Source organism: Dactylosporangium sp. NPDC000521 (assembly GCF_042898305.1).
GTDB lineage: Bacteria > Actinomycetota > Actinomycetes > Mycobacteriales > Micromonosporaceae > Dactylosporangium.
This window is the reverse complement of sequence record NZ_JBIAYW010000002.1, coordinates 503,151-559,919: the sequence shown is the minus strand read 5'-3', so window position 1 is coordinate 559,919 and position 56,769 is coordinate 503,151. Positions and strand designations below refer to the sequence as shown.

Sequence of the window (56,769 nt, the reverse complement as noted above, 5' to 3'; positions counted from 1 at the left end):
CACCATGATCACCCCGCCTTCGGCAGGGATGTGCTCCATGCCCGTCCAGGTCCGGCGGGTCAGCAGCTGGATCGTGGGTTTCACGGTCATGACGGCGAAACGCCGCCAGAAGCCGAGCCTCCGGCGCTTCATCTCACCCTCCCCTCACGGTTCTGCTGCGAATCATGCCACTGCCGGGAGCCGTGGCACCGTGTCAGGATGGGTCATGCTCAGCACCTGGGTGGCCACCTGGACGGCGGTCGTGCCCGTCAAGCCGCTCGGTGCGGCGAAGACACGGCTCCGCGGCGCCGTCCCGCGGCCCGCACATCCCGGCCTGGTGCTGGCCATGGCCCGTGACACGGTCGCGGCGGCGCTCGCCTGCCCGTCGGTGGCGCGGGTCGTCGCGGTCTGCGACGACCCGCTGGTGCGGGCGGAGCTCGTCGCCGACGGCGCCACCTGCCTGCCCGACACCCCAGCCGACGGCCTCAACGCCGCGCTGGCCTTCGGTGCGCGGGCCGCGGGGGGCGCGCCCGTGGTCGCGCTGACCGCCGACCTGCCGGCGATGCGCCCCGCCGACCTGGCGGTCGCCCTGGCCGCGGCGGAAGCGCTGGGCCGCCGCGCGTTCGTGCCCGACCTGGAGGGCAGCGGCACCGTGCTGCTCGCCGCGCCCGCCGGGGTGGCCCTGGACCCGCACTTCGGGCCCGGCTCGGCGGCCGCGCACCTGCGCTCGGGCGCGGTCCGGCTCGACGGCGACTGGCCCAGCCTGCGCCGCGACGTCGACACCGCCGCCGACCTCGACGCCGCCGCCGACCTCGGCATCGGCCCCCACACCGGCGAGATCCTCTGCACCCGCGCATGACCCGGACCACCCGCGCGTGACAGCCGACCACCCCGCGCACGACGGCCGGACACCGCGCGTGACGGCCGGACACCGCGCATGACGGTCGAGCGCCGGCGCGTGACGAAAAGCACGCTGCCGCCGTCGAGCAGGCCGGCCGTGGCGACAGTGGCCGCACGGCGGTGACGCGGGACACGCGCCGGAGATCGATGCGCGGTAGCGTGGAGTGATGCAGGGAACCGTGGCGACGTTCGACGACGACACCCGCACCGGCACGGTGCTGCTCGACGACGGTGCTGAGCTGCGATTCCCCGCCGCCGCCTTCGACGCGTCGGGCCTGCGCCACCTCCGTCTGGGGCAGCGGGTCCGCATCGACCAGGACGCCGGCGGCGTCGTCGTCAAGGTCACCCTGCCCACCTTCCCGTAGTCGCCAAGCAGCGGGAAGTTCATGTTCAGATCGGCACAAACGGGCCATGATGATCCGGTGGACGACACGCCGACCGGTCGCAGCCGGCCCCGTAACGCAGCAGCTCGCCCCGACCCGCAGAGCGCGCCCCCCAAGGCCGCACCGCGCAAGGCGGCACCGCGACGGGCGGCTCCTCCGGCCGGCGGCGCGCCACGGGTCCGGCGGGCGACGAAGGCCGCGGCACCAGCACCCGGTGAAGACGTGCAGGCGAGTCAGGCCGAGCCCGAGGAGATCACCATGAGTGAAACGGTGACGGAGCAGTCCCCGCAGGTTCCTACCCAGAAGTCCCCCGCTGAACCACACGCCGGGCACGACGCGCTGGTCGTACCATCCGAGAAACCGCTGCCCGAGGACCGGTATCTCAACCGGGAGCTCTCCTGGCTGGACTTCAACGCCCGGGTGCTGACCCTGGCCGAGGACCCCGCGACCCCGCTGCTGGAGCGCGCGAAGTTCCTCGCCATCTTCGCCAGCAACCTCGACGAGTTCTACATGGTCCGCGTCGCGGGCCTGAAGCGGCGGCTGCAGACCGGCATCCCGGTGCGCCGCCCCGGGTTCCTGCCGCCGACGGAGCAGCTGGAGCAGATCGCGGAGCGCACCACCGCGCTGGTCGCGCGCCAGTCGCGGGTCTTCGCCGAGGAGATCGCCCCGGCGATGGCCGAGGAGCGCATCCACATCGTGCCGTGGAGCGACCTCGACCCGGCCGAGCGGGAGCGGATGCGCACGTCGTTCCGCGAGCAGATCTTCCCGGTGCTGACGCCGCTGGCGGTCGACCCCGCGCACCCGTTCCCCTACATCTCCGGTCTGTCGCTCAACCTGGCGGTCGTGGTGCGGGAGCACGACGGCGGCCCCGAGCTGTTCGCCCGGATCAAGGTGCCCAACAACGTGCCGCGCTTCTACGCGCTGGACCGGACCACCCGCGACGGCGTGCGCACGGTGCGGTTCCTGCCGGTGGAGGAGCTGATCGCCGCGCACCTCGGGCAGCTGTTCTCGGGGATGCAGGTGGTCGAGCACCACCTGTTCCGGGTGACCCGCAACGCCGAGGTCGAGCTGGACGAGGACCGCGACGAGGACCTGCTGCAGGCCCTGGAGCGGGAGCTGGCGCGGCGCCGCTTCGGCCCGCCGGTGCGCCTGGAGGTCGCCGCCTCGATCTCCGACCACGTGCTGGAGCTGCTGGTCCGCGAGCTCGACATGGACTCCCACGACGTGCTGCGGGTGCCGGGCCTGCTCGACCTGACCGCGCTGTGGGAGATCTACAACGGCGTGGACCGGCCGTCGCTGAAGGACCCGCCGTTCGTGCCGGCGACCCACCCGCACTTCGCCGAGGGCGAGACCCCGCGCAGCGTCTTCGCCCGGCTGCGCGACCACGACATCCTGGTGCACCACCCGTACCACTCGTTCTCGACCAGCGTGCAGCGCTTCGTCGAGCAGGCCGCCGCCGACCCCAACGTGCTGGCGATCAAGCTGACGCTGTACCGGACCAGCGGCGACTCCCCGATCGTGGACGCGCTCGTGGACGCGGCCGAGGCCGGCAAGCAGGTCGTGGTGCTGGTCGAGGTGAAGGCCAGGTTCGACGAGAAGGCCAACATCGGCTGGGCGAGGACGCTGGAGCGGGCCGGCTGCCACGTCGTCTACGGCCTCGTCGGGCTCAAGACCCACACGAAGACCGCCCTCGTGGTGCGCCAGGAGGGCAACCACATCCGGCGGTACTGCCACGTCGGCACCGGCAACTACCACCCGAAGACCGCCCGGCTCTACGAGGACTACGGGCTGCTCACCGCGGACCCGGAGGTCGGCGCCGACCTCACCGACCTGTTCAACGTGCTCACCGGGTACAGCCGCCAGACCTCCTACCGCCGGCTGCTGGTCGCGCCGCACGGCGTCCGGCGCGGCATCATCGACCGGATCGACCGGGAGATCTCCCTCGGTGAGCAGGGCCTGATCCAGCTGAAGGTCAACTCGCTGGTCGACGAGGAGATCATCGACTCGCTCTACCGCGCCGGCCAGGCCGGGGTGACTGTCGACCTGATCGTGCGCGGCATCTGCGCGCTGCGGCCGGGCGTGCCGGGACTGTCGGACAACATCCGGGTCCGGTCGGTACTCGGCCGGTTCCTGGAGCACTCGCGGGTGTTCCGGTTCGGCCGGGACGCCGCCGCCGAGTACTGGATCGGCTCCGCGGACCTCATGCACCGCAACCTCGACCGCCGGGTCGAGGCGCTGGTCAAGGTCACCGACCCGGTCGCGGCCGGCGAGCTCGACCGGGTGCTGAAGCTGATGATGAGCGACGACACCGGCGCGTTCGAGCTGGCCGGGGACGGCACCTGGCACCGCCGGCAGGGCAAGAACCCGCAGGAGGCCCTGCTGCGCCGCATCGTCGACCGCGTGGAGCCGACGTGAGCGTGCCGGAGCGCAGCGGAGGGCCGCGAACCAGGATCACAGCGCTGGACTCAGGCCGGCGCCGCAGCGCAGCGGAGGCGGCGGCGTGAGGTTTACGGTCGGGGACGGGTTCACGCTGCCCGACCTGGCCGGCCGCGACGTCGACGCCACCTTCCACGACACCCCGGACGGCGCCCTCGCCCGCGCCGGGGTGTCGCTGCGCCAGAACCGCGACGCCACGTGGACGCTGCTCCTGCCGCGGCGGGGCCGGGAGCTGCACCGCCCGGCCGCGGGTGCCGGCGTCGTCCCGCCGGACCTGCTCGACGCGGTGACCGCGTTCCGCCGCGACGCGGGCCTCGGCGCGGTGAGGACGGTCCGTTCAGCCATTCACGTGTCTTCGGCGGCGGGTGGTGTACTGGCTGAGATCCGCGTCCTGTCCGAGCGCGGGACGGGCCGCCGCCCCCGGCGGGTCGAGGTGCTGCGCGTCGACGGAACGTCCGAGGACCTGGCCCGCATCGCGACCGCGCTGACCGCGGCCGGCGCGGTGCCCGACGCGGACGGCGCCGCGGATCCGCGGCAGGAGCCCGGCGGCACCGCCGGCGAGGTCCTCACCGAGGCGCTGCGCGACGGCGCCGGGCGGATCCTGCGGCACGACCCGTTCGCCCGGCTGCGCGAGACGATGCCCAACGGCGACACCCCCGTGCACCAGATGCGGGTCGGCACCCGGCGGCTGCGCAGCGACCTGCAGACGTTCCAGGCGCTGCTCGACCCGGCCTGGAGCCGGCCGCTGCGGGCGGAGCTGGGCCGGCTGGCCGGCGCGCTCGGCGGCGCCCGCGACATCGAGGTGATGCGGGCCCGGCTGCACGTGACCGCCGGCTCCGACCCGCTCGCGCCGGTGGACGTGGAGTCGGTCGCCCGGATCGACGCCGCGCTCGCCGGGCGCCAGGAGACGGCGCTGTCGGCGCTGGACGAGGCGCTGCGCTCGCCGCGCTACGTGCAGCTCCTCGACGCGCTCACCCGCCCGCCCAGGCTCGTCGGCCGGCACGGGGCACCCGCCGGGCGCGTGCTGCCGGGTCTGGCCCGCAAGCCGTGGCGGCAGCTGGTGACCGGCGCGGACGCGCTGACCCCGGAGCTGCCCGACGACGACTGGCACGAGGTGCGCAAGCTGGCCAAGCGGGCCCGGTACGCGTTCTCCTGGGTGCCCGGCCCCGAGGCCGCGGCGCTGGCCAAGCGGATCGCGAAGGCGCAGAAGGTGCTCGGCGAGCACCAGGACGCGGCGACCGCCGCCGACACGTGGCTGTTCGTGGCACGGTTCCTCGACCGTCGCGACCACCGCCTCGCCGTCACCGCGGGCAGACTGTTCGAGCGGGAGCGGGCCGCGGTCACCCGGGCACGCGCCGCGTTCCCGGCGGTGTGGGCGGCGGTCTGCGAGGAGAACACCACAGCATGGCTGAAGTGAACACGGTCGTCCGCGCGGCGGGTGGCGTGGTGTGGCGCCCGGCGCGGGACGGTGTCGAGATCGTGCTGGTGCACCGCCCGCGGTACGACGACTGGTCCCTGCCCAAGGGCAAGGTCGACCCCGGCGAGCACGAGCTGGCCGCCGCGGTGCGGGAGGTCCACGAGGAGACGCTGGTGCGGGGCGTGCCGCAGGCGCGACTGCCCTCCATCCGCTACCTGACCAGCGAGCCGGGCGTCGAGAAGGTCGTCGACTACTGGTCGATGCGGGCGCTGGTGTGGCAGGACCGGCCGGCGGACGACGAGATCGAGGAGGCGCGCTGGGTGCCGGTCGCACAGGCGCCCGCGCTGCTGAGCTACGCGCACGACCGGGGTGTGGTGAAGGCGTTCCTGGACCTGCCGCCCGTGACGGCGGTGGTCGCCCTGGTGCGCCACGCGCACGCCGGGAAGCGCAAGGAGTGGGCCGGCCCGGACTCGGAACGCCCGCTGGACCCGGCCGGCGTGGGCCACGCGGCGGCACTGAGCGCCCTCCTGCGGCTCCTGCGGCCCGAGTGGGTGGTGTCGGCCACCCCCTTGCGGTGCCGGCAGACGGTGGAGCCGCTGGGGATGCCGTTCGACGTGGACGGCGCGTTCGACGAGGGTGGGTCCCCCGAAGCGGCCGCCGCCGCCCTGCGGGGCATCGCGGCGCGGGGCGGGGCGAGCGTCGTGTGCAGCCAGGGCAAGCTGATGCCGTCGCTGCTGACCGTATTGACCGGACGCACCAATGTGGACTTCCACACCCGCAAGGGCACCGGCTGGATCCTCACCTTCAGCGGTGAGCGGCTCCTCGGCTGGGATCCGGTGCGCCCGCTGCGGGTCTGACGCGCATTCCGACGCACATACGAAAGGGGCGGCGCCGCGAGTTCGCGGCGCCGCCCCTTTTCCGTTGCCCTAAATCACTTGGCGGCGGCCTTCTTGGCGGGCGCCTTCTTGGCGGCCGTCGTGGCGGAGGCGGTGGCCGTCTTGCGCGCGGTCGTCGACGCGGCGGCACGCGTGGTCTTCGCGGCGGCCTTCTTGGCGGGGGCGGCCTTGGTCGCGGCGGCCTTGGCCGGCGCGGCCTTCGCCGCCGCCTTGGTCGCGGTCGCCTTGGTGGCGGCCTTGGCCGGGGCGGCCTTCGCCGTGGTGGCCTTGGCGGTGGTCGCCTTGGCGGTCGTCGCCTTGGCGGCGGCCTTGGCCGGGGCGGCCTTGGCGGTCGTCGCCTTGGCGGCGGCGGTCTTGGTGGCGGCGGCGGCCTTCTTGGCCGGCGCGGCCTTCGGCACCTTGCCGGCGGCGACCATCTCGCGGAAGCTGGCGCCGGCGCGGAACGCGGGCACCGAGGTCTTCTTCACCTTCACGGCCTCACCGGTCCGCGGGTTGCGGGCGGTTCTCGCACCGCGCACGCGCTTCTCGAAGACACCGAAACCGGTGATGGCGACCTTGTCGCCCTTGGTCACGGCGGCCTGAATCTCGGCGAGCACCGCGTCCAGCGCCGCGTTTGCCGACTTCTTGTCGCCCAGGCGAGCGCTGAGCGCCTCGATGAGCTCGGCCTTGTTCACGTTGTTTCCTCCCGTACCAGAAATGAAGTCCCTGTGGGCAAGGTATCCCAACGCTCACAGAATACAAACATATGACGGAAAAGAAATCGTTGTGGAGCAACGGATTCGGCCGGCGGCTCATCGAGACGCCCAGTCAGGGCCTAGTGAACGACGGGTGTCCACTCCGGACGGCCTTGTTCGAAGGCGGTGATGGCCTCCTCGTGGCGCAGTGTCAGACCGATGTCGTCCAGGCCTTCCAGCAGCCGCCACCGGCTGAAATCGTCGATCGGGAAGGCCCATTCACGGTCTCCCGCACGCAACTGCCGATCCTGCAGATCGACCGTTACCGCCAACCGCGGATCCGCTTCGATCGCGGCCCACAGCTCCTCGACGAGTTTCAGGTCCAGCTCGACGGGCAGGAGCCCGGCCTTGAGCGCGTTGCCCCGGAAGATGTCGCCGAAACGCGGCGCGACGACCGCCTTGAAGCCGTAGTTCTGCAGCGCCCAGACGGCGTGCTCGCGCGACGATCCGGTGCCGAAGTCGGGTCCGGCGACAAGGATCGAGGCACCCGCGTACACGGGATTGTTGAGCACGAATGCGGGATCCGAGCGCCACGCGTTGAACAACCCGTCTTCGAACCCGGTTCGGGTGACGCGCTTGAGGTAGACGGCGGGGATGATCTGGTCGGTGTCCACGTTGGACCGGCGCAGCGGGACGGCCGTGCCGGTGTGGACGGTGAACTTCTCCATGTCAGATTCTGCCTGTCTTCGCTTCGGCTAGTTCAGGTCCGCGGGGGCCGCGAGGCGGCCGACGACGGCGGTTGCGGCGGCGACCTGGGGCGACACCAGGTGGGTGCGCCCACCACGGCCCTGCCGGCCCTCGAAGTTGCGGTTGGAGGTCGAGGCGGAGCGCTCGCCCGGCTTCAGCGTGTCCGGGTTCATGCCCAGGCACATCGAGCAGCCCGCGAAGCGCCACTCGGCCCCGGCCGCGGTGAAGACCTCGTCGAGCCCCTCCTCCTCGGCCGCGGCGCGGACCGACGCGGACCCCGGCACGACGAGCATGCGCACGCTGTCGGCGACCTTGCGGCCGCGCAGCACGTCGGCGGCGGCACGCAGGTCCTCGAGCCGGCCGTTCGTGCACGAGCCGAGGAAGACCACGTCCACCGCGACGTCGCGCAGCGGCGTGCCCGGCGTCAGGTCCATGTACTCCAGCGCCTTCTGCGCCGCGACGCGGTCGGCGTCCTCGGCGAAGTCGGCCGGGTCCGGCACGCTCGCGCCCAGCGGCGCCCCCTGGCCCGGGTTGGTGCCCCAGGTGACGAACGGGGTGAGGTGGGTGACGTCGAGCGTGACCTCGGTGTCGAACTTCGCGCCCTCGTCGGTGCGCAGCGTCTGCCAGTACGCCTTCGCGCGGTCCCAGGCCTCGCCCTTCGGCGCGTACTCGCGGCCCTCGACGTAGGCGAACGTGGTCTCGTCCGGCGCGATCATGCCGGCCTTGGCGCCCCACTCGATGGACATGTTGGAGACCGTCATCCGGCCCTCCATCGACATCTTCTCGATCGCGGGCCCGCGGTACTCCACCACGTGGCCGCGGCCGCCGCCGGTGCCGACCTGGGTGATGAGCGCCAGCACCAGGTCCTTCGCCGTGACGCCGGGGGCGAGCTCGCCGACGACGTTGACCGCCATCGTCTTGAGGTGCGGCTGCGGCAGCGTCTGGGTCGCCAGGACGTGCTCGACCTCACTGGTGCCGATGCCGAACGCGATCGAGCCGAACGCGCCATGCGTGGAGGTGTGCGAGTCGCCGCACACGATCGTCATGCCCGGCTGGGTCAGGCCCAGCTGCGGCCCCATGACGTGGACCACGCCCTGCTGCGCGTCGCCGAGCGAGTGCCGGCGCACGCCGAACTCGTCGCAGTTGCGCCGCAGCGTCTCGATCTGGGTGCGCGACACCGGGTCGCTGATCGTCAGCAGGTTGTCGGTCGGCGTGTTGTGGTCCTCGGTCGCGATCGTAAGGTCGGGACGGCGCACCTGGCGGCCGCTCAGCCGCAGGCCGTCGAACGCCTGCGGGCTGGTGACCTCGTGGACCAGGTGCAGGTCGATGTACAGCAGATCCGGCTCGCCTGCGGCGGAACGGACGACGTGCGCGTCCCACACCTTCTCTGCGAGCGTCCGCGGTCGTGCTTCTCCCACCATCTGGACATCCTAAAATTTGGGAGGTATGTTTCGGTCTGTGGGACACAGTATGAGCGGTGTCGGCGTGCTCGACAAGGCGGTGGTCATTCTGGCCGCCTGTGTCGACGGCGCCAGCCTTGCCGAACTGGTGGACCGGACCAAGCTTCCCCGGGCAACGGCGCACCGGCTCGCACAGGCCCTGGAAATCCACCGATTGCTTGTTCGTGACGCGCAAGGACGCTGGCGGCCGGGCCCGCGTCTGGGCGAGCTCGCCAACGCGGCACCGGACGTTCTCCTGACCGCGGCCGAGCCGATGCTCACCGCGCTGCGCGACGCGACCGGCGAAAGCGCGCAGCTCTACCTCCGCCGCGCCGACGAGCGGCTCTGCGTCGCCGCCGCCGAGCGCGCCAGCGGTCTGCGCGACACGGTGCCGATCGGCTCGGTGCTGCCGATGACCGCCGGCTCCGCCGCCCAGGTGCTCCTCGCGTGGGAGCCGCCGGAGGCGGTGATGCCGCTGCTGCCGCGCTGCAAGTTCACCGGCCGCACCCTCGCCGAGGTCCGCCGCCGCGGCTGGGCGCAGAGCGTCGCCGAGCGCGAGGCCGGTGTGGCCAGCGTCTCGGCGCCGATCCGCGACCGGACCGGCCGGGTCATCGCCGCGATCAGCGTGTCGGGCCCGATCGAACGGCTCGGCCGGCGCCCCGGCGACCGCCACGCGATGGCCGTGGTGCGGGCCGGACAGCGCCTGTCCGGCCTGTAACGTGCGGCACACCGGGGGGCTGTAGCGTGCGGCGCATCGAGCCCGCCTGACTGAGGAGACCCCCGTGCCTGAGTCCACCCCTGCCAGCCCGGAACCCATCGACGACGGCCTCTCCGAGGCGCCCGACACCCCGGAGGGTGAGGGGTCCGGCGTCGGCCAGGCCCCCTCGGGCGCCCCGGACCGGCCGTCGAACGCACCGGGCTCACCGACCCCGGACGGCCCGCAGCGCCCCGGCACACCCACCGCACCGACCGCGCCGACGCCACCGGCTCCGAGCGGCGGCAGCGGCGGGCGGGGCGGCTGCATGACCGCCATGCTCGGCCTGATCGTCCTGATCGCCGCTCTGCTGGGCATCGCCGCTCAGCTCTAGGAACTGAATTTCGGGTGCTCTCGGGCGCCACCGCCCCGCTACGATGCCGCAGTCATCCACGGGGAGGAGAGCCACATGTCCGAGAGCACCCAACCACCCGAAGCGCCTTTACCCGCAGCGGACGCCGGGATCGACGCACCCTCAGCCGGTGCCGCGATGAACACACCCGCGGCCGACGCCGGGGTCCGTCCGCCCGCGGCCGACGCCGGGGTGGACACCGTCGTGCAGACCGTCGACGGCGACGCTCCGGCGTTCGCGGCCGCTGGCGACGCTCCGGCGTTCGCGGCCGACGGCAGCCCCACCGAGGTGCCGGGACGGCCACGGCGGCGGCTCGCCGTCGTCCTGAGCGCCGTGGCGGTCGTGGTCGCGGTGCTGCTCGGCGGCGGCGCGATCGCGCTCGCCAGAATGTGGAACGGCCCGACCGGCACCCTGCCGGAGGACCTCGTGCCCGCCTCGGTCGCCGCGTTCGCCCGCATCGACCTCTCCCCCGGCATCGGCCAGCGGGTCAAGGTCGAGGCCCTGCTGCGCAAGGCCGGCGGCAGCGGCCCGACGACCCTCGACGCCACGAAGCGCGACATCTTCGCCGATCTCGAGGCGCCCATCGGCTACGACGACGTGGCTTCCTGGTTCGACGACCGGATCGGCGTCGCCAGCTGGGCCGCCCCGGAGCAGGGCAGCAAGGCCGTCACCCTCGTCGTCGCCTCGTCCCGCGACGACGCCAAGGCCCGCAAGGCGCTCACCGCCGCCCAGCAGAAGGCCGGCACCGACGACCTCGGCTTCGTCGTCGACGACGGGCACGTGCTGCTCGCGTTCGACGGCAAGGACCTCCAGCGGACCGCGACCGCGGCGGCCGCCGCCGCGGCGAAGGCCCCGCTGTCGAAGGACCCGGCGTTCACCGCCGCGGTGGCGAAGCTCCCCGCCGGCCAGCCCGGCCTCGCGTGGGCCGACCTGGCCCGCGCCAGCGACCTGGCGCAGGCGTTCTTCGCCTTCGACGCGGGCGACATGGGCGACCCGGGCGACGTCGACGAGAAGGACGCCGAGGTCACCGGTCCCCCGGTCGCGCTGCCGGAGCTGCACGGCACGCTCGTCGTCGGCGTCCAGGCCGGCGACGACGGCCTGGAGCTCCGGGCCCGCGTGTCGGGCGGCTCGGGTCTGCCGCTCACCGCCACCTCCACCGGCACCGACGCACTCGCCCTCCTGGGCGCGCTGCCCGCGGACACGACCATGGCCGGCGCCGCCGGCGGCCCGCTCGGCGACCTGTCATTCCTTGGCGGCGCCGGCATGATCCTGTCCTCGATCCTGTTCCCGCTCGCCAGGTTCGGCGGCTTCGACGACGACCTGGACGACCTCCCCCCGCCCGGCGTGGACCCGGGGAAGGTCGTCAAGCTCCCGCCGGGCATCGACCCCACCGACCGGGCTGCGGTCGAGAAGTACTTCCGGGAGTACTTCCAGGAGCACCCGGAGCTGCTCGACGGCGCCGTGAGGCAGCCGCTGCCGGCGAACGTGCCCGACACCGCGGCGGTCCAGAAGGGCATCCAGGCGCTGGACAAGGCGATGACCGCCGCGACGTCGGTGACGTTCGCCGTGGCCGGGCCGGAGGCCGAGGAGCACGACCTGGGCGGTCCGCTGCAGGTCGACCTGCGGCTCGCCGACGCCGCCGCGGCCAGGCAGCTGCAGGCCGACCTCGCCGAGCTGCTGAAGGCCGGCGGGACGGTGTGCGAGGTCCACGAGGAGCACGTGGTCCTGCGGACGAAGACGTTCGCCGCCGGTACCGGCGGAAAACTCGCCGACAGCGAACGCTTCCGCGCCGCGACCGCGGGCGGGGTCCCCGGCGCCACCGCGGCGTTCTACGTCGACGGCGAGCGCGGCGACACCGCCCCGGCCAAGGGGATCGGCGTGACCGTCGGCCACGACGGCACCGACACCGTCGTGATGGCCCGGGTCCTGATCGGCTAGAGCTCCACCACCTCACGCCCCAGCGGCCAGAAGGCGACCGGCACCAGCTTGAAGTTGGCGATCCCGAACGGGATCCCGATGATCGACAAGCACAGCGCCACCCCGGCCACCACGTGGCTGAGCGCCAGCCACCAGCCGGCGAGCACGACCCACAGGATGTTGGCCAGGCCCGACGCCACCCCGGCGTCGGGCTTGGCCTGCACCGTCCGGCCGAACGGCCACAGCGAGTACAGGGCAAGCCGCCACGCCGCCACCCCGAACGGGATCGTCACGACCAGCAGGAAACAGATCGCCGCGGCGAAGGCATAGCCCAAGAACAACACGAACCCGCCGCCGAAGATCAGCCACAGCACGTTCAGCACGAAGCGAATCATGCTTCGATCATGCGCCTGCCACGCCACCGGCGAGAACGACGACCTCGTCGGCGCAGCCCCAGGAGAGGGTGACGCCGGCGCCGCCGTGGCCGTAGGCGTGCACGAGGCCGACGCCGCCGGGCAGCCCGAGGCCGGCCTCGACCCTGGCGCCGCCGTGCCGCGCGGGCCGCAGCCCCGCCGCCTGCCACACCACGGGCGCCCCGGCCAGCTCGGGGACCAGCTCGGCGCAGCGGGCCAGGATCGCCGCCGTGGTCGCCGGGTCGACGGTGGTGTCCCACTCGCCGGGCTGGAACGTGCCGCCGAGGACCACGTCCCGGCTGCGGGGATGGATGTACGTCATGCCCGCCGGGTGTTCCTCGTCACGCACCGAGGTGACGAGGCCCGGATTGGCGACGCCGACGATCTGGCCGCGGGCGGGGTGCACGGCGGGGTCGTCCGCCAGGTCGCGGGCGGCGAGCCCGGTCGCGTTGACCACGACCGACGTGCCGGCCACGAGTCGCGGCACGTCGGAGAGGCGCTCGACCCGGTGCCGCGCGAGCCGGCCGCCGGCCGCGCCGAACCGGTCGAGCAGGCACTGCAGGTACACCGGCATCTCCACGGAAGGGACGGTGAAGCGCCACTCGCCGGGCCCCTCGGCGAAGTCCGGCACGGCCGGGGCCCACCAGGGCGTCGTGTGCGGGCGGCGCAGGATCATGCGAGTGGGCCGGGGCACCACGCCGGGCACGCCCCGCGCCGCCTGCGAGGTCAGCTCGTCGAAGGTGCGGCGGGCCCAGCTCAGGACGCGGGGGTCGGCGTCGGTACGGGTGGGGTACCAGACCGCGGCGGCCAGGCTCGACACGGTGCGCCTCGGCTCCTCGGCGGTCACGACCGTCACGGTGTGCCCGTGCTCCTGCAGGCGGATGGCGCAGGTGAGTCCGATGATCCCGGCGCCCAGGACGGTGACGTGGCTGCTCATGTCCCCACTGTGCGGCCCTCGCCGCGGCGGCGTCCAAAACCGGCTCGCTGCGATCTGATAAGCCTGGCTTATGGAACTGCGACGGCTGCGGTACTTCACGGTCCTCGCCGAGGAGCTGCACTTCACCCGGGCGGCGGCCCGGCTGCGCATCGCCCAGCCGGCGCTCAGCCAGCAGATCCGCGTCCTGGAGCGGGAGATCGGCGCGCGGCTGGTCGAGCGGGGCCGTGGCGGCTGCGCGCTCACCCCCGTCGGCACGGTCGTCGCGGCGGAGGCGGTCACGCTGCTGGCGGAGGTCGCCGCCGCGGAGGAGCGGATCGCCGCGGCGGTGCGCGGGCAGGGTGGTCGGCTGCGGTTGGCGTACACGCGATCGGCCCGCGGCGGCAGCGTCGACGAGCTCGTCGAGCGGTTCCGCGCCGCACACCCCCTCGTCGAGGTGGTGCCGGAGACGGGCTGGACCGCGCCCAACGTCGCCGGTCTGCTCGCCGGGCGCTACGACGCGGCGTTCGTGCGGCCGCCGGTCGACGACCCCGGCATCCGGTGGGTGCCGATCGACACCGAGGAGCTGCTGCTCGCGCTGCCCGCCGGGCACCCCCTGGCCGCGCGCCGCCGGGTGCCGCGGGAACTGCTGCGCGGCGAGCCGGCGGTGATGTGGCCGCGCGACAACGGACCCGGCATGTACGACCGGATCGTCGCGCAGGTCTGGCCCGGCGGCGGCTTCGTGCTCGCCCGGCACGAGCCGGACGACGAGCAGCTGCTGCGCTCCGTGGCGGCGGGCGGCGTGATCGCGGCGGTGCCCGCGGGCCGGGCCCGGGCGCTCCGGGTGCCCGGCGTGGTCCTGCGCCGGTTCACCGGGGCGCCGCCGACCGTCGACATCGGCCTGGCCTGGGCGGCATCCGGCCGGAATCCGACGGTCCGCGCCCTGGTCGCGCTCGTGTCACCTTAAGGGGCGTTGGACCCTACCTTAAGTGAGAGCGCTCTATCGACCCTTTTCCATAAAGGTTATTTACTGTTAACAATCCTTCCTTTACATTGACCGCATCACCCCCACTGCACGAAGGGAGCGATCGATGCGAAGAACGATCGCGCTGGTTCCGCTGGCGCTCGCCGCCATCGCCACGTCACTGCTCGTGTCCGCCCAACCGGCGGCCGCCCACGGTTACATTTCCTCACCCGCCAGCCGTCAGGCGATGTGCGCCCAGGGCCGGGTCGCCAACTGCGGCGAGATCGTCTACGAGCCGCAGAGCGTCGAGGGCCCGAAGGGCCTGATGAGCTGCAGCGGCGGCAACAGCCGGTTCGCCCAGCTCGACGACCCCAACAAGGGCTGGCCGGCGACCGCCGTCGGCAACTCGGTCACGTTCAGCTGGGTGCTCACCGCCCGGCACTCCACCAGCACCTGGGAGTACTTCGTCGGCGGCACGCGCATCGCGGTCATCGACGACGGCGGCCGCCAGCCCGGCGCGACCGTCTCCCACACGGTGAGCCTCGGCGGACGCACCGGCCGGATCATGGTCCTGGCCCGGTGGAACATCGCCGACACCCCCATGGCCTTCTACTCCTGCGTGGACCTGCAGGTCGGTGGCGGCGGGAACCCCACGCCGACGCCCACCCAGCCCTCCCCCTCGCCGACGGTGAACCCCACCCCGACCCCGACCACCACCACGCCGCCGGCGGGTGGCACGTGGGCGGCCGGGACGGCGTACAAGGCCGGTGACCGCGTCACGTACGGCGGCGCCACCTACCAGTGCCGTCAGGCGCACACCGCCATCGCCGGTTGGGAGCCGCCCAACGTCCCGGCGCTCTGGCAGCGGGTCTAGCTCGTCGTCTTCGGGGGTGCCCGTCCGCCGGGCGCCCCCGGCTTCTCGGAGGAGGAACGGATGCGATTCCTTGTACTGGTCTCGGCGTTGCTCCTCGCCGGCTGTGCCGCCGCCCCGGCGCAGCCGGCACCTCCCGGCGCTGCCGGACCCGCGGCTTCCTCCCGAGTCTTCAACGACACCGACGTCATGTTCACCCAGATGATGGTCGCCCATCAGGCGCAGGCGCTCGCGATGGTGCGCCTAGCGCGCACCAAGGCCGTCCGCGAGGACGTGCGGACCCTGGCCGCCGCGATCGACGTCACCGAGGCCGACGAGACCAAGACGATGCAGGTCTGGCTCCAGTCGTGGAACCAGCCCCCGACCGCCGCCCCCGACTCGCACGCGGGCCACGGCGGCGCCCACGGCACGAACCCCGACGACATCGCCGCCCTCGCCACGTTCGACGGCGCCGAGTTCGAGAAGCGCTTCCTCAACATGCTGGTCGCCCACCAGCACAACGCGGTCGAGATCGCCCGCATGGAGACCGGCTCCGGCGTCAACCCCGGCGCCCTCGACCTGGCCAAGCGCATCACCGACTCCCGTACCGCCGAGATCCAGCAGATGCTGCGCCATCTGGAATCCGCGTAGCTCCTCCGGGACCCCGCCGCGTATCGACAACCATTACCTTGAGTGTCGACGACGGCTTCGGCGGACGGGGGTCTGCGCATGCTGACACGAAGCAAGGTGTGGTTGACCGTGACGGCGATCGCGGTGATCGGGCTGGCCGCGGGGCTCGGGGTCCGGTGGCTGACCCGCGGCCCCGACACGACCACGACACCGATCACGTCCGTCGCCACCGCCGCCGGCGACGGCCCGGAGCTGGAGGTGTCGCTCACGTACTCCAGCTGCCACGAGCTCGACCGCATCGACGTCGCCGAGAACTCCAGGACCGTCACCCTCACCGCCCGCCTGCGCTCCAGGGCCCCGGGCTCCTGCGGCACCGTCCCGACGACGACAAAGACCACCCCGGTCCCGCTGAAGGCCCCACTGGACCACCGGACCGTCGTGGACGGCACCACCGGCTCGCCGCTCCGGACCGGCTGACCGCTCCCGGTCGCTACTCGCAGGCGATGCCGTCGCCGTCGCGGTCGAGGTCGTAGACGTCGTCGCCGATGACACGGACCGGGCCCTGGACGTACGACGGGCCGTTGCCGCTGCCGCCCTTGCAGTCGACGTCGACCGGATCGTTCGGCACGCACGGGGAGTAGTTCGGGTTGCAGTTCCCCGCGGGCTTCGTGGTCGCCTTCGTGGTGGGCGCCTTGGTGGGTGCTTTGGTGGGCGCTTTGGTGGCGGCCGGGTTTGCCGGCGGGTTCATGGTGGTCGGCGGCGCGGTCGTCGCGGGCGGTGTCGTCGCCGGGGCGCTCGTCGTGGCGGCCGTGGCTTCGGCGGGCGACGCGGCTTCGGCAGGCGACGCGGCTTCAGCGGGCGTCGCGGCGGACGTCTGCGGCACCGCGAGCGCGCCCGTGCGGGCCAGGTCGCGGGTGCCTTCCGGGCGCCCGGCACCGGCTCCGATCGCGGCGATGCCGCAGATCCCGGCGACGACGACCACGAAGGCGGCCACCGCGATGGCCGTGACCCGGCCGGGGCGCGGACCCCTCTGGTTGATCGGCGGTTGTGTCACCTCGCGAAGTCTGCTGCCGGCACCTTCTGGCGGACAGTAGCCGAACGGACGCGTCTGGTGAGATCGACGGCTGGACTCGGCCGCGAACGGCGGGGCGTGCATAGACTCGGGCACATGAGCGTGACCAACTGGGCGGGGAATCTGACGTTCGGCGCCGCCCGGGTGCATCGACCGTCCACGGTGGACGCGGTGCGGGAGGTCGTGGCGGGGGCGGAGCGGGTGCGGGTGCTCGGGTCGGGGCACTCGTTCAACGACATCGCCGACACGACGGCGGATCTCGTGAGCGTGGCGGGCCTGCCGTTCGAGCCGCGGATCGACGCGGCGGCGGGGACGGTCACCGTCGCCGGCGGGGTGCGATATGGCGAGCTGGCCACGTTCCTGGACGCCGCAGGGTATGCGCTGCACAACCTCGGGTCGCTGCCGCACATCTCGGTGGCGGGGGCGGTCGCCACCGGTACACACGGATCCGGCGCGAAGCTGGGCAGCCTGGCGACGGCCGTGGCGGGGGTCGAGATCGTCACCGCCGGCGGGGAGCTGGTGCGGCTGGAGCGGGGCGACCCAGGCTTCGCGGGCAGCGTCGTGGCGCTGGGCGCCCTCGGCGTAGTGGTGGGTGTGACGTTGGAGGTGCGGGAGTCGTACACCATCCGCCAGCACGTCTTCGAGCACCTGCCCCGGAAGGTTCTCGACGCCCGCTGGGACGAGATCGTGGCCGCGGGCTACTCGGTGAGCCTGTTCACCACCTGGTCGGGCGACACGGTCGATCAGCTGTGGCTCAAGCTCGCCGACGGGGAGGAGCCCGACGGGTTCGGGGCGGTGCCCGCGACGCGGCCGATACACCCGATCGCCGCGATGCCCGCGGTCAGCTGCACCGAGCAGGGCGGCGTGCCCGGGCCGTGGCACCGGCGGCTGCCGCACTTCAAGCTGGAGTTCACGCCGAGCAGCGGTGAGGAGCTGCAGAGCGAGTTCTTCGTGGCGCGGCAGGACGCGGCGGAGGCGTTCGCCGCGGTCGAGCGGCTGCGGCACCTCGTGACGCCCGTTCTGCAGATCTCCGAGATCAGGGTCGTGGCGGCCGACGACCTGTGGCTGAGCCCGTGCTTCGCACGTGACAGCGTGGCTCTGCACTTCACCTGGATCAAGGACTCCGCGCGGGTCGCGCCGGTCGTCGCGGTCCTGGAGGAGGCGCTGGCCCCGCTGTCGCCCCGGCCGCACTGGGGCAAGGTCTTCCACCACGCGGCGCGCCCTTCCCGCCTCGCCGACTTCCTCGCGCTGCGTGACCGGCTCGACCCGGACCGCAAGTTCAGCAATGCGTTCGTGGAGCGGCATCTGGCGGCGGAGTAGATTTCACGGCGTGCGTATCGCTCGTTTCGCCCACAGCAGTGGCATGTCGTTCGGAGTCGTCGAGGGCGAGCCCTCGGCCGGGCTCGCCGGGCTCACCGTCGCGGAGATCGAGGGTCACCCGTTCGGGGAGCTGCGGTTCACCGGCCAGCGCTGGGCCGTCGCCGACGTGCGGCTGCTCTCGCCGATGCTGCCCAGCAAGGTGGTGTGCGTCGGGCGCAACTACGCCGACCACGCCGCGGAGCTCGGCAACGACGTGCCGAAGGAGCCGCTGCTCTTCCTGAAGCCCTCCACGTCGATCATCGGCCCCAACGACGCCATCCGGATCCCGCCGCAGTCGCAGCAGGTCGAGCACGAGGCCGAGCTCGCCGTCGTGATCGGCGTCACGGGCGCCCGCCGCGTCGACCGGGCCGGCGCCGCAGCGGCCATCTTCGGCTACACCGCCGCCAACGACGTCACGGCTCGCGACCTGCAGCGCAAGGACGTGCAGTTCACGCGCGGGAAGAGCTTCGACTCCTTCTGCCCCATCGGCCCCTGGATCGTCACCGGCCTGGACGTCAGCGACGTCGAGGTCCGCTGCGAGGTCAACGACGAGGTCCGCCAACTCGGCCGCACCAAGGACATGGTCTTCGACGTGCCGACTCTTGTGTCATATGTCTCACACGTCATGACCCTCCTCCCCGGCGACGTGATCCTCACCGGCACCCCCGCCGGCGTCTCCCGCATGGTGGCCGGCGACGAGGTGACCGTCACGATCGAGGGCGTCGGTGCACTCACCAACAAGGTCCTGACCTTGGAATAGGCGTTTTTGCGACAACCGATTTGGCCTGGTGCGTTCGCTCCGGTAAAGTTCTCAACCGGCGCCGAAAGCGCCAATGGGGTATGGGGTAATTGGCAGCCCAACTGATTCTGGTTCAGTTAGTCTAGGTTCGAGTCCTGGTACCCCAGCACCGCAGCAAGATCGCGGTGCTGTACAGTTCCACCGCACGACACAGCAAGACCTGGGGCCCCGTCGTCTAGCGGCCCAGGACGCCGCCCTCTCAAGGCGGTAGCGCCGGTTCGAATCCGGTCGGGGCTACAGTCCAATGGGTCCACCCTGTTCACGGGGTGGACCCGTTCGCGTTGGTGGACTTCCGCGTTCCCCGCGCAGCGGCTCCGCCGCCGCTCCCCAGTGGGGGATTCTCACCCCACACCCCCAATGCTCCGCTTCGCGTCGCACCGCTCGCTGCGCGTCGCGGGGGCGGGGCTCGCTTCGCGTCGCTTTGGGCTACGCGCCCATCCGAATCGTTGTGTCGCGCCGATCAGAGTTGCCCGGGTTGCGCATCACGTTGACCAGCCACACGGAAGCGCCGCACCGTCGAACCCGAACCGGCCTGCCCAGGCACCACGCCGGGCAAAGCCGGCCGCAGCGCCCACACCACGCCAGCCAGCCAGCCACACGGAAGCGCCGCACCGCCCACCCGAACCGGCCTGCCCAGGCACCACGCCGGGCAAAGCCGGCCGCACCGCCCACACCACGCCGGCCAGCCACACGGAAGCGCCGCACCGACCGCCCGAACCCGAACCGGCCCACCCAGGCACCGCGCCGGGCAAAGGCCTGCCGCAGCTCGGCGGCATGTCGATCAGCCCGCACGGGGGTGCCGTGCCGACGGGGTTCGCCTCGCACGGGGCGCTGCGGGGCTCAGCGCGCACTGGGACTACGAACACCGCACCAACGCCGCACGGGGCTCCGCCCGCCGATCAGCATCACCAGACCGCCACGCCGCTGCACGAACCGCCGCGCCGGTGGGGCGCGGGCTGTGGGGCACCGTGCTGCTCAGCGCCTGCTGGGCCGACGATCGCTCCGCCAACCACGGGCGTCGCGCCGGCCGCGTCAGACCAACACCATGGGGCACCTACTCGCGCCGTCCAGCGACGCCCGACCACGGGGCACCGTGCCGGCGGGGCCATCCCCACAGAGCAACATGCCGACCGATCCGCTCAGCATGTACAGCTTGTCGTCCCAGCGGTCCGCGGTTTGGGGCAGGGCGGTCTCGCAGGCGGGAAGGATGTCGGCGGCCAGGTCGAAGCAGTCGGCGACCAGCTCGCTGGGGTCAGCGGGCTGAGCTTGTAGGACCACTTGTACACGTGCAGGCAGCCGGGCTGCTCGCTGGCGAGATGGGTCTCGCGGGTCGGTTGCAGCCGGTCCGCTTGCGTGAAGCCGGTCAGCACACTGCGCAGCCGGCCGCCTGCGGGCATGACTCATCGGCGCGTCACCGCCGACGCGCTGATGTCAACCTCGTGACTTGCGCTGCTCGACCTGGCCGCCGCCTGAGCCCACGTAGCGACGGCGACCAGACATCTTCAAGCCGCTCTGCGCGCCGCCCCGACGGCCGCGATTTCCTCGCGCGCTCGACCTGCCACAACGTCCACCGGATCTCCCGCCTCCAGGGCGAGTACCTGAATCCGTAGCGCGGGAGCCCGCCTGAGGATCTTGGACGTGATCTCGCGGCGGTGGCGCAGTCGTTCGGTGAAAGCTCCCCGCTCGTCGTCCGCTCGGGCCGTAAGGCCGGCCCCGCAGTCCCCGCAGCGGTTTCTGCCGGCACGAGGCGTGGGGCGCGGGTAACAGACTGGGCAAAACAGACGCCCGGTCGTGTGACGAAACAGCTCGGCCCTTGCCGGACAGCGCTCGACCGCGACCCGCACAAGATCGCGGGGACGCACGACCGGAACGCGGCAAAGCCTTGCCGAGAGCTTCGGCGAGAGTGGTCTTGCCAGCGGCCGGGGGACCGATCAAGCAGATCGGTCGTAGGGGCGTCTCCGAGGTCACGAGAAGCTCACGACCTTATGTTCGCCGAGCTCAATGCCGTACCGCTTGTAGACCTTCGTGGTGTTCTCGCTCGTGAGCTGCGACTCATCGTAGCCGAGCAGGGCAGCGACGCGGTGCACCTCTTCGGGGGACGCGGCCTCGATCTCCAGGTACGGCGGGATCATCGGCCACTCGTCGATCTCCAGCTGGGCGCCGTCGAGGGCGAAGCTCGTCCTGCGGTTCTCCTGATAGGACTTCGGGTGGAAGCCCAGGAAACCCAAGAGCTCATTCGTCGCGTCCAGGTCGTCCACGGTGACCTCGACCTCGTAGGTGCCGTCGATGCCGTCGTGGGAGATCTCCTTGACGGCAAGCGTGGTCTTCGTGCCGTTGTCGCGCAGCCGGATCCACTTGCTCTCGTCGCCCGCGACGATGTCGTACACGTAGCGGCGCTGGAGCGTCGGGGCGCCGGCCTCGCTGCCGCCCTTGGAAAGAATCAGGTCCGCCATCGCGGCCGGGTCGATGTCGAGCACCTTCGCCTCAAACTCTGCGGGCACGTCGAGTCCTTTCACAACAATCAATCGCCGGACAACTGGCGGTACTCGGCGTCACGAAGCGCCACGACCTCCCGGCACAGATCGTGCCGGACGAACTCTGCGACAGGCATGCAGAGGTCCATGCGCTGGATGCAGACACCGACCTGGTATCCACCACGAGCGTCGCGATAGAGCCGGACGCCGTAGAAGCCTTCCTGGCAATCGGTGTCGTTGTTGAACCTGCACCCCGCGCACGTCTTGGGCAAGCGGACGCTCCGGATCTGCTTGAACCAGATCGTCCGGCCGTTCGGCAGTTCGTAGGCCGTGCGGCTGCCGGAGACGCCTGCAGTCACGTGGTGCGTCGTGGCCACGGCATCCAGGTCGGCGAGGATCTGAGTGATCGCCGCGATCGACTCCGCGCCGTCATCGAGCGAGTTCAGCAGCCGCACGCTGAGCCAGGGCGAATACTCCTCGAGCAGCCGGCGCACGCGTGAAGCGTGGCCGTAGTTCGGAACGACGATGTTCGCGCTCGCCCGGATGCCTGCACGTTCGGCCGCAGCCATCGATTCCTTAAGTGCCGCGATCTTCCGTTCGGCGCGGTGGACGTTGGCGAAACGGGCGTGTTGCACCTGGGCAAGCTCGTCAGGCGTGGTGCCGAAGATGCTGAAGTTGACGCGGTCGAGTCCTGCCCGCGCGCAGTCCTCCAGAACGGCGGCGCCCCGCTCGCCGTTCGACGTGACACAGGCCCGAAGCCCGGTCTGAACGCCGGCCTGCACGATCTCGGCGAGTCGAGGATGCAGCGTCGGCTCACCACCGGTGAGATGCAGTTCGTTGAGATCCAACGCATCGCGCAGGAGGGCCAGCGTCGAAGCAAACTCCGCGTCAGGCGCGACGGTCGCGGGCAGAAAATGGGTGCCGTTGGTGGCGAGGTAAATGGACACGCGGCCTGACGAACCCTGCGCGACGACAGGCGTTCCTTCGTTGTGGCAGAAGGTGCACGTCATCCCGCAGCCGTCGATGATCTTCACGCGCAGCGTTCGATCGGTGTGGACGTACGTGGGCACCGAAGCCCGCGTGCCGGGCTTGCACGGAGTCACGACCATGCGCCCGACCTGACGTCGAGAGCGTCGATCTCCCGCGTGGTCCAGCCCGCGTCGAGGAGTACATCGCGCGCCCAGGCTTGCGTCTCGCACGGGAGCGGGGTGGCGCGGCTCAAGCAGCGCGCACCCGCCGGATGGTCGATCGAGCAGTGAACGCGAATCGCGAGCTGCGCAAAGGCTAGGTCTTCTTCGGTGGGGTCGGGCGGACGAGTCATCCCATCGTCCCTTCGACGCTGGCTGATGTGACTGGTCGCGAGTGATCGCTAGACAGAGCGTCAGGGATCAGCCAGGATCGTTGAAGGTGGTAAGCGTTTCCCTCCGTTGCCTCATCCGCCGATGACCGAAGAGACTCCTGACCTCGGCGAGATTCTGAGGGCTGCCCGCGAGGCGGCCGGATGGAGCCTGTCCCGAATGGGTCGGGCGACCGGGTTCAGCAAGCCGTACCTCTCGAAGCTGGAGACCGGCGGCAAAGAGGTGAAGCCTTGGCACATCGAGGCGTATGACAAAGCGCTGGGAGGTGACTCCGTGCGTCGTCGAGCGTTGCTGGTCATGGGCGCGAGCTTCGTGTCTCAGGCAGTCTGGGCCGAGCTGGACATGCCGATGTCAGGGCCGCCGAGAGTGGACCCGCACGAACTCGCCGCACTGGAAGCCTCAGCGGACATGTTGACCAGCCTGGGCTTGCAGCATGGTGGCAGGGCCGCCGTGGCGGCAGCACGCGGCCAGTTGAGGTATGCCGCAGGGTTGCTGGATCTGGACATGTCCGACGCGGCGAGGGGATCGCTACTGACGACGGTTGGCCGGCTCGCCGACCGGACGGCATGGTCCATGGCCGACAGTGGGCAGCTCAAGCAGGCGGACAAGATCTACGACTTCGCGCTCACCGTTACACCCGACCCCGTCCAACATTGGCTTTCGCTCGTCAACCTCGCCGGCCTGCGCCTTGACCAGGACGAGCCGCAACGCGCCCTTGACCTGCTGGATCGAGTCGAACCGGGCCTTCCCGTGCTCCAGTTCCTGGTCAACTCGGCACGAGCCCACGCATACGCCCTACTCGGCGACTTCTCGCGAACCGTTCGCCACATCGGAGTCGCCGACGATGCGCACGCGGCTGTCGACCTGTCGGATCTTCCGTCGGCGATTCACCCCTACGTCTCGGGGCACGAGGCGCACGCGCACTCTGCCGCAGGCAGAGCGCTGTATGTGCTTGCTCGCGCTGGTCGGCAGAAGGCGGCACCACTTGCCGCCGGCAGGCTGGAGGCGGCCGTTGTAGCGTTCGGTCCCGACCGTGCACGGGCGATTGCGAGTTGCAGTCGACGGCTGAACGTGCTCGCCGGCTGACTCAGGTGAGTGCGCGTTCGCAGTAGTCGATCAGTAGCGCTCGTAGCACGCTTGAGCGCTCGGCGAAATCGCGCTGGTACCGGACGTACTCGGCTCGGCCCTCAGGTGTCTCGACGTGGAGCGGCGTCAGCCCGATGGTCGCCAGGTCGTACGGACTCGCGCGCATGTCGAGGGTCCGGATCTCCTTCGCCAGCTCGAAGCAGTCAGCGATCAGCTCACTCGGCACGAGTGGGGAGAGCTTGTAGGCCCACCGGTAAACGTCCATGTTCGCGTGCAGGCATGCCGGCTGATCGTGCTCGTGCTGCGTTTCGCGCGTGGGCTGGAGCAGGTTCAGCGGTCGTGCCGGCGGGGTGAAGAACCGGAAGGCGTCGAAATGGCTGCACCGCACGGTGATCTCGTCCACGAGTGCCGCAGTGGCCTCGGGGCCGAGTCGCAGCGGCAGGATGTTGTGCCGCGTCTCGTCCGGCGTCTGCCGGTAGACCATCGCCCACTCGTGCATCCCGAAGCAGCCGAAGTGCGGCGCCCGACCGGCGGTGGACGCCAGGAGGCGATAGATCCATTCGACGGAGGTGCGGCGGCGGCCCAGCACGGCGTTCACGTCGAGGCGGACGCCGCCGTCACCATCGGCCACGAAGTCCGGTCCGAAGTTTCCCGGATCGGCGTCGGCCAGCACGACACCCGGCCCAGGCTGCCAGCGGCGGAGCTGTGCGGGCCGGAAGTTGTAGTAGGTCAGGAGGAACTCTTCGATCGAGTGGCGGCCGTGCGCGGCGCGCTTGGCGAGGTGATCCTTCAGGAGTCCGTCGATCCGCTGCTCATGCTGTGTGCGTCGGACACGCCACCGCGAAGCAGTCAGGTGTTCGGAGGCGGTCCAGTGGGCGGCGGTGGTCACGAGTCCTATTCTGCCTGTCCGGCCCGCGCGCTGGGAGAAGGCCGCGAGGGTGGGCGGCGGCGTTCCAGGTGCGGCACGATCCACCGGTCGGCCCGTGCCTCGTGGGCTGCCCTGCGGGCGTCGTCTGAGAGCACGCGACCAGCTTAGGTTGTACCGTCACACGCATGCGGAAGCTCGGTGCAATGCTCGCCGTGGCCACAGCCTGCACACTGGTGCTCGCAGGGTGTGGTGGCGAGTCGAAGGAACGGGCCCAGCCGGCGGCGCCGGGGTCGGCCACCCCGGGGAAGAGCTCGTCGGCGGCGCCGGCGCTGGTGCTCGGGAAGCCGAGCAGCGTCAAGGTCGCCGTGGGGGCGGGGCTGAACGGGGCGCCGTTCGACGTGGCGCGGAGCGTGACGATGCCGACGGGGTGGAGTGCGTCGGTCTACGCGCGGGTCGAGAAGGCCAGGTTCCTGACGTTCACGCCGAGCGGTGACCTGCTGGTCTCCCAGCCCTCGCAGGGCAAGGTGCGCGTGGTGCGGGGCGGGAAGGTCACCGAGTTCGCGTCCGGGCTCAACGTGCCGCACGACATGGTGTTCGCCGAGGTCGGCGGGGCGACGTGGCTGTTCGTGGCCGAGGCGGACAAGGTCGTGCGCTACCCGTACAAGAGCGGGGACCTCAAGGCGCACGACGGCCAGGTGGTCGTCGACGGGCTTCCCGACTTCAGCACGCCGGAGCTGCGCGGCAACTACGCGCACGTGCTGAAGAACATCGCGGTGAAGGACTCGAAGCTGTACGTGTCGATCGCCTCCACCTGCAACGCGTGCGTCGAGGACACCGTCAGCGACCCGCAGCGCGCCGCGATCTACACGTTCGACGCCGCCGGGAAGAACGCCGGCAAGCACCTGCTGGCGCGCGGCATCCGCAACGCCGAAGGCCTCGCGTTCCGGCCCGGCACCGACGAGCTGTGGGCCGTGGTCAACAACCGCGACAACACGCTCGTCCCCGACGACCGCGACGTCGACGGTGACGGCAAGTCCGACAAGGGCAAGCGGATGAGCCAGTTCGTCGACCAGTACCCGGTCGAGGAGCTCATCAAGGTCCGCGACGGCGGCTTCTACGGCTGGCCGTTCTGCAACCCCGACAGTGACAACGGCACCCACAACCTGCCGTTCCACCGCGACTACGAGCTCAACCGCGACGGCCAGAAGGCCGACTGCACCAAGGCCGACCGGATCGACCTCGGCCTGCCCGCGCACACCGCGCCCCTGGGCCTGACCTTCGTGCCGGCCTTCGAAGGCGCCGTCGTGCCGCTGCACGGCTCGTGGAACAGCACGAAGCCCGTCGGCTACAAGGTCGTGTTCGTCCCGTGGACCACCGGCGGCCCCGGCGACCCGGTCGACCTGCTCAGCGGCCTCGTCGACACGAAGGCCGGCAAGCCCTGGCTCCGCCCCGTGGACGCCGCCCTCGACGCCGACGGCTCCGTCCTCGTCAGCGACGATCTCGCCGGCACGATCCTGCGCCTCACCCCGCCGAAGTAGGCCGCGATCCCCGCGGGGGTGCCGTCGCTGAGCCTGCGCCTCACCCCGCCGGAGCAGACCCGAGCCTCGCGGGGGTGCCGTCGGCGAGCAGAAACTCGACGCCGACGGGTCCATTGTGGACCGTGACGGTGCCGTCGAGCGAGACCGAGACGTCCAGCAGGCCGTCGGCGACCTTCAGGCCACGGACGCGGAACGCGCCGACCGGCGACGGGACGAGCGGGTCGAACGTGACGCGCCCGGCGGGGATGTCGACGTCCAGGCCCAGCAGCACGACGAGCACCGCCGGCCCGGCCGCGGCGGACCAGGCCTGCGGCCGGCACGCCGCCGGGTACGGCGTCGCGGCGTCGTCGCCACCGTACAACTCGGGCAGCCGGGAGTCGAAACGCTCGGCGGCGTCGAGGAGGGCGCCCACCAGCGCCGCCGCCTCCTCGCGGTGGCCGTCGCGGGCCAGGCCCAGCAGCGCGATCGCGGTGTCGTGCGGCCAGACCGAGCCGGCGTGGTACGAGCCGGGGTCGTAGCCGGCCGAGGACCCGGCGAGGGTCCGCAGCCCGAACGGGGAGCGCAGGCGGCCCAGCCAGTCGGCGACCGCGGCGCTCTCGGCGGGTGACAGCAGGCCGGTGCCGAGCAGGTGGCCCATGTTCGACGCCACCGCGTCGACCCGCTCCCCGGTGCCGGTGACGGCGAGCGCTGGATAGCCGCCCGGGCACCAGAACGCGGCCCTGAACCGGTCCGCGAGATCGGCCGCCGCCGAACGCCACCGCGAGGCGCCCGGGCGGCCGAAGGCGTCGAGCAGGTCGGCGCCGTCGCGGAAGGCCTGGTACGCGTACGCCTGGACCTCGCACAACGCCAAGGTCCCGCTCGCGATGCGCCCGTCGGCGAACTGGATGCCGTCGGCCGAGTCCTTCCAGCCCTGGTGGGTGAGGCCGGCGCCGGTGGTGCGGTAGGTGACGAAGCCGCCGTGCGAGTCGAGCCACGCGAGGGCGGCCTCCGCGGCGGGCAGCAGGGCCTCCACGGCGTCGGGGCGCATGCCCCAGCGGTACGCGTCGGCGAGGGTGCAGACGAAGAGCGCGGTCGCGTCGACGCTGCCGTAGTAGACCGGCGGCAGCCGGTGCGCGGCGTCCTGGCGGCGGATCTCGTGCGGGATCCGGCCGGGCTCTTCCTCGTTTTCGCCGATGTACGAGGTGTGCTGCCGCTGAGAGGTGCCGTGCTGGGGCGAGGCGTCCTGCCGCCCCGAGGCGCCTCGCTGGGCCGGGGCGTCCTGCACGGCCGACGGGCCCGGCAGTCCTGCCGGCGAGGTGCCCTGCAGTCCTGCCGGCGAGGTGCCCTGCAGGTCCGTAGTGCCTTGGTGGGCCGCGAGTGTCCGGAGGGTGCCGGCGGCGACGTCGGTCCCCAGTGGCAGGGCGAGCCGCGCCGACCAGAGCGCGTCCCGGCCGAACAGCGTCAGGTACCACGGGCTGCCGGCGCTGTAGTACAGGTCGCCGCGGCGCAGCGCGTCGAGGTCCTGGACGCCGGTGCGCACCAGCGCGTCGAGCCGGGCGTCGCCGGCCGCGACCCGCAGCGTGCTGAACCGCTTGGCCCGCGGGATCGGCGGGACGTCGGTGCGGGTGAAGCGCAGCTCGGCCGCCCACCCTTCGCCGGGCGCCAGCGTGACGGTCCACCGCAACGCATCGCCGGCCTCATCCGGCGCCGGCGTGGCGTCGAGGCGGACCGTCATGCCGTCCTCGGCCCGCGCCTCGGCGAGCAGCGGCACGACGTCCACAGTGGACCCGTCGCGAACGGCGCCGGTGGTGGCGAAGTCCGTGGCGGCCACCACCGCGAGCGTGACCACCCGCGGCTCGTCGGCCTTGTTGGCCAACGTGATCGTCTCGGTGCCGCCCAGCGGCTCGGCCAGCCGGCTGCGTGCGATGGCGAGGCCACCTCGTACATCCGCGAAAACCGCTGAAGCAGCACCGGTGCGACGCACGTCCCGCGCTGCCACGGCCACGCCGTCGACCGTGACCTCCAGCCGTGCCAGCACCCGGCGGTCCTCGACGTAGAGCCCGTCGGCGCCGCCGGTGAGCTGACCGGACGGCCCTGACAGCCACATCGCCGGGGCGGCCACACAGGTCACATGCGCGTGCAGGTCGTGATTCGCCACCCGTCGCACGGTACGTTAACGGCTGTGAGCGGCGACGCGAGACCGGGCTGGCTACGGCGCACCGAGGCCGAGCAGCGCTGGCCCGCCGCGCTCGCGATCGCCGTCGCGGTGTCCGTGCACCTGCTGCTGCCGGCCGACCTGGCGCCCCGCCCGCGCTGGCTGCTGCCGGGCCTGGAGGTGGCTCTGCTGCTCAGCGTCGTCGTGGTCAACCCGCTGCGGATCAATCGCGAGACCCGCGTCCTGCGGCCGCTGAGCATCGGCCTGGCCGCGCTGCTCGGCGTCGCGACGGCGTGGTCGGCGGCGCTGCTCGTGCGGGAGCTGTTCGGGCACGGGCACATCACGCCGTCGCACCTGCTGCTGTGGGCCGCCGCGATCTGGCTGACGAACGTCATCGTGTTCGCCCTCTGGTTCTGGGAAGGCGACCGCGGCGGCCCGGCTGCCCGCGCCGAGGGGAGCGACCCCCACCCCGACTTCCTCTTCACCCAGATGACCGCCGGCGCCCTCGCGCCCCGCGACTGGGAGCCGAAGTTCTTCGACTACTTCTACCTGTCGTTCACCAACGCCACGGCGTTCAGCCCGACCGACACCATGCCGATGTCCACCTGGGCCAAGGCCGGCATGCTCATCGAGTCCGCCGTCTCGCTCGCCACCGTCCTGCTCGTCGTGGCCCGCGCGGTCAACGTGATCGGCTGAGGCCCGTCTCAGGTCTTCTCACCCTCGCCACAGCAACGCTCGAATACCTTCCGCTGCAGCTACCACGGGAGGCACATCATGATCGAGGCTGTCGGCCTCACCAAACGCTACGGCGACCGCATCGCCGTCGACCAGCTGTCGTTCACCGTGCGGCCGGGCCAGGTCACCGGGTTCCTCGGCCCGAACGGCGCCGGCAAGTCCACCACCATGCGGATGATTCTCGGGCTCGACGCCCCCACCAGCGGCCGCGTCACCATCGACGGCCGCCCGTTCGGCCGCCTGGACAACCCGATGCTCGAGGTCGGCGCGCTGCTGGACGCCAAGGCGATCCACGGTGGGCGCAGCGCGTACCACCACCTCCTCTGCCTCGCGCAGACCAACAACATCCCGCGCCGCCGGGTCGACGAGGTCCTGGAGATCGTCGGGCTCACCGTCGTCGCGCGGAAGCGGTCGAAGGGCTTCTCGCTCGGCATGGGCCAGCGGCTCGGCATCGCCACGGCCCTGCTCGGCGACCCGCGCATCCTCATGTTCGACGAGCCCGTGAACGGCCTGGACCCCGAGGGCATCCTCTGGATCCGCAACCTCATGAAGTCCCTCGCCGCCGAGGGCCGCACCGTCTTCGTCTCGTCGCACCTGATGAGCGAGATGTCGCTGACCGCCGACCACCTGCTCGTCATCGGCCGCGGCCGGTTGATCGCCGACTGCACGGTCCAGGAGTTCATCGAGCAGAACTCGGTCCTGGCCACCCGCGTGCGCACCCCCGATCTGTCGGCGTTGGCGGCGTTGGTACGAGCGGCCGGCGCCACCGCCGTCGTCGAGCCCGACGGTGCGCTGCTCGTCACGGAGCTGCCGATGCGCGACATCGGGGACCTCGCCTTCTCGCATGGCCTGCGGCTGCACGAGCTGGCGCCCTTGCAGGCGTCGCTGGAGCAGGCGTTCATGGAGCTCACCAAGGACAGCGTCGAATACCGGGGGACCCGATGACGACTTTAACGGCCCGCCGCGCCGGCTTCGACGGCCTGCTGCGCTCCGAGTGGACGAAGCTGCGCACCGTCCGCTCCACCACCTGGTCCCTGGTGGCGATGGCCGCCATCTCGGTCGGCCTGATGTCGCTGATCGCCTGGCTCCTCATGCGCCAGTGGTCGTCGTTCTCCCGGGAGGATCAGGCCGTCCTGGCCGCCGAACCGCTCCAGATCATCATCGACCAGCCCGTCTTCATCTCACAGCTCGTCGTCGCCGTCCTGGGCGTCATGGTCGTCTCCGCCGAATACACCACCGGCATGATCCGCTCCACCCTGCAGGCCCAGCCCCGCCGCCTGCAGGTCCTGTCCGCGAAGGTCCTCGTCTTCGCGCTCCTGATGTTCGCCGTCGGCGAGGTGCTGAGCTTCGCGGCCTTCTTCACCGGCCGCTGGATCATGTCCGACCACATCCCGGTCACCCTCTCCGACCCGGGCATCGCCAGATCCGTCTTCGGCGCCGGCCTCTTCCTGACGGTGCTGGGCCTCTTCGCCCTCGCCTTCGGCGCCATCGTCCGCCACACCGCGGGCGCCATCACCGGCGTGCTCGGCCTGATCCTCATCGTCTCCAACCTGACCACCCTCCTTCCCGGCAAGTGGGGCGCCCACGTCCACACCTGGATGCCCACGAACGCGGGCAAGCTCATCTTCAAGCCGACCCTCCCCCCGGACCCGATCCTGACCCAGTGGCAGGGCCTGGCCGTCTTCACCGGCTGGACCGTCCTGCTGCTGGCCGTCGCCGCCTTCCTGTTCAAACGGCGCGACGCCTGACCCACCCGCGCACCGGCCCAGCCACTCGGGCGCCCCCGCCGCGTATCATCGACCATGAATGCGCGGCGGGCGGCGAGAGGGATCATTCCTGTGTGGACAAGGCAGATCGCGCACGGAGGCCTCGCGGCGCTGCTGGTGATCACCGGATCTGCGTGCTCGTCGGAGCCGCCGAAGAAGAAGGTCACCTACCACGTGACGGGCGGCACGACGAAGAGCAAGATCGTCTTTGGGTACACCAGCAGCAACGGCCAAACAGGCACCGACACCAGGCTCGGCGAGATCGACTGGACCAAGGATGTGACCGCGTCCGGGGGGACGGTCCAGATCGAGGCGATATCCGACCGCGGACTGCAGGACATGGATCTCATGCTGGAATGCAGCATCGCCGTGGACGGCAAGGTCCTCGTCAGGATGAGCGGATCCCCCGGCTGCAAGGCAAAGCTCGACCTCGACGAGCCACCGCCCGGGCAGCCATCGGCCTGACCCGCCTCCCGGCACTTCCAGTCACGGAGGGCTTTCCCGGCTTGCTCCTGTCGCGGTTCAGGTGAGCCAGCCGTAGACGTTCCAGGTGATGCCGGCGGTGGCGGCCAGGGCCAGGGCGGCGAGGTAGGTCAGGACCAGGCGGGTGTCGCGCAGGACGCACTTGGAGCGGGTCAGGCCCTGGCGGCGGGCGCGGAGGTAGCCGAAGAAGCCGAGCAGGGCGAAGCCGAGCAGGGCGACCGGGCCCAGGAGCCACGCGAGGGCGGCGATCGTCGCGTACACGCAGAGACGCAGCGGATCGTAGGGCTGCGGGGATGGCGGAGTCACAGCGCCCTGGGCAGGCGTTGGGCGGAGAGTGCCGGCCAGGCCTGGACGGCGCAGAACGGGGCGCACTGGTGTGCCGGGGATTCGTCGGCGGCAGCGACGGAAGCGACCGTGGCGACGTGCACGCAGCACTGCAGAAGGCGCTCCTCGATCATCGTGTGCATGTCCATGAAGGGCTTGACCGTGATGCGCTTGACGCGTTCGCCGAGCATCTTGCGCAGGCGGTTGCGGCCGCCGGGCAGGGACGAGGAGACCAGCGTGGTGAGGGTCGAGATGCCGAGGTCGCAGTTCTCGCAGATGTCGCGCCAGAGCGACCCCACGTCGGGGTGTGACAGCGACGACTGCTCCGACAGCAGCCCCAGCAGCGAGTCCTTGACGGCGGTCCGCAGCGCCAGCGGGAGCTGGACGTCGGCGATGCGGTTGGCGACGAGGTCCGGTGAGAGGTCCAGGAACTGCAGCAGGCGGTCGTGGCCGATGAGCTTGGTCATCGACTGCCACTCGCCGGCGTCGTCGCGCAGCAGGTACCCCACCGAGCAGCAGTGCGGGTGCGAGCACGGCAGGGCGGTCAGGTCGCGCCAGGTGACCTGGTCGCCGGTCTGCGGGCCGAGGCGGGCCAGGACGCCGGTGTGGGTGAGGCGGTCGAGGGGGTCGATCGCGCCCGAACGACCGGACCCGAACTGCGGCTGCAGGGAGACGCCGCCGACGTACGGGGTGTCGAGCGCGCGCTTCACGACGGCGCCGATCTCGTCGTCGTTGACGCCGAGGGCGCACGTCATGGTGAGGGTGGTGAAGATGCCGCGGGAGGAGAGCCGGTCGACCGCCTGGTCCTTGAGGCGGCGCAGGTCGGCGCCGCGGTGGTGGCGGGCGGCGCGCTCGGAGACGCCGTCGTACTGGAGGTAGACCTCGACCCGCTCGCGGTGCTCGGTCAGCAGGTCCAGCAGCGCGTCGTCGCGGGCGATCTTCACGCCGTTGGAGTTGACGAGGATCCGCACGACGTTGCGGGCGGACACCTCCCGCAGCAGCTCGGCCAGCTGCGGGTACAGCGTGGGCTCGCCGCCGGACAGCATGAGCACGTCGATGCGCCCGTTCTCCCGGGAGAGCTTCGTGTCCACGCTGGCGAGGACGTCGGCGAGCGGCACGACGCCCTCGATCGCCGGCGAGGAGTCGGTGAAGCAGGTCGGGCAGCGCAGGTTGCAGCTGTCGGTAAGGTCGGCGAGCAGGATGCACGTGTGCTGGGTCTGCATCTCCGGCAGGCCCGCGAGGTACGCCGACGGCACGGGCGCGAAGTTCCCGGCGAGGTCCGGCACGTGCGACTTCGTCGGGGCGGTCCACTGCTCCAGGTACCGCAGGATCTCCGGCGACTCGTCATACAGCGTGCGGACGAGACCGTGCGACGGGCAGCCGCGCTCCAGCCAGATCCTGCCGTCGCGTTCGGCGAGCCAGCCCGACAGCCGCTGCACCGACTCCAGTGGACGGTCTGGGCGCTCGTCGTGACAGTGCGGGCAGAACGCGTTGACGTACCGGTGGATCCGGTCCCCGCGAAGCTGCATACCAGTGCTCATACGGTCCCCGTGTTCGCGTTGACGATGGCGATGCAGACGCCGATCCCCGCGATGGGGAAGACGATGACGCTGACCGCCCAGCCGATGAGGATGCCGATGCCGAGGCCCCGGTCGCGGCGCACGATCCAGACGATGCCGACCACCAGGCACGCGACGAACAGCACCACCTGCAGCAGCATCTCCAGGTAGACGCCGAGCAGCGCGTTCTCGCTGTTGTCCGACGCGCCGAAGGCGATCGTCACGACCACGCCGATGATGATGACGAGGACCTGCGCGGCGGCGGCGATGCCGAGCCCCGCGGCGACCTTCCTGCCGCGGATCGGGCGATCCCCGTCCGGCGGCGGGGTCGGCACCGTCCAGTTCGGATTCATGCGGCCACCGTTTCCTTCTGTCGCACCAGATCCTTGACGAGGCCCGCCACGATGAGCGGCAGGCAGGCCAGGAGGAACAGCTGCGGCCGGGTCAGCCCGGCCCACACCACCTCGTTGCCCCGCACGAACTCCACCATGAAACGGAACGCGGCGTAAGCGGCCAGATAGATTTTGAACAGCGCGCCCGGCGCGGTCACCTTCCGGCGCAGCGCGAGCAGCGCGCCGAAGGCCAGCGCGTGGAAGAGGATCTCGTACGCGAAGGACGGGTGCAGCGGCACGCCGGCGGTCGTGTGCATCGCCTCGGCCTGGGCCGCGTCGAGCGTGACGCCCCACGGCAGGTCCGTCGGGGTGCCGGGCGGCTCGGCGAGCAGGCAGCCGACGCGGCCGACCGCCATCCCGGCCGCGACCGCGGGGGCGAAGAGGTCGCCGGTCCGCCACGGGTAGCCAGACACCTTCTTGGCCACGATCGCGCCGACGTACGCGCCGACGAGGCCGGACAGGATGCTGCGGTTGCCGTACGCCCACTGCTCCAGCAGCGACGCGTTGTCGCGCGGGTCGAGGTGCTGCGCCCACGTGCCGAGCCGGGCGAACAGGGCGCCGCCGACGAGAGCGCCGGCCAGCACGTACCAGAGCCGGTCGTCCTGCGCCCGGCGGCGGCGGACCTCCCACAGGAAGACCAGCGCCGCGACCGCGATGCCAGCCGCCACGCACACGTCGTGGGTCAGGATCGCGACCGGGCCGAGCCGCATGATGACCGGATGCACCTGCGCAGCGTAGTAGGACACCGGCGGGTTCTGTGAAGATTCACAGCAGGGAGCGGGCCGGCTGGCGCGCCTCGCCTACCCTGGCGGGGTGATCAGCACCGACGAGACCGTGCCGCTCGCGGCGCCCGCCGCCGTGACGCCCCGGCGCCGGCGGTGGCTGACCGTGCTGCTGTGGCTGCTCATCGCGCCCTTCGCGGCGTGGGCGGCGGCACGCGTGTTCGGCCTGGAGAGCGGCTTCCCGACGGTCCAGCTGATCGCCTTCACCCCTTACGTCGCCGCCGCCTCGCTGGCACCGCTGGCGATCGCGCTGCTGACGAAGCGGATCTGGCCGGCCGTCGCGGCCGCGGTGATCACCGTCGCGTTCGCGGCGTGCGTACTGCCCCGCTGGATCTCCGACAGCGACGCGGGCGCGACCGAGGGGCCGACCCTGCGGGTCATGAGCGTCAACATGCTCATCGGCCGCGCCGACCCCGACCGCATCGTCAGCCTCGTGCGCACGGGCTCCGTCGACCTGCTCGCCGTGCAGGAGTACACCGACGAGGCGCGCACCGCGCTGCGCCGGGCCGGCCTGGACCAGCTGCTGCCCAACGCGGTGTCCTATCCGCGCCCCGGCGTGAGCGGATCGGCCGTCTACAGCCGCTTCCCGCTCACCGACAAGGGATACCGCCGGTTCACGTCCGACTTCGGCCAGGCGCAGGCGGGTGTACGGGTCCCGGGTGCCCTCGAGCTCCACGTCGAGTCGGTGCACCCGTGCGCCCCGTCGGACCGGCAGCGGTCGTCCTGCTGGGTGTCGGACCTCGCCGCGCAGCCGGCCGCGACCCCGGCCGGACCGGTCAACCTGCTCATCGGCGACTTCAACGCGACGCTCGACCATGAGGCGTTCCGCGAGGTGCTGGCGAAGGGCTACCACGACGCCGCGGACGTCGCCGGGGCCGGGCTCAGCACGTCGTGGCCCTACGACGATCGGTGGTTCATCCCCGGCGTGACGCTCGACCACGTGCTGACCGATGAGCGGGTCGGGGTGCGGAAGGTCGTGATCCACAGGATCACGGGGACCGACCACAAGGCCGTATTCGCCGAGTTGGTGCTCCCGAAGGCCGGCGGTTGACCTGTCCGATCATGCCGAATGGCGCCCGAAAGATCACTCGCGCGTACCTCCGGCTATACGCGGTTCGTTTGCCGGGAGTACCTTCACGTACGGATCGGGCGGAACGCCCCGACAGAACCACGTTGGAGCAGATGGGTGACACGAACCTTCCGCGGCATCGCGCTCGCCGTCATCGCGCCGGTTGTCCTGACGAGCGTCCTTGCGGGCTGCTCGGACAAGAAGGGTGACTCGGGCGAGTCACCGTCCGCCGACCGTCCGACGGTGGAGGTGACCGCCCAGCCGCAGGACGCACAGACCGCGCAGGTCACGGCGGAGCAGGTGTTCGAGAACCTGTCCTCCGGCGACTGGGCCGGAGCCTGGGAGCTCTGGACCGACACCGCGCAGTCGGCCATCACCAAGGAGGCCTACGTCGACCTGGTCTCGACCTGCACCGGGTTGCAGGGCGACTACCTGGTCACCGGCGTGACATCGGTCGACGAGTCCACCGCCACCATCAAGTGGACGCGGACGCCGGCGAGCGGGGCCGCGACGAGCGGCACCAACACCTTCAAGTATCAGAACGGCCAGTGGAAGTTCGAGCCGGACGCCGCATCACTGGACGCCTTCCGGCAGAACAAGTGCCCGTGACGGGTGGGGCCGCTGACGGCCCCACCCTTCGGGATCACTACACCCGCACCTGGCGGGACAGGCCGTAGCTCAGCGCGTCGACCAGCGCGGTCCAGCTCGCCTCCACGACGTTCTCGTGGACGCCGACGGTCGTCCAGTCCTCCCCCGTCGAGCGCGTCTCGACCAGCACGCGCGTGACGGCGCCGGTACCGTGGCTGCCCTCGAGGATGCGGACCTTGTAGTCGGCCAGCTCGAAGCGCGACAGCTCGGGGTAGTGCTTCGTCAGCGCCACCCGCAGCGCCTCGTCGAGGGCGTTGACCGGGCCGTTGCCCTCCGCCGTCGCGATGATCCGCTCACCCCGGACGCGGACCTTCACCGTCGCCTCCGAGACCACGGCGCCGTCCTCGCGGTGCTCGACGATGACGCGGTACGACTCCAGCGCGAACGGCTTCGGCACCGCACCGCCGGCGAGCTCGGCGCGGGCCAGCAGCTCGAACGACGCGTCGGCGGCCTCGAACGACCAGCCCCGCGCCTCGAGGTCCTTCACGCGGGTCGTGACCCGCGACAGCGCCTCGGGATGGCCGGACAGGTCGACGCCGAGCTCGCGTGCCTTGAGCTCGATGCTGGCCCGTCCGGCCATCTCGGTGACAAGGATCCGCATGTCGTTGCCCACGACGACAGGGTCGATGTGGTTGTAGAGCACCGGATCCACTTTGATCGCGCTCGCGTGCAGGCCCGCCTTGTGAGCGAACGCTGACGACCCGACATAAGCCTGGTGGGTGTCGGGTGCGATGTTGGCGATCTCTGCGATGGCGTGCGAGACGCGCACCATCTGCTCGACACACCCGTCCGGTAGGACCGGCATGCCGAGCTTCAGCTGAAGGTTGCCGACGACGGCGAAGAGGTCGGCGTTGCCGGGCCGCTCGCCGTAGCCGTTCGCAGTGCACTGGAAGTGCGGGACGCCCGCCTCGACGGCGGCGACCGTGTTGGCGACGGCGCACGAGGTGTCGTTCTGGCAGTGGATGCCGAGCCGATCGACCGCCTCGGCCTCGGAGATCCCGAGCGCGACCGCGAGCCTGCCCTTGACCTCGCCGATCGCCCTGGTGATCAGCGACGGCAGCATCCCGCCGTTGGTGTCGCACATGACCGCCTTCTCCGCGCCGGCGGCGAGCGCGGTCGCGGCGACCTTCGCGGTGTACTCGGGGTCGAACGTGTACCCGTCGAAGAAGTGCTCCAGGTCCAGGAACACCCGCCGCCCCTCGGACACCAGGTACGCGACGGTGTCGTGGACCATCGCCAGGTTCTCCTCCGCCGTGGTGCGCAGGGCCCGCTCCACGTGCCGCAGGTCGGACTTGGCGACCAGGGTCACGGCCGGCGTCTCCGCGTCGAGCAGCGCCCGCACCTGCTGGTCGTCCTGCACCCGGACGCCGGCCTTGCGGGTGGCCCCGAACGCGACGAACACCGCGTGCTTCAGGTCCAGCTCGGTCCTGGCCCTGCGGAAGAACTCCGTGTCCTTCGGCATCGCACCCGGCCAGCCACCCTCGATGAACCCGACGCCGAACTCGTCGAGCAGCCGGGCGACCGCCAGTTTGTCGACGACTGAGTAGCTGATCGCCTCGCGCTGGGCCCCGTCGCGCAACGTGGTGTCGTACACCTGCATGGTCTTCTCCTGGCTGTGGGCTTTGGGATTTGGCTTCTGGCGGCCCTGGCGGCCTTGGCGGCTTCCGGCGGCTTCCGGTGGGTGGGCCAACAAAAAGACCCCTCGCGAATGCGAGAGGTCTGCGCGGCCAGCGAGGGGATGCTGGTCGCGCTAAGGGCCAATAATGAGCCGAGTCACGTTGGGTAGCTTGCCACGACCGCGCGATCCGTGACATGTGATTCCGAATTCTGAGAACCCGGGTGATCTGCTTCACGATTCACCCTGTTCGTCATGTCCCTGTAACGCGCGTCGGTCAAGGTTGGACCAGTCAAGCGAACGCACCAAGGAGGTTCCCGTGCTCACCGTTGGTGAGGCCCGTCCGGGCAGGTCCTCGGTCTGATGTCGATCGAGACACTGAAGGCCGCGCTGCCGTCGTATGCGAAGGACGTCGAGCTGAACCTCGACGCCGCCCTCGCCGGCACCCTGCTCACCGAGCAGCAGCTGTGGGGCACCGCGCTCTCCTGCGCGATGACCACACGGAGCGCCTTCGTGTTCCGCTCGATCCTCGCCGAGGCCGGGAATCATCTGAAGCCTGAGGCTGTTGAAGCAGCCAAGGCGGTCGCCGCACGCATGGCCGTCCACAACGTGTATTTCCGCGCCAAGCACCTGATCGGTGACGAGGCGTACCAGCACCTGCCGGCGCGGCTGCGCCGCCAGGTGACCACCTGGCCCGGCGTCGGCACGGTCGACACCGAGCTGTGGTCCATAGCAGTATCCGCGATCACCGGGTGCGGGGTGTGCCTGGAATCGCACGAAAGATCACTTCGCGGTGCAGGGGTGTCCCGCGAAGTGGTCGACGAGGGTCTACGCGTCGCCGCGGTAGTTCACGCGTTGGCCGTGACCCTCGATGCAGAGGCAGCTTCCGTTTAGGAGCTTTCCTCTTGTACGGGTGTCGGAGTGGCGGCTCCGGCACCCGTACGCTGCATCTGGGCATCTTGCCTTGCCGATCCCCCGGGCCACGATCTCAGCACCGCGAGCCCTCAACGGTGCCGAGCCACCGCAAGCGAACCAGCACCAGCGGATCGAAGGACAGCCCTGGCCGCCCGAGCGACCACCAGACGACTTCGATCACACAACGGCCCCAGCCGCGACCGCCCCTGAAGAAACGACGCCGACCGGATCAGCGTCCACGATCGAACCGACCGCGACAGCACCGACAACCAACCCATCGAAGATCGAAGGACAACCCTGGCCGCCCAAGCGACCACCAGACGACTTCGATCACACAACAGCCCCGCCACGACCGACCTCCACGGAATCGCGGCAGCCGGAGTGGTGCCGTCATTCAGGATGAATTGCCTCGATTTGTGCCAGCAGGGCCGGGCGGCGGCTGCGGATCGGGACGAGTTGCGCTGCGTTGCGAGACCAGCGGCGGCGGGGCGGTGAGCAGGTGAGAACCGCGACTATGGAACGTCACCGCCGCCGCGGCACAGACAGCGACAGCGCCGCCTCGCCACGGAACGACGCTACAACTACGGCACGACAGCGAACACACCATCCCGCACGGGACGGCGAGTGCGCCACCCCCGCACGGGACAGCGCTGCGACCGCGGCACGGACAGCGAAAACGCCACCCCCGCACGGGACAGCGCTGCGACCGCGGCACGGACAGCGAAAACGCCACCCCCGCACGGGACAGCGAGTGCGCCACCCCCGCCCGGGACGGCGCTGCGATCGCGGCACGGACGGCGAATGCCCCCGCATCAGACGGCGAGTGCACCACGCGTGGACCAGACTGCACCACCCCACACGGGACGGTGAGTGCGCCACGCGTAGAGGCGGCGACTGTGCACCACCACGCGTGGCGGACGGAGGCTGTGCGTGGGCACCGGCAGCCGAGGCGGGTGTGCTCGCGAACTTGCACCCCATCCGCGCGAGCGGGCGAACCGCGCGTGAAGGTCCGTCAGAAACGGACCTGCCTGCTCACCGAACGGAGGCTCTCCTCGATACGTCCTCCCCCGGACATCCACCCCTCCGACGCCATCAACCTACCGCCGGGGTACGACACTTTTCGGGTCGTTGTGGGTTGCCGGTTCGGCTGGGTCGTGCAAGTTGCGCACATCGTGTCTGCGCCGGAACGGGATCGGCGGTTACCGTTTCGGCAGCAGTCGCCGGATCGCGGGCCGGCGGCGGTGGGACATGGAGCCTGGGGGGCGACAGAGATGATCGACGAGGGTGTTCCGCCGGGGGCAGGTGGCGAGGCGGGGGGTGAGCCACCGCTCGAGCCTCCGTTCGGCTGCGCTGACCCGATGCTGTGGCGCGTCGCGCGGGCGTTGCACGACGCGCACAAGCCGCGGACCGACAACTTCTGCGAATGCAAGGCGTTCTGGCCGTGCCCGGATGCGCAGCTCGCCGAGGAGGCGTTGATGCTGGCGTACGAGCGGCCGACCCCACGCGGCATCCGCCCCACCTACGGGCGAACGTCCAACCTGGGCCGCTGGTCGGCGTAGCAAAGCCCGGCAAAACAAAGCCCGGCAAAGCCAGCATGCCAGCGAAACAGGCAAAACCGGCAAGCCGGTCAACGCCTGACGGAAGCCCGACAGAAGCCCGACAGTACGAACGCCCGTAACACGCGGGTGCTACAGGACGCGGTGCACCCAGCCGTGCGGGTCCGGGGCGGCACCGCGCTGGATGCCGACCAGGCGCTCCCGCAGGTCCATCGTGACTTTGCCCGCAGCGCCGTCGGCGATCGTGAACTCGCCGGAGCGGTCACGGACGACGCCGATCGGGGTGATGACGGCGGCGGTCCCGCAGGCGAAGGCCTCCCGCAGGCGGCCGCTGCGCGCGTCGGCCTGCCACTGCTCGTACGAGTACAGCTCCTCGCGGACCGTGATGCCCTGGTCCGCGGCGAGCCGCAGCACGGACTCGCGGGTGATGCCGGGCAGGATCGTGCCGGTCAGCGGCGGCGTGAGCAGGCTGCCGTCGTCGAAGACGTAGAAGACGTTCATGCCGCCGAGCTCGTCGACATAGCGCTGCTCGACGGCGTCGAGGAAGACGACCTGGTCACAGCCGTGCTCGATGGCCTCCGCCTGGGCGACGAGGCTGGCGGCGTAGTTGCCGCCGCACTTGGCCGCGCCGGTGCCGCCCGGGGCGGCGCGCGTGTAGTCGCGGGAGACCCAGACGCTGACGGGCTTGACCCCGCCCTTGAAGTAGCTGCCGACCGGGGAGGCGATGATCAGGAAGAGGTACTCCGAGGAGGGCTTGACGCCGAGGAAGACCTCGCTCGCGTACTGGAAGGGACGCAGGTAGAGGCTGCCCTCGGGGTCGGAGGGGACCCAGTCGCGGTCGACGCGGATGAGCTCGCTCAGCGCGTCCAGGAACAGCTGCTGCGGCACGGGCGCCATCGCCATGCGGGCCGCGGACTCCTGGAAGCGGGCGGCGTTGGCGTCGGGGCGGAAGAGGGTGACGCCGCCGTCGGCCGCGCGGTAGGCCTTGAGCCCTTCGAAGATCTCCTGCGCGTAGTGCAGGACGGCGGTCGCCGGGTCCATGGGGATCGGCGCGCGGGCCTCGACGCGGGCGTCATACCAGCCCTTGCCCTCGGCATAGCGCACCGTGACCATGTGGTCGGTGAAGATCCGCCCGAAGCCGGGGTTGGTGAGCAGCGCGGACCGCTCCCCGGCGCTGACCGGCGCCGGGTTGGGACGGATCTCGAAGTCGAGCGTTTCCCCGCCGTTCATGGCGTGCCTCCAGTTGCGCGTCGTGTCTGCAACTTACCCCGAACGGTCGTTCAACTGCACGGAGGGTCAGGCGACCGCGGCAGCCAGCCGGTCGCCGATCGCGTCCGTGGACAGTGCCGAGCCCGGCGTACGGGCGGCGACCTCGGCACCCACCGCGTCGGTGACCTTGGCGGCGGCGTCGGGGTGGCCGAGGTGGTCCAGCAGCAGGGCCGTCGACAGCACGGCGGCGGCCGGGTCCGCGATGCCCTTGCCGGCGATGTCCGGCGCGGAGCCGTGGACCGGCTCGAACATCGACGGGAAGGCGCGCTCGGGGTTGATCGAGCCGCTGGCCGCCAAGCCGATACCGCCGGTGACCGCGGCCGCGATGTCGGTGAGGATGTCGCCGAAGAGGTTGTCGGTGACGACGACGTCGTAGCGCTGCGGGTTGCTCACCAGGAACATGGCCGCGGCGTCCACGTGCTGGTACTCGGTCTCGATGTCCGGGAACTCGGCCTTGACCGCGTTGAACGTGCGGGCCCACAGGCCGCCGGCGTGGGTGAGCACGTTGGTCTTGTGCACCAGGGTCACCTTGCGCCGCTCACGCTTCGCGGCACGGGCGAACGCGTCGCGGATGACCCGCTCGACGCCGTGGCGGGTGTTGAGGCTCTCCTCGGTGGCGACCTCGGCGGGGGTGCCCGGGTGCAGGTTGCCGCCGGCGCCGACGTACAGGCCCTCGGTGCCCTCGCGGACGACCACGAGGTCGATCTCGCCGGGCTTCACGCCGGCGAGCGGGCTGGTGGTGCCGGGCCACAGGCGCGACGGGCGCAGGTTCACGTACTGGTCGAAGTCGAACCGCAGCTTCAGCAGCAGGCCGCGCTCCAGCACGCCCGGCGGGACGGTCGGGTCGCCGACGGCGCCGAGCAGGATCGCGTCGTGCCCGCGCAGCTCCTCCAGCACGCTGTCGGGGAGCACCTCGCCGGTGCGGTGGTAGCGGGCGGCGCCAAGGTCGTAGTCGGTCGTCTCGACATCCGGAAGGATGACCCGCAGCACCTTGAGTGCCTGCGCCACCACTTCGGTCCCGATGCCGTCCCCGGCCACGACCGCGATCTTCGCCACCACTGCGCCCCTTTCCTCGGACCTGCCCACGGTACGCGCTAGTCCTAGAGCGTGGACGCGCATCTCAAACAATGGACTGTGATTGGAGATAAGACGGGGGCAGGGAGAGCCGCCACTCTCCCCGCCCCCTAGGAGGAACGTCTTACTCGCCCGACAGGTCGACCGTGCTCGCCGCCGTGGCGCCGATGGCCTGCTGGGCCTCGTTGAGCAGGTCCGCGTGCACGGACGTGTCGACGGTCAGCGTCATCAGCGCCTCGCCGCCGGCTTCGCGCCGGGCGACCTGCATCGCCGCGATGTTGACCCCCGCAGTCCCCAGTATCGACCCCACCAGTCCGACGACGCCGGGGCGGTCGGCATATCGGAAGAACAGCAGCACGCCCTCCGCGGCGAGCTCGAGGCTGAAGCCGTCGATCTCCGTCAGCTTCAGGGCCTCTCGCGGTCCCGCGACATACGTGCCGGACACGGAGGCTACCCTGCCGTCGGGCAGCGCACCGCGCACGGTCACCAGGTTGGTCTGATCGGCGGACTCGGTGAACACCGCGAGGGCTACCTCGACCCCCCGATCGGCCGCCAGATGCGGTGCGTTCACATAGGTGACCTGCTCTGCGACAACGCTGCTGAACAGGCCTTTCGTCGCGGCCAGCTTCAGCACCGACACGTCGTGATGCGCCACCTCGCCGTGCACCTCGACGGTGACGGCCGAGGCGATCCCGCCGGCGACCGCGGTGAAGGCCCGGCCCAGCTTCTCCGCGAGCGGCAGCAGCGGCCGCACCTCCTCGGCGACGACACCGCCGACCTGGACGTTGACCGCGTCGGGGACGAACTCGCCGTCCAGCGCCAGCTTGACACTGCGGGCGACGGCCAGTCCGGCCTTGTCCTGCGCCTCGACCGTCGACGCGCCCAGGTGCGGGGTGGCGACCACGTTGTCGAACGCGAACAGTGGCGAAGCGACGCATGGCTCCTTGGCGAAGACGTCGATGCCGGCGCCGGCGACCCGGCCGTCGGCGATCGCGTCGGCAAGGGCCTGCTCGTCGACGAGGCCGCCGCGGGCCGCGTTGATGATCCGCACGCCCGGCTTGACGATGCCCAGCTCACGAGCGCCGATGAGGCCGACGGTCTCGGGCGTCTTCGGCAGGTGGATCGAGATGAAGTCGCTCTCGCGCAGCAGCTCGTCGAGGCCGAGCAGGCGCACGCCGAGGGCGGCCGCACGGGCCGGCTGGATGTAGGGGTCGTACGCGACGAGCCGGACCCCGAACGCCGCCATCCGCTGGGCGAACAGCACGCCGATGCGGCCGAGGCCGACGACGCCGACGACCTTGCCGGACAGCTCGACGCCGGTGTATTTGGACCGCTTCCACTCCCCCGCCTTCAGCGCGGCGGAGGCGGCGGCGGTGTTGCGGGCGACGGCGAGCAGCAGCGCGACGGCCTGCTCGGCGGCGGAGACGATGTTGGACGTCGGCGCGTTGACGACCATGACGCCGCGGGCGGTCGCGGCGGGGACGTCGACGTTGTCGAGGCCGACGCCGGCACGGGCGACGACCTTGAGCCTGGGTGCGGCGGCGACGGCCTCCGCGTCGACCTGGGTGGCGCTGCGCACGATGATCGCGCTGGCGTCGGCGAGCGACTTGAGCAGCGCCGGACGGTCGGTGCCGTCGATGTGACGGACCTCGTAGTCGTCGGCGAGCACCTCGAGGGCGGAAGGAGCGAGCTCCTCGGCGATCAGCACCACCGGGCGTTCAGGAGGGAGGGTCATACGGACCTCGACTCTCGGGCTTCGGCTGGCGTCGATGCGAGGCGCGCGGCACTGCACGCCACGCACTTGAAACGGCGACGGGGCCGGGCGGGGCGGCCTCTTCGCCGATGGTAGGCCCGGTGCCGCGACCGCCCGTCCCCGCGCGGACGTGAGCGCGATCACAGCCGCACGTTCGAGTGATCGACTGTCACCGACCAGAACCGGCCGTTTCCAACCGTTTTGGGAGCGTGTCGGCCGCGACGAGTGACGCCAATGGGCGGCAACCCTCAGGGCTTGACTCTCCTGCCACTGGAGACCTGACGCTGGTCGTACCAACGCAGCAAAGGAGACGACGATGGAGAATCCCTACGCGGAAGAGGCCGAACAGCGCTGGGGCCAGACCGAGGCCTACCGGCAATCGGCGGAGCGGACCGCGAAGTACACGCCGCAGGACTGGGAACGCATCAAGGCCGAGGCCGCCGAGAACACGGCGGCGTTCACCCGGGCGTTCGTCGACGGTGAGCCGGCGCAGGGCGAGCTGGCGATGGACCTGGCCGAGGCGCACCGGCAGCACATCAGCCGCTGGTTCTACGACTGCGGCAGCGAGATCCACCGCGGCCTCGGCGACATGTACGTCGCCGACCCGCGGTTCACGGCGAACTACGACACGGACCACCCGGGTCTGGCGCAGTTCATCCGGGACGCGATCCACGCGAACGCGGCGCGCGCGTAACGAGGAAGGGGGGCCGAGGCCCCCCTTCCCAGATGTCAGGCCGTCTCGGTGATCGGCCGGTCGACCCAGCTCATCATCGAGCGCAGCTTCTGGCCGGTCTCCTCGATCGGGTGCGCCGCACCCTGCTCGCGGAGCTTGGTGAAGTTGGGGCGGCCGGCGTCGTCCTCGGCGATCCACTCGCGGGCGAACTCGCCCGACTGGATCTCGGCGAGAATCCGCTTCATCTCCTCCTTGGTCCGCGCGTCGACGACGCGCGGGCCGCGGGAGTAGTCGCCGTACTCGGCGGTGTCGGACACGCTGTAACGCATCCGGGCGATGCCGCCCTCGTACATGAGGTCCACGATCAGCTTGAGCTCGTGGAGGCACTCGAAGTAGGCGATCTCCGGGGCGTAGCCCGCCTCGGTGAGCACCTCGAAACCGGTCTGGACGAGCGCCGAGGCGCCGCCGCAGAGGACCGCCTGCTCGCCGAACAGGTCGGTCTCGGTCTCCTCCTTGAACGTGGTCTTGATGGCGCCGGCGCGGGTGCCGCCGATGCCGGCCGCGTACGCGAGGGCGAGGGCGAACGCGTTGCCGGTCGCGTCCTGCTCGACCGCGACGAGGCACGGCACGCCCTTGCCGTCCACGAACTGGCGGCGGACCAGGTGGCCCGGGCCCTTCGGGGCGACCATCGCGACGTCGACGTCGGCGGGGGGCGTGATGAACCCGTACCGGATGTTGAGGCCGTGGCCGAAGAACAGCGCCTTGCCGGCGGTCAGGTGCGGCTCGACCGACTCGGTGTAGAGGGAGCGCTGCGCGGTGTCGGGCGCCAGGATCATGATGACGTCCGCCTCGGCGGAGGCCTCGGCCGGCGAGAGGACCCGCAGGCCCTGCTCCTCGGCCTTCGCGCGGCTCTTGGAACCCTCCGGCAGGCCGACGCGGACGTCGACACCGGAGTCACGCAGGGACAGCGCGTGGGCGTGGCCCTGGCTGCCGTAACCGAGGACCGCGACCTTGCGGCCCTGGATCAACGACAGGTCGGCGTCGTCGTCGTAGAACACCTCGGCGGACATTGTGTTTCCTTTCAACATTTGTCAGGACGCGGCGCGCAGCGCCGGGCCCGTGGTGATGGAGCGGGAGCCACGGCCGATGGCCACGACGCCGGACTGGACCATTTCCTTGATACCGAACGGCTCCAGGTCCCGGAGCAACGCGTCCAGTTTTTCCGACGTGCCGGTGGCCTCGATCGTGAGGGCGTCCGGCGAGACGTCGACCACGCGGGCCCGGAACAGGTTCACCGTCTCCAGGACCTGAGAGCGGACCGGCCGCTCGGCGCGCACCTTCACCAGCAGCAGCTCGCGCTGGACGCTGGCGTTGCCGTCGAGCTCGACGATCTTGAGGACCTGCACCAGCTTGTTGAGCTGCTTGGTCACCTGCTCGAGCGGGCTGTCCTCGGCGTTGACGACGATCGTCATCCGGGAGACCTCGGGGTGCTCGGTCTCACCGACCGCGAGGGAGTCGATGTTGAAGCCACGGCGGGCGAACAGGCCGGCGACCCTCGCGAGGATGCCCGGCTTGTTCTCCACCAGGACTGACAGGGTGTGTGTGGTCATCTCAGACGTCGTCCTTATCGAACTTGGGCGCGACCCCGCGGGCGAACATGATCTCGTCGTTGCTGGTGCCGGCGGCGACCATCGGCCACACCATGGCGTCCTTGCCGACGACGAAGTCGATGACGACCGGCTGGTCGGTGACCTTCATCGCGGCCTCGATCGTGGCGTCGACGTCCTGCTTGGTCTCGCAGCGCAGGCCGACGCAGCCGAGCGCGTCGGCGAGCTTCACGAAGTCCGGGATGCGGTGCTTGTGGGTGCCCAGCTCGGTGTTGGAGTAGCGCTGGTCGTAGAAGAGCGTCTGCCACTGCCGGACCATGCCGAGGTTGCCGTTGTTGATGACGGCGACCTTGATCGGGATGCCCTCCAGCGCGCAGGTGGCGAGCTCCTGGTTGGTCATCTGGAAGCAGCCGTCGCCGTCGATCGCCCAGACGACCTTGTCGGGCCGGCCGACCTTGGCGCCCATCGCGGCGGGCACCGCGTAGCCCATCGTGCCGAGCCCACCGGAGTTGAGCCAGGTCGCCGGGTGCTCGTACTGCACGAACTGCGCGGCCCACATCTGGTGCTGGCCGACCCCTGCGGTGTAGATCGCGTCGGGCCCGACGAGCTTGCCGATGCGTTCGATGACGTACTGCGGGGCGAGGGTGCCGTCGGACGGCTCCTCGTATCCGAGGGGGTACCGGCCGCGGATGTCGTCGAGCGTCGCCCACCAGTCGGTGAGCGCGATCTTGTGCCCGGCGGCGTGCTCGGCGGTGACGGCGCCGATCAGCTCCTCGATGACGTGCTTGGCGTCGCCGACGATCGGCACGTCCGCCACCCGGTTCTTGCCGATCTCGGCGGGGTCGATGTCGGCGTGGATGACCAGCGCGTTCGGCGCGAACGTGCTCAGGTCGCCGGTGACCCGGTCGTCGAAGCGGGCGCCGAGGGTGATCAGCAGGTCGGCCTTCTGCAGCGCGTAGACGGCGCCGACGCTGCCGTGCATGCCGGGCATGCCCAGGTGCTGCGGGTGCGAGTCGGGGAACGCGCCGCGGGCCATCAGCGTCGTGACGACCGGCGCGCCGGTCAGCTCGGCGAGCTTGCGCAGCACCTCCGACGCCTGGGCCTTGATGACGCCGCCGCCGACGTAGAGCACGGGCCGCTTCGCGGCGGCGATGAGCCGGGCCGCCTCGCGGATCTGCTTGCCGTGCGGGTGCAGCGTCGGGTGGTAGCCGGGCAGGTCCAGCGTCGGCGGCCACTTGAACGTCGTCTGCTTGACCAGCACGTCCTTGGGGATGTCGACGAGGACCGGGCCGGGGCGGCCGGTCGAGGCCAGGTGGAACGCCTCGGCCAGGATCCGCGGCAGCTCCTCGCCGGTCTTGACCAGGTAGTTGTGCTTGGTGATCGGCAGCGTGATCCCGGCGATGTCGGCTTCCTGGAACGCGTCGGTGCCGATGGAGGCCGAGGCGACCTGGCCGGTGATCGCGACCATCGCGACGGAGTCCATGTACGCGTCGGCGATCGGCGTGACCAGGTTCGTCGCGCCCGGGCCGGACGTCGCCATGCAGACGCCGACCTTGCCGGTGGCCTGCGCGTAGCCGGTCGCGGCGTGCCCGGCGCCCTGCTCGTGGCGGACCAGGATGTGCCGGACGGACTCGGAGTCGAACAGCGGGTCGTACGCGGGAAGGATCGCGCCACCGGGAATGCCGAAGACGACATCCGCGCCGAGCGCCTCGAGCGACCGCACCAGCACCTGAGCGCCGGTCAGAAGCTCCGGCTTCTTCTCTACGGCCGACTTCTCCGACCGGTCGGCGGCCGGCGCGGTGGAGCCCGGCGGCGTCGCCGGAGCGGCGGGTGCGGCCGGGTGCGCTCGGTGGGCGAGGACTTCAGGCGTGGGTCTCGTCATCGCATTTCGCACTTTCGCTCGAAGGTGTCTTGGTCGCGGCTCAGACTGGCTTGGACATGAAAAAACCCCTCCGTGCGATGCACGAGGGGCTAGCGCGCTGACGGCAGGCGTCGGCGCGCTAGATGATAAGTACTCGCAGCGACCTCGACGACATGCCCCCACTCTCGCGCATCTCACCGCCCGAGTCAACCGGTCCCAGGATCTGGAACGTGTCAGACTCACAAGTATGCCCGAGCTGCGATCCAAAACCTCCACTTCTGGTCGCAACATGGCCGGCGCCCGCGCCCTGTGGCGCGCCACCGGCATGACCGACGCAGATTTCGGTAAGCCCATCGTCGCCATCGCCAACAGCTTCACGCAGTTCGTGCCGGGCCATGTCCACCTGCGCAACCTCGGGATCATCGTCGCGGACGCGGTCGCCGAGGCCGGTGGGGTCGCCAAGGAGTTCAACACCATCGCCGTGGACGACGGCATCGCGATGGGCCACGGCGGGATGCTGTACTCGCTGCCCAGCCGCGAGCTCATCGCCGACGCCGTCGAGTACATGGTGCAGGCGCACTGCGCCGACGCGCTCGTGTGCATCTCCAACTGCGACAAGATCACGCCCGGCATGCTGCTCGCCGCCCTCCGCCTCAACATCCCCACCGTCTTCGTCTCCGGCGGCCCCATGGAAGCCGGCAAGACCGTCGCGATCGAGGGCGTCGTGCACGCCAAGCTCGATCTCATCGACGCGATGATCGCCTCCGCCAACGAGGCGGTCACCGACGAGCAGCTGGGCCAGATCGAGCGCTCCGCCTGCCCGACCTGCGGCTCCTGCTCCGGCATGTTCACCGCCAACTCGATGAACTGCCTCACCGAGGCGATCGGCCTCGCCCTGCCCGGCAACGGCTCCACCCTCGCCACCCACAGCGCGCGCAAGGCCCTCTTCGAGCGGGCCGGCTCGCTCGTCGTCGAGCTGTGCAAGCAGTACTACGAGGGTGATGACGCGTCGGTACTGCCTCGCGCGATCGCCACCCGCGAGGCGTTCGAGAACGCGGTGGCCCTCGACGTCGCCATGGGCGGGTCCACCAACACGGTCCTGCACCTGCTCGCGGCCGCCCGCGAGGCCGAGGTCGACTTCAGCGTCGCCGACATCGACGGCATCTCCCGCCGGGTGCCGTGCCTGTCGAAGGTCGCGCCGAACAGCCCCAAGTACCACATGGAGGACGTCCACCGCGCCGGTGGCATCCCCGCCATCATGGGCGAGCTCAACCGCGCGGGCCTGCTTCGGGATGGGGTCCGCAGCGTCCACTCGCCCGACCTGTCCAGCTGGCTGGCCGAATGGGACATCCGTTCGGGGACCGCTTCCGAAACCGCGCTGGAGCTCTTCCACGCCGCGCCCGGCGGGGTCCGCACCGTCGAGCCGTTCTCCACGTCCAACCGCTGGGCGACGCTCGACACCGACGCCGCCGAGGGCTGCATCCGCTCCAAGGAGCACGCCTACACCGCCGACGGCGGCCTCGCGATCCTGTTCGGCAACATCGCCCCCGACGGCTGCGTCGTCAAGACCGCCGGCGTGCCGGAGGAGAACCTCGTCTTCCACGGCACGGCACGGGTCTTTGAGTCGCAGGAGTCCGCGGTGGACGGCATCCTCGCCAAGGAGGTCGTCCCCGGGGACGTGGTGGTCATCCGGTACGAGGGACCGAAGGGCGGGCCGGGCATGCAGGAGATGCTCTACCCGACGTCGTTCCTGAAGGGGCGGGGCCTGGGGCGCGCCTGCGCGCTCATCACCGACGGCCGCTTCTCCGGCGGCACCTCCGGCCTCTCCATCGGTCACATCTCCCCCGAGGCGGCCGGCGGCGGTCTCATCGCCCTCGTCGAGGACGGCGACCGGATCGAGATCGACATCCCGCAGCGCTCGATCAGCCTCATCGTCGACGAGGACGTGCTGACCGCGCGCCGCGTCGCCCAGGAGAAGCGCGAGCGGCCCTACACGCCGCTGGACCGGCAGCGACCCGTCTCGGCGGCGCTGCGCGCCTACGCGTCGATGGCCACCGCGGCCAGCGACGGCGCCTACCGCAAGGTGCCGTAACGATCGTCACCCCGGGCCAGTCCACCCGAATTGGCCCGGGGTTTTCCGCCGGTCGTGCACTAGCATCGCTGGTACTGCGACTGGCGCACATCAAGGTGGAACCGACCACCGGGGAGCTTCCGCATCGCTGGCACCGCGCGCCTGGGTGCCGCGGTCACCCGTATGGGAGGAAGCCCCATGCATGTCCCCGCCCTGCCGTCGATCACCTCGGCCGACCCGGACCTCGCGGACCTGATCCAGCGCGAGGCCTCCCGGCAGCACGACACGCTGCGGATGATCGCCTCGGAGAACTACGTCTCCCAGGCCGTCCTCGAGGCGACCGGCACCGTCCTCACGAACAAGTACTCCGAGGGCTACCCCGGCAAGCGGTACTACGAGGGCCAGCGCTTCATCGACCCGATCGAGGAGCTGGCGATCGCCCGCGCCAAGTCGGTCTTCGGCGTCGAGCACGCCAACGTGCAGCCCTACTCCGGCTCCCCCGCGAACCTCGCCGTCTACATGGCCCTGGCCGCTCCCGGCGACACCGTCATGGGCATGGCCCTGCCGATGGGCGGCCACCTCACCCACGGCTGGTCCGTCTCGGCGACCGGCGCGTGGTTCCGCCCCGTGCAGTACACGGTGCGCAGGTCCGATGGTCTCATCGACTTCGACGAGGTCCGCGACATCGCCCTGCGGGAACGCCCGAAGCTGATCTTCTCCGGCGGCACGGCCATCCCCCGCACCATCGACTTCCCTCGCTTCGCCGAGATCGCCCGCGAGGTCGGCGCGGTCCTCGTCGCCGACATCGCGCACATCGCGGGCCTCATCGCCGGCGGCGCCCACCCCTCCCCCGTCGGCCACGCCTCCGTCATCACGACCACCACCCACAAGACCCTCCGCGGCCCGCGCGGCGCGATGCTGCTCTCGACCTCGGAGTACGCCAAGGCGATCGACAAGGCCGTGTTCCCCGGCCTGCAGGGCGGCCCGCACAACCACACGACTGCGGGCATCGCCGTCGCGCTCCGCGAGGCGGCCCAGCCCTCGTTCCGCGCCTACGCCCACCAGATCGTCGCCAACGCCCGTGCCCTCGCAGCCGCCTTGCTGGAGCGCGGCTTCGACCTCGTCTCCGGCGGCACCGACAACCACCTCATCCTGATCGACCTCACCGGCAAGAACATCGGCGGCAAGCCCGCCGCCCGCGCCCTCGACCGCGCCGGTATCGAGACGAACTACAACACCGTCCCGTACGACACCCGCAAGCCCTTCGACCCCTCCGGCCTGCGCATCGGCACGCCCGCACTCACCACCCGCGGCCTCACCGAGGCCCAGATGCCCCAGGTCGCCGACTGGATCTCCCGCGCCGTCGACGCCGCCGTCAAGTCCGACGACGACGCCTTGGACACGATCGCCGCCGAGGTCCGCGAGCTGCTGTCCGCGTACCCGATGCCCGGCTGGCACTGACCTCACGACGCACGAGGGGCGGCTCCGGCCGCGTGACCGGATCCGCCCCTCGTCTGGCTCGTCGTCGCTACTTGCGGCGGAGGAACCGCCGTGGCCGCTGGCCGGGATTCTTGGGCTCTTCGTCGAGGTTGAGCTCCAACGGCGCCACATCGTCGTCGAACACCATGTCCCGCGCCCGCTGCCGCTGCCCCGGCACGCCCCCACCGAACCCGGCCGGCTCATCCCCGCCACGGTCATCGTCACTGCCGCGCCCACCGAGCCCGCCCCGGTCCGCTCCACCGGTCCGCTCGCCGCCGCGCCCACTCAGCCCGCCGCGATCCGCTCCGCCGCCCCAGTCCCCGCCACGGCCTGTGCCGCCACGGTCCGAGCTGCCACGGCCTGTGCCGCCACGGTCTGAGCCGCCACGGTCTGAGCTGCCACGGTCTGAGCTGCCGCGGTCCGAGCCGCTGGCCCAATCGTCGCCGCCGTCCGAGCCGCCAGCCCAGTCCGCGGCACGGTCGGACCCACCGCGACCGGCCGACCCACTGGCCCAGTCATCGCCGCCCCGGCCGTTGTCAGCGCCACGCCCCGAGCCACCGGCCCAGGCCCCGGCCCGGCCGGAGCCGCCACGGCCGTTGTCGCCACCGAGCACGCCTCGGTCCGAGCCACTGGCCCAGCCCCCGCCGCCGTCCGAGCCACTGGCCCAGCCCCCGCCGCCGTCCGAGCCACTGGCCCAGCCCCCGCCGCCGTCCGAGCCGCCACGACCGGTCGATCCGCCGTGGTCAAGGCCGGCCGCCCAGTCGCCGGTGTGGTCGGGGCGAGCGGTCCCGGTCATCCGCACCGCGGAGCCGGCACGCCGCTCGGACGTGAACTCCCCGCTCGGGTCGCTCTCCCAACCGTTCGTCGGGTCGGTCGCCCAGGAAGGCCGTCCAGCAGGCGTCGAGGGCTCCGCCGCCCTGGACCGCTGTCCCGGCTCCCGGCCGCGCCCGGCACCCGTCCCGGCGGCCCAGTCGTCCTCGGCCGCCGGCGCTCCGGACCCGGGACGCGCGGCCGGGGCATCGTTCGCGGCAGGCGCGGCGGCGGATTCGCCCTTCTTGCGTTTCCCCGCCTTCGAGAACCCCCACCGCGACTTCTTGGCAGGCTGCTCCGCTGGCGCCTCGGCAGCGCCGGCGCGGGCGCCTGCCGCCGCCTCGGCGTCCCACCACGAGGAGCTGTCCGCAGCGGAACCCGCCGCCCCTGTGCCCGGCTGCGCGCCGGCCTGGTCGTCCTCTCGTCCGCCCGCTCGCGACGAACCGGTCTGCGCCTGCTCCGACCACGTGGATGCCGAAGACCCAGCCCTCGAAGTGCCCGTCTGCCCCTCGTCCGACCGTGCCTGATCCGACCGGTTCTGCTCCCAAGGCGAAGACTCCGAACGCCAAGACTCCGAACGGGAAGACTCCGAGCCCGAAAACGCCGAGCCCGAAAACGCCGAGCCCGAAGACGCCGAGTCCGAAGACGCCGAACGCCAGGAGTCCGAATCCGAAGACGCCGAAACAGAAGACTCCGAACGCCAAGACCCCGAGCGCCAGGGGTCCGTACCCGAAGACGCCGAGCCCGAAGACTCCGAGCGCGAGGGTTCCGAACGCGACGACTCCGGAGCCGAGGATTCCGAACGCGAAAGCTCCGAACGCGAAGATTCCGACCACGCCCAGTCCGAACCTACCCGATCCGTACCAGCCGCGCCTGAAATAGTGCGGTCCGTACCAGAGCGATCCGAACTGTGGCGATCCGAGTCCAAAGCATCTGACCAGGTCCGATCCGACCGGAGCTGATCCGCATGCGACGGGTCCGACCAGGACGAACCCGACCACGAGTCCTCGGAACGGCCCGGTGTCGACCGCGCGGAGTCCGACCATGAGGAGCCCGAGGACGACCACTCCGTCGAGGCATGGTCCGTGGACGAGCCCTGCGACCAGGAGGCGCGCCACGAGGGCTCCGGCGGCGTGTCCGCCGGGGACGGCTCCGACCGCGGGACGGAAGGCTGCTCGACAGGGCCGGCGGTGGCAGGTGAGGACACCGGCCACGCACCGGAGGGACCGTCCGAGGAGCTCCCGAACGCGGAACCGCCGAACCGGGAGCCGCCCGAGCCCGGGAAACCTGAGTCCGGAGCGCCTGACGTCGGGCCGCCGGAGGTCGGCGAGGCGGAGGTCGGCGAGGCGGACGCGGGGATGCGGGCGGCTGGCCCGCCCGACGTCGGGATGCCGGAGGTCGGGACGCTGGAGACGGGGTTGTCGGCGGGGTTGTGGCCGACGGGGGGCTGCTGGCGCTCGCGGCGGCGCAGGGAGCGGGCGTCGGGGTCGGCCTGCCAGGAGCGGCTGAGCTCGAGAGGCTCGGCGACGAGCTCGGGCCTCTCCCCGTCGAACAGGCTGCCGGTCCACGCCGGCCTCTCCGCCGGTCGTTCGACGGGGCGACGGGCCGGGCGATCGCTCGCAGTCGTGCTGGAACGCACCGGGTCTGCCGACGTCCAGCCCGCGCTGTCCAGGTCCGAGAAGCCACCGCGCTCCGAAGCCCTGCCGCCGAGATCCGGCGCCGGCCCAGGCTCCGACGACCAACTACGGTCCGAAGCCCTACCAGCCGACTCCGGCTCACGAGACGACGACCAGTCGCGGTCCGACAGCCCACCGGTCGGCTCCGACACCGGCTCACGAGACGACGACGACCAGCCACGGTCCGACGACCCACCGATCGGCTCCGACACCGGCTCACGAGACGACGACGACCAACCACGGTCCGACGAGCCGCCGGTCAGATCCGACAGCCCACGGGACGAGGACCGGTCGCGATCCGTGGCGCCACCGGTCGGTGTCGAGGGCGCGGTGTCCAGGCCTGCGGGGGTGTCCAGGGCGAACCCGAACCGGTCAGGGTCGCTGGCGATCCGGTCGAACTCCGACATCAACGACGCGAACCGGTCGGCCGTCGGCTCGGGTGCCGGCGGAACCGGCCGGAACTCAGGTGCGGGTGGCAGCGACGACGCGACGGAGGGCGGCGGCTCGACCGACGCGGTGGGCCAGGTCGGTGGCGGCGGGGACGACGGCCGGGACGGGGAGGGCTCTTCCTCGGGAGCGCGGCGGCGGCCGACCCCGCGGGGAGCCTCGTCCGCCGGCTCCGACGCCGACCCGGCCGGCTCGGCACGCCCCGACGACCACGAGAACCGGGACTCCCCGTCGCTGCCGGACAGCGACGGGGAAGGAGACGAGGACGATGAAGACGTGGACCAGCGGCGGTCAGCGGCGGACTGACCGCCGAAGTCGTCAGCGCCCTCGTCATCACGGGAGTCGGTGGAGGAGCCCGCCGCGGCCCAGGCGGCCAGCTTGTTGGCCGACTCGCTGTCCCACGAGCCGACCAGCTCCCGGGTGGTGCGGGCCTCCCACGAGTCGCTGTCCGGGGCCGCCGGCGCCGCGTCGGAGAAGGCGTCGGAGGAGGACATGTCCGACGAGCGGCCGAAGCGGCTGCGGACCGAGCCGTCCTCCTCGTAGTCACCGCGGCGGGACGAGAACCCGTCGTCGTCATGGGAAGGGCGGTCCGTCGAGTGGGCAGAGCGGTCGCGCACCGGGCCGTCCTCGTCATGGTCGCCGCGGCGGGAAGCCGGCGGGGAGGTGGGGTTGGCCGGGGTGGCGGAGCGGCCGAAACGGCCCCGGGTCAGGCGGTCGCGGAGGGAGGCGGGCTCCGCGCCGGCAGGCGTGCCGGCGGCCGCGGCGAACGCGGCGTCCGCGACGGTGGGAGACACCGGAACGGTGGGGTGCGCGCCGGTGGTCATGCGGGCGAAGGAACGGGCCAGGGGCGACGGCTCGGGCAGCTTGTTGCCGGAGGCGATCACCAGGAGCCGCTCCATGACGGAGAGCTCGACCCGGTAGGGCTCGGCGGCGAGCCAGCGGCCCGCGGCCTCGACCATCTCGTGGGCGTGCACGAGGTGGAGGTGCTCGCCGGGGGCGACGGAGATGACCAGGTCTTCGCTGACGTCGCCGCGTGAGGGGGCGACGACGAGATAGCCGCGGACGGAGCCGCCGACCTTGCCGAGCTGCTCACGCCAGGTGTGCACCTCGGCGGCGAGACCGTCGACGTCCTCGGAGCCGGGGACGAAGAGGCGGCCGCCGCGCAGGACCTGGCCGGAGGCGTCCATGGAGAACTCGCCGTGGGGCCAGACGGTCGGCAGGAACAGGGCGACCCGCCGTCCGGCGACGACGAGATGGGTGCAGCCGCCCTCGCCGAGGGCGAAGAACCGGGCCGACGGCAGCACCTCGAGCTCCTTGAGCCGCGGCAGGTGGTCGTCGGGCTTGCCCCACCAGCGGCGGCCGCTGACCGCCTCGTCGATGGCGGCGCGGGACAGCCGGCGCGCGTCGAGCATGAGCGCGGCGAGAAAGGCACCGATGAGCGGCACGTCGAAGCCGAGGTTGACACCGACGAACTTGCCGATGCCGAGGAAGTCGGTCCAGCCGCCGGGCAGCCAGGTGCGGGTGGCCGCGCCCCAGGCGACGGCGCCGGCGACCGCGGCCAGGATCGCGAACATGGGAAAGCCACGCAGCGTGAGGACGAGCACACCGATCAGCGACAGGGCGGCGGCTACGCTCCAGATGATGCTGAGCTCCATGACGCCCCAGCCGGCGACGGCGAGAGCGAGCAGAGACGCCGCGACGATCAGCGCACCCGCGAGCACGCCGGTCGGGCGCACGCCGACCCGGCGGCTGCTCTTGACGCCGGAGTGCCACGTGTTGCCGGTCAAATCCGGGCCTCCAAGCAGCCGCGATCACCGGCACGCCGACTTGTCGCGATCTCGACGAACACGGCA

General features: G+C 71.4%; 50 protein-coding genes and 2 tRNA genes (1 of these 52 cut by a window edge). 29 read left to right on the top strand and 23 right to left on the bottom strand.

What is annotated here, in order from left to right; all coding sequences use genetic code 11:
* A protein-coding gene (locus ACFY3L_RS08260) for a lysophospholipid acyltransferase family protein (RefSeq protein WP_389320092.1) crosses the window boundary here: on the bottom strand, positions 1 to 132 show its start. Its footprint begins 576 nt before the window's first position; the window shows 132 of its 708 coding nt (coding positions 1–132); the start codon lies at positions 130 to 132; its stop codon lies off the left edge, out of view.
* A 73-nt stretch (positions 133 to 205) separates the two neighbouring features.
* Here ACFY3L_RS08260 and cofC point away from each other — a divergent pair, with 73 nt between their 5' ends.
* From cofC to ACFY3L_RS08235, 5 genes are all read left to right on the top strand, one after another.
* Positions 206 to 838, top strand: coding sequence for a 2-phospho-L-lactate guanylyltransferase (gene cofC, locus ACFY3L_RS08255; RefSeq protein WP_389320089.1), 633 nt, complete (start codon positions 206 to 208; stop codon positions 836 to 838).
* A gap of 208 nt (positions 839 to 1,046) precedes the next feature.
* Positions 1,047 to 1,244 carry a cold-shock protein gene (locus ACFY3L_RS08250; RefSeq protein WP_389320086.1) on the top strand — a complete coding sequence of 66 codons (198 nt, stop codon included), beginning with the start codon at positions 1,047 to 1,049 and terminating at the stop codon, positions 1,242 to 1,244.
* A 57-nt stretch (positions 1,245 to 1,301) separates the two neighbouring features.
* Positions 1,302 to 3,677 carry an RNA degradosome polyphosphate kinase gene (locus ACFY3L_RS08245; RefSeq protein ID WP_389320083.1) on the top strand — a complete coding sequence of 792 codons (2,376 nt, stop codon included), beginning with the start codon at positions 1,302 to 1,304 and terminating at the stop codon, positions 3,675 to 3,677.
* Between the two features lie 85 nt (positions 3,678 to 3,762).
* Positions 3,763 to 5,115 (top strand): CHAD domain-containing protein, encoded by a 1,353-nt coding sequence (locus tag ACFY3L_RS08240; RefSeq protein ID WP_389320081.1) that lies wholly within the window; start codon positions 3,763 to 3,765, stop codon positions 5,113 to 5,115.
* Positions 5,103 to 5,972 carry an NUDIX domain-containing protein gene (locus ACFY3L_RS08235; protein ID WP_389320078.1) on the top strand — a complete coding sequence of 290 codons (870 nt, stop codon included), beginning with the start codon at positions 5,103 to 5,105 and terminating at the stop codon, positions 5,970 to 5,972. Before ACFY3L_RS08240 ends, ACFY3L_RS08235 begins: the two co-directional genes overlap by 13 nt.
* A 74-nt stretch (positions 5,973 to 6,046) precedes the next feature.
* On the opposite strand, the gene ACFY3L_RS08230 is transcribed toward ACFY3L_RS08235, so the two are convergent.
* The 3 genes from ACFY3L_RS08230 to leuC form a co-directional block, all read right to left on the bottom strand.
* The gene (locus tag ACFY3L_RS08230; protein WP_389320075.1) at positions 6,047 to 6,685 is read right to left on the bottom strand and encodes an HU family DNA-binding protein; all 639 of its coding nucleotides are present in this window, start codon (positions 6,683 to 6,685) and stop codon (positions 6,047 to 6,049) included.
* Between the two features lie 140 nt (positions 6,686 to 6,825).
* Entirely contained in the window at positions 6,826 to 7,413 is a 588-nt protein-coding gene (gene leuD, locus ACFY3L_RS08225; protein WP_389320072.1) for a 3-isopropylmalate dehydratase small subunit, read from the bottom strand.
* 27 nt (positions 7,414 to 7,440) lie between these two features.
* On the bottom strand, positions 7,441 to 8,853 hold the full coding sequence (gene leuC / locus ACFY3L_RS08220) for a 3-isopropylmalate dehydratase large subunit (RefSeq protein WP_389320069.1): 1,413 nt from the start codon (positions 8,851 to 8,853) through the stop codon (positions 7,441 to 7,443).
* 49 nt (positions 8,854 to 8,902) lie between these two features.
* Between leuC and ACFY3L_RS08215 the strand changes: the two genes are divergently transcribed.
* The 3 genes from ACFY3L_RS08215 (at position 8,903) to ACFY3L_RS08205 (ending at position 11,915) form a co-directional block, all read left to right on the top strand.
* Positions 8,903 to 9,589, top strand: a complete 687-nt coding sequence (locus tag ACFY3L_RS08215; RefSeq protein ID WP_033357786.1) for an IclR family transcriptional regulator — start codon at positions 8,903 to 8,905, stop codon at positions 9,587 to 9,589.
* Positions 9,590 to 9,653: 64 nt separating this feature from the next.
* A complete protein-coding gene (locus ACFY3L_RS08210) occupies positions 9,654 to 9,959 on the top strand; it encodes a hypothetical protein (protein ID WP_389320066.1) in 306 nt (101 codons plus the stop codon).
* 156 nt (positions 9,960 to 10,115) lie between these two features.
* A complete protein-coding gene (locus ACFY3L_RS08205; protein ID WP_389320063.1) occupies positions 10,116 to 11,915 on the top strand; it encodes a hypothetical protein in 1,800 nt (599 codons plus the stop codon).
* Here ACFY3L_RS08205 and ACFY3L_RS08200 read toward each other — a convergent pair.
* Both ACFY3L_RS08200 and ACFY3L_RS08195 read right to left on the bottom strand, forming a co-directional pair.
* Entirely contained in the window at positions 11,912 to 12,289 is a 378-nt protein-coding gene (locus ACFY3L_RS08200; protein ID WP_389320061.1) for a YccF domain-containing protein, read from the bottom strand. The genes ACFY3L_RS08205 and ACFY3L_RS08200 overlap by 4 nt on opposite strands.
* A gap of 7 nt (positions 12,290 to 12,296) precedes the next feature.
* Positions 12,297 to 13,244, bottom strand: coding sequence for an FAD-dependent oxidoreductase (locus tag ACFY3L_RS08195; RefSeq protein ID WP_389320058.1), 948 nt, complete (start codon positions 13,242 to 13,244; stop codon positions 12,297 to 12,299).
* Between the two features lie 70 nt (positions 13,245 to 13,314).
* On the opposite strand from ACFY3L_RS08195, the gene ACFY3L_RS08190 reads away from it, so the two are divergent.
* From ACFY3L_RS08190 to ACFY3L_RS08175, 4 genes are all read left to right on the top strand, one after another.
* Positions 13,315 to 14,187 (top strand): LysR family transcriptional regulator, encoded by an 873-nt coding sequence (locus ACFY3L_RS08190; protein ID WP_389320055.1) that lies wholly within the window; start codon positions 13,315 to 13,317, stop codon positions 14,185 to 14,187.
* Between the two features lie 124 nt (positions 14,188 to 14,311).
* A complete protein-coding gene (locus tag ACFY3L_RS08185; protein WP_389320052.1) occupies positions 14,312 to 15,058 on the top strand; it encodes a lytic polysaccharide monooxygenase in 747 nt (248 codons plus the stop codon).
* Positions 15,059 to 15,118: 60 nt separating this feature from the next.
* Entirely contained in the window at positions 15,119 to 15,685 is a 567-nt protein-coding gene (locus ACFY3L_RS08180; RefSeq protein WP_389320049.1) for a DUF305 domain-containing protein, read from the top strand.
* A gap of 108 nt (positions 15,686 to 15,793) precedes the next feature.
* Complete coding sequence (locus ACFY3L_RS08175) at positions 15,794 to 16,141, top strand: hypothetical protein (protein WP_389320046.1); 348 nt, start codon at positions 15,794 to 15,796, stop codon at positions 16,139 to 16,141.
* Positions 16,142 to 16,154: 13 nt separating this feature from the next.
* On the opposite strand, the gene ACFY3L_RS08170 is transcribed toward ACFY3L_RS08175, so the two are convergent.
* Positions 16,155 to 16,718 carry a hypothetical protein gene (locus tag ACFY3L_RS08170; protein ID WP_389320043.1) on the bottom strand — a complete coding sequence of 188 codons (564 nt, stop codon included), beginning with the start codon at positions 16,716 to 16,718 and terminating at the stop codon, positions 16,155 to 16,157.
* Between the two features lie 114 nt (positions 16,719 to 16,832).
* On the opposite strand from ACFY3L_RS08170, the gene ACFY3L_RS08165 reads away from it, so the two are divergent.
* The 4 genes from ACFY3L_RS08165 (at position 16,833) to ACFY3L_RS08150 (ending at position 19,131) form a co-directional block, all read left to right on the top strand.
* Positions 16,833 to 18,056 carry an FAD-binding protein gene (locus tag ACFY3L_RS08165; protein ID WP_389320040.1) on the top strand — a complete coding sequence of 408 codons (1,224 nt, stop codon included), beginning with the start codon at positions 16,833 to 16,835 and terminating at the stop codon, positions 18,054 to 18,056.
* A 10-nt stretch (positions 18,057 to 18,066) separates the two neighbouring features.
* Positions 18,067 to 18,855, top strand: coding sequence for a fumarylacetoacetate hydrolase family protein (locus ACFY3L_RS08160; protein WP_389320037.1), 789 nt, complete (start codon positions 18,067 to 18,069; stop codon positions 18,853 to 18,855).
* Between the two features lie 74 nt (positions 18,856 to 18,929).
* Positions 18,930 to 19,001: transfer RNA gene (locus tag ACFY3L_RS08155), tRNA-Gln, on the top strand.
* Between the two features lie 57 nt (positions 19,002 to 19,058).
* Positions 19,059 to 19,131, top strand: a tRNA-Glu gene (locus ACFY3L_RS08150).
* A 1,727-nt stretch (positions 19,132 to 20,858) separates the two neighbouring features.
* Here the strand turns inward: ACFY3L_RS08150 and ACFY3L_RS08145 are convergent.
* Positions 20,859 to 21,395, bottom strand: coding sequence for a class IV adenylate cyclase (locus ACFY3L_RS08145; RefSeq protein WP_389320034.1), 537 nt, complete (start codon positions 21,393 to 21,395; stop codon positions 20,859 to 20,861).
* 20 nt (positions 21,396 to 21,415) lie between these two features.
* The gene (locus ACFY3L_RS08140; protein WP_389320031.1) at positions 21,416 to 22,402 is read right to left on the bottom strand and encodes a radical SAM protein; all 987 of its coding nucleotides are present in this window, start codon (positions 22,400 to 22,402) and stop codon (positions 21,416 to 21,418) included.
* 408 nt (positions 22,403 to 22,810) lie between these two features.
* On the opposite strand from ACFY3L_RS08140, the gene ACFY3L_RS08135 reads away from it, so the two are divergent.
* A complete protein-coding gene (locus ACFY3L_RS08135; RefSeq protein ID WP_389320028.1) occupies positions 22,811 to 23,812 on the top strand; it encodes a helix-turn-helix domain-containing protein in 1,002 nt (333 codons plus the stop codon).
* Between the two features lies 1 nt (position 23,813).
* Here ACFY3L_RS08135 and ACFY3L_RS08130 read toward each other — a convergent pair whose 3' ends face one another.
* A complete protein-coding gene (locus tag ACFY3L_RS08130; protein WP_389320025.1) occupies positions 23,814 to 24,701 on the bottom strand; it encodes a 3-methyladenine DNA glycosylase in 888 nt (295 codons plus the stop codon).
* Positions 24,702 to 24,865: 164 nt separating this feature from the next.
* Here ACFY3L_RS08130 and ACFY3L_RS08125 point away from each other — a divergent pair, with 164 nt between their 5' ends.
* Entirely contained in the window at positions 24,866 to 26,218 is a 1,353-nt protein-coding gene (locus tag ACFY3L_RS08125; protein WP_389320022.1) for a PQQ-dependent sugar dehydrogenase, read from the top strand.
* 40 nt (positions 26,219 to 26,258) lie between these two features.
* Here ACFY3L_RS08125 and ACFY3L_RS08120 read toward each other — a convergent pair whose 3' ends face one another.
* Positions 26,259 to 28,355 (bottom strand): glycogen debranching N-terminal domain-containing protein, encoded by a 2,097-nt coding sequence (locus ACFY3L_RS08120; protein ID WP_389320020.1) that lies wholly within the window; start codon positions 28,353 to 28,355, stop codon positions 26,259 to 26,261.
* A gap of 24 nt (positions 28,356 to 28,379) precedes the next feature.
* Between ACFY3L_RS08120 and ACFY3L_RS08115 the strand changes: the two genes are divergently transcribed.
* The 4 genes from ACFY3L_RS08115 to ACFY3L_RS08100 all read left to right on the top strand — a co-directional run bounded on the left by ACFY3L_RS08115 (position 28,380) and on the right by ACFY3L_RS08100 (position 31,318).
* Positions 28,380 to 29,048, top strand: coding sequence for a hypothetical protein (locus ACFY3L_RS08115; protein ID WP_389320017.1), 669 nt, complete (start codon positions 28,380 to 28,382; stop codon positions 29,046 to 29,048).
* A gap of 78 nt (positions 29,049 to 29,126) precedes the next feature.
* Complete coding sequence (locus ACFY3L_RS08110; protein ID WP_389320015.1) at positions 29,127 to 30,032, top strand: ATP-binding cassette domain-containing protein; 906 nt, start codon at positions 29,127 to 29,129, stop codon at positions 30,030 to 30,032.
* Positions 30,029 to 30,835, top strand: a complete 807-nt coding sequence (locus ACFY3L_RS08105; protein WP_389320012.1) for an ABC transporter permease — start codon at positions 30,029 to 30,031, stop codon at positions 30,833 to 30,835. The genes ACFY3L_RS08110 and ACFY3L_RS08105 overlap by 4 nt, the downstream gene beginning before the upstream one ends.
* Before the next feature lie 54 nt (positions 30,836 to 30,889).
* Positions 30,890 to 31,318, top strand: coding sequence for a hypothetical protein (locus ACFY3L_RS08100; protein ID WP_389320009.1), 429 nt, complete (start codon positions 30,890 to 30,892; stop codon positions 31,316 to 31,318).
* Positions 31,319 to 31,375: 57 nt separating this feature from the next.
* Here ACFY3L_RS08100 and ACFY3L_RS08095 read toward each other — a convergent pair whose 3' ends face one another.
* From ACFY3L_RS08095 to ACFY3L_RS08080, 4 genes are read right to left on the bottom strand one after another with little or no spacing between them, the layout of a single operon-like run.
* Positions 31,376 to 31,597: a hypothetical protein gene (locus ACFY3L_RS08095; protein WP_389320006.1), complete on the bottom strand. Its 222-nt coding sequence runs from the start codon at positions 31,595 to 31,597 to the stop codon at positions 31,376 to 31,378.
* A gap of 41 nt (positions 31,598 to 31,638) precedes the next feature.
* Positions 31,639 to 33,189 carry a radical SAM protein gene (locus ACFY3L_RS08090; RefSeq protein WP_389320003.1) on the bottom strand — a complete coding sequence of 517 codons (1,551 nt, stop codon included), beginning with the start codon at positions 33,187 to 33,189 and terminating at the stop codon, positions 31,639 to 31,641.
* Between the two features lie 8 nt (positions 33,190 to 33,197).
* A complete protein-coding gene (locus ACFY3L_RS08085) occupies positions 33,198 to 33,572 on the bottom strand; it encodes a hypothetical protein (protein WP_389320000.1) in 375 nt (124 codons plus the stop codon).
* A complete protein-coding gene (locus tag ACFY3L_RS08080) occupies positions 33,569 to 34,336 on the bottom strand; it encodes a prolipoprotein diacylglyceryl transferase (protein ID WP_389319997.1) in 768 nt (255 codons plus the stop codon). Before ACFY3L_RS08080 ends, ACFY3L_RS08085 begins: the two co-directional genes overlap by 4 nt.
* An 88-nt stretch (positions 34,337 to 34,424) precedes the next feature.
* Between ACFY3L_RS08080 and ACFY3L_RS08075 the strand changes: the two genes are divergently transcribed.
* Positions 34,425 to 35,444, top strand: a complete 1,020-nt coding sequence (locus tag ACFY3L_RS08075; protein ID WP_389319994.1) for an endonuclease/exonuclease/phosphatase family protein — start codon at positions 34,425 to 34,427, stop codon at positions 35,442 to 35,444.
* A gap of 135 nt (positions 35,445 to 35,579) precedes the next feature.
* Positions 35,580 to 36,071 carry a hypothetical protein gene (locus tag ACFY3L_RS08070; protein WP_389319992.1) on the top strand — a complete coding sequence of 164 codons (492 nt, stop codon included), beginning with the start codon at positions 35,580 to 35,582 and terminating at the stop codon, positions 36,069 to 36,071.
* Between the two features lie 37 nt (positions 36,072 to 36,108).
* On the opposite strand, the gene cimA is transcribed toward ACFY3L_RS08070, so the two are convergent.
* Entirely contained in the window at positions 36,109 to 37,710 is a 1,602-nt protein-coding gene (gene cimA, locus ACFY3L_RS08065) for a citramalate synthase (RefSeq protein WP_389319989.1), read from the bottom strand.
* A 378-nt stretch (positions 37,711 to 38,088) separates the two neighbouring features.
* Between cimA and ACFY3L_RS08060 the strand changes: the two genes are divergently transcribed.
* Both ACFY3L_RS08060 and ACFY3L_RS08055 read left to right on the top strand, forming a co-directional pair.
* On the top strand, positions 38,089 to 38,619 hold the full coding sequence (locus tag ACFY3L_RS08060) for a carboxymuconolactone decarboxylase family protein (RefSeq protein ID WP_389319986.1): 531 nt from the start codon (positions 38,089 to 38,091) through the stop codon (positions 38,617 to 38,619).
* 1,379 nt (positions 38,620 to 39,998) lie between these two features.
* Positions 39,999 to 40,199, top strand: coding sequence for a hypothetical protein (locus tag ACFY3L_RS08055; protein WP_389319983.1), 201 nt, complete (start codon positions 39,999 to 40,001; stop codon positions 40,197 to 40,199).
* 129 nt (positions 40,200 to 40,328) lie between these two features.
* On the opposite strand, the gene ACFY3L_RS08050 is transcribed toward ACFY3L_RS08055, so the two are convergent.
* The 3 genes from ACFY3L_RS08050 to serA form a co-directional block, all read right to left on the bottom strand.
* The gene (locus ACFY3L_RS08050) at positions 40,329 to 41,426 is read right to left on the bottom strand and encodes a branched-chain amino acid aminotransferase (RefSeq protein WP_389319980.1); all 1,098 of its coding nucleotides are present in this window, start codon (positions 41,424 to 41,426) and stop codon (positions 40,329 to 40,331) included.
* A gap of 66 nt (positions 41,427 to 41,492) precedes the next feature.
* Positions 41,493 to 42,521: a 3-isopropylmalate dehydrogenase gene (locus tag ACFY3L_RS08045; protein WP_389319977.1), complete on the bottom strand. Its 1,029-nt coding sequence runs from the start codon at positions 42,519 to 42,521 to the stop codon at positions 41,493 to 41,495.
* Between the two features lie 142 nt (positions 42,522 to 42,663).
* Positions 42,664 to 44,274, bottom strand: coding sequence for a phosphoglycerate dehydrogenase (serA, locus tag ACFY3L_RS08040; protein ID WP_389319974.1), 1,611 nt, complete (start codon positions 44,272 to 44,274; stop codon positions 42,664 to 42,666).
* A 334-nt stretch (positions 44,275 to 44,608) separates the two neighbouring features.
* Between serA and ACFY3L_RS08035 the strand changes: the two genes are divergently transcribed.
* On the top strand, positions 44,609 to 44,986 hold the full coding sequence (locus ACFY3L_RS08035) for a TipAS antibiotic-recognition domain-containing protein (protein ID WP_389319971.1): 378 nt from the start codon (positions 44,609 to 44,611) through the stop codon (positions 44,984 to 44,986).
* A 35-nt stretch (positions 44,987 to 45,021) separates the two neighbouring features.
* Here the strand turns inward: ACFY3L_RS08035 and ilvC are convergent, their stop codons facing one another.
* From ilvC to ACFY3L_RS08020, 3 genes are read right to left on the bottom strand one after another with little or no spacing between them, the layout of a single operon-like run.
* Positions 45,022 to 46,035 carry a ketol-acid reductoisomerase gene (ilvC, locus tag ACFY3L_RS08030; RefSeq protein WP_389319968.1) on the bottom strand — a complete coding sequence of 338 codons (1,014 nt, stop codon included), beginning with the start codon at positions 46,033 to 46,035 and terminating at the stop codon, positions 45,022 to 45,024.
* Positions 46,036 to 46,056: 21 nt separating this feature from the next.
* Entirely contained in the window at positions 46,057 to 46,575 is a 519-nt protein-coding gene (gene ilvN / locus ACFY3L_RS08025; protein WP_344508120.1) for an acetolactate synthase small subunit, read from the bottom strand.
* Between the two features lies 1 nt (position 46,576).
* Positions 46,577 to 48,454 (bottom strand): acetolactate synthase large subunit, encoded by a 1,878-nt coding sequence (locus tag ACFY3L_RS08020; RefSeq protein ID WP_389319965.1) that lies wholly within the window; start codon positions 48,452 to 48,454, stop codon positions 46,577 to 46,579.
* Between the two features lie 226 nt (positions 48,455 to 48,680).
* On the opposite strand from ACFY3L_RS08020, the gene ilvD reads away from it, so the two are divergent.
* Positions 48,681 to 50,525 (top strand): dihydroxy-acid dehydratase, encoded by a 1,845-nt coding sequence (gene ilvD, locus ACFY3L_RS08015; protein WP_389319963.1) that lies wholly within the window; start codon positions 48,681 to 48,683, stop codon positions 50,523 to 50,525.
* 177 nt (positions 50,526 to 50,702) lie between these two features.
* Positions 50,703 to 51,965, top strand: coding sequence for a serine hydroxymethyltransferase (glyA, locus tag ACFY3L_RS08010; protein WP_389319960.1), 1,263 nt, complete (start codon positions 50,703 to 50,705; stop codon positions 51,963 to 51,965).
* A gap of 67 nt (positions 51,966 to 52,032) precedes the next feature.
* On the opposite strand, the gene ACFY3L_RS08005 is transcribed toward glyA, so the two are convergent.
* Complete coding sequence (locus ACFY3L_RS08005) at positions 52,033 to 56,703, bottom strand: hypothetical protein (RefSeq protein WP_389319957.1); 4,671 nt, start codon at positions 56,701 to 56,703, stop codon at positions 52,033 to 52,035.
* Positions 56,704 to 56,769 lie beyond the last annotated feature (66 nt).

What these genes read in the sequence shown, in the direction of transcription:
- ilvC (WP_389319968.1), bottom strand. Translation starts at nt 46,035, where the DNA reads ATGTCCGCCGAGGTGTTCTACGACGACGACGCCGACCTGTCGTTGATC.
- ACFY3L_RS08060 (WP_389319986.1), top strand. Translation starts at nt 38,089, where the DNA reads ATGTCGATCGAGACACTGAAGGCCGCGCTGCCGTCGTATGCGAAGGAC.
- serA (WP_389319974.1), bottom strand. Translation starts at nt 44,274, where the DNA reads ATGACCCTCCCTCCTGAACGCCCGGTGGTGCTGATCGCCGAGGAGCTC.
- ACFY3L_RS08250 (WP_389320086.1), top strand. Translation starts at nt 1,047, where the DNA reads ATGCAGGGAACCGTGGCGACGTTCGACGACGACACCCGCACCGGCACG.
- leuC (WP_389320069.1), bottom strand. Translation starts at nt 8,853, where the DNA reads ATGGTGGGAGAAGCACGACCGCGGACGCTCGCAGAGAAGGTGTGGGAC.
- ACFY3L_RS08020 (WP_389319965.1), bottom strand. Translation starts at nt 48,454, where the DNA reads ATGACGAGACCCACGCCTGAAGTCCTCGCCCACCGAGCGCACCCGGCC.
- ACFY3L_RS08165 (WP_389320040.1), top strand. Translation starts at nt 16,833, where the DNA reads ATGAGCGTGACCAACTGGGCGGGGAATCTGACGTTCGGCGCCGCCCGG.
- ACFY3L_RS08200 (WP_389320061.1), bottom strand. Translation starts at nt 12,289, where the DNA reads ATGATTCGCTTCGTGCTGAACGTGCTGTGGCTGATCTTCGGCGGCGGG.
- ACFY3L_RS08105 (WP_389320012.1), top strand. Translation starts at nt 30,029, where the DNA reads ATGACGACTTTAACGGCCCGCCGCGCCGGCTTCGACGGCCTGCTGCGC.
- leuD (WP_389320072.1), bottom strand. Translation starts at nt 7,413, where the DNA reads ATGGAGAAGTTCACCGTCCACACCGGCACGGCCGTCCCGCTGCGCCGG.
- ACFY3L_RS08055 (WP_389319983.1), top strand. Translation starts at nt 39,999, where the DNA reads ATGCTGTGGCGCGTCGCGCGGGCGTTGCACGACGCGCACAAGCCGCGG.
- ACFY3L_RS08135 (WP_389320028.1), top strand. Translation starts at nt 22,811, where the DNA reads ATGACCGAAGAGACTCCTGACCTCGGCGAGATTCTGAGGGCTGCCCGC.
- ACFY3L_RS08195 (WP_389320058.1), bottom strand. Translation starts at nt 13,244, where the DNA reads ATGAGCAGCCACGTCACCGTCCTGGGCGCCGGGATCATCGGACTCACC.
- ACFY3L_RS08035 (WP_389319971.1), top strand. Translation starts at nt 44,609, where the DNA reads ATGGAGAATCCCTACGCGGAAGAGGCCGAACAGCGCTGGGGCCAGACC.
- ACFY3L_RS08100 (WP_389320009.1), top strand. Translation starts at nt 30,890, where the DNA reads ATGAATGCGCGGCGGGCGGCGAGAGGGATCATTCCTGTGTGGACAAGG.
- cimA (WP_389319989.1), bottom strand. Translation starts at nt 37,710, where the DNA reads ATGCAGGTGTACGACACCACGTTGCGCGACGGGGCCCAGCGCGAGGCG.
- ACFY3L_RS08185 (WP_389320052.1), top strand. Translation starts at nt 14,312, where the DNA reads ATGCGAAGAACGATCGCGCTGGTTCCGCTGGCGCTCGCCGCCATCGCC.
- ACFY3L_RS08215 (WP_033357786.1), top strand. Translation starts at nt 8,903, where the DNA reads ATGAGCGGTGTCGGCGTGCTCGACAAGGCGGTGGTCATTCTGGCCGCC.
- ACFY3L_RS08125 (WP_389320022.1), top strand. Translation starts at nt 24,866, where the DNA reads ATGCGGAAGCTCGGTGCAATGCTCGCCGTGGCCACAGCCTGCACACTG.
- ACFY3L_RS08190 (WP_389320055.1), top strand. Translation starts at nt 13,315, where the DNA reads ATGGAACTGCGACGGCTGCGGTACTTCACGGTCCTCGCCGAGGAGCTG.
- ACFY3L_RS08110 (WP_389320015.1), top strand. Translation starts at nt 29,127, where the DNA reads ATGATCGAGGCTGTCGGCCTCACCAAACGCTACGGCGACCGCATCGCC.
- ilvD (WP_389319963.1), top strand. Translation starts at nt 48,681, where the DNA reads ATGCCCGAGCTGCGATCCAAAACCTCCACTTCTGGTCGCAACATGGCC.
- cofC (WP_389320089.1), top strand. Translation starts at nt 206, where the DNA reads ATGCTCAGCACCTGGGTGGCCACCTGGACGGCGGTCGTGCCCGTCAAG.
- ACFY3L_RS08180 (WP_389320049.1), top strand. Translation starts at nt 15,119, where the DNA reads ATGCGATTCCTTGTACTGGTCTCGGCGTTGCTCCTCGCCGGCTGTGCC.
- ACFY3L_RS08235 (WP_389320078.1), top strand. Translation starts at nt 5,103, where the DNA reads ATGGCTGAAGTGAACACGGTCGTCCGCGCGGCGGGTGGCGTGGTGTGG.
- ilvN (WP_344508120.1), bottom strand. Translation starts at nt 46,575, where the DNA reads ATGACCACACACACCCTGTCAGTCCTGGTGGAGAACAAGCCGGGCATC.
- ACFY3L_RS08205 (WP_389320063.1), top strand. Translation starts at nt 10,116, where the DNA reads ATGAACACACCCGCGGCCGACGCCGGGGTCCGTCCGCCCGCGGCCGAC.
- ACFY3L_RS08085 (WP_389320000.1), bottom strand. Translation starts at nt 33,572, where the DNA reads ATGAATCCGAACTGGACGGTGCCGACCCCGCCGCCGGACGGGGATCGC.
- ACFY3L_RS08050 (WP_389319980.1), bottom strand. Translation starts at nt 41,426, where the DNA reads ATGAACGGCGGGGAAACGCTCGACTTCGAGATCCGTCCCAACCCGGCG.
- ACFY3L_RS08090 (WP_389320003.1), bottom strand. Translation starts at nt 33,189, where the DNA reads ATGCAGCTTCGCGGGGACCGGATCCACCGGTACGTCAACGCGTTCTGC.
- glyA (WP_389319960.1), top strand. Translation starts at nt 50,703, where the DNA reads ATGCATGTCCCCGCCCTGCCGTCGATCACCTCGGCCGACCCGGACCTC.